Source organism: Rhodococcus sp. P4_E4, assembly GCF_056401575.1.
Window position 1 is genome coordinate 1 of record NZ_JBFUJB010000026.1, and the last position, 57,671, is coordinate 57,671.

Below are 57,671 nucleotides of genomic sequence, written 5' to 3' on the forward strand. Positions count from 1 at the left end.
GGTCCCATTCCGAACCCGGAAGCTAAGCCCTTCAGCGCCGATGGTACTGCACTCGACAGGGTGTGGGAGAGTAGGACACCGCCGAACACAACTTGAGAAGCCCCCCAACCAGTGATGGTTGGGGGGCTTTCTCGTACCCAAAACACCCCGAAACATCCCGTCGCCGGCACCCCCGGCTTCGAGCGAACGGTACGTTCGTCGCCTCAGATCGACCCAACGCCCCGTTCACACCATCACGAGCAGAAGAGCACGGCCGGCACACCCCCGACTTCGAGCGAACGGTACATTCGTCGCCTCAGATCGACCGAACGTACCGTTCGCACGATCAGGGCACGATCAGGGCAGGAATTGGGTGAGGAAGATGCCAGCGCCGACGCACGTAGCGACTGGTTAGCCAAGGTACAGATTGTGAACCCTCTCATAGGTGCGAAGTACTCTCCGATTTTGTGCCTTTGTCCCTAGTACTTTGGCCTAGGCTGAGTGTCATGGTGGGGTTGAGCAGCTCGCGGGTGTCGCATTTGCGACTCGTTCCGACGGAACCTGAAGAACTGCAAAGGTTTGTACAAGAAGCTGGCGGAGTGCGTGGGGGCGTTCAGATTGCGCGATCGTTACGTTCGAAGAGGCGCGCGGTTCCGGCGCAATACGCGATACGTATCAGCGTCGACAATGTATCCACTCAGATCTGGCGACGAATTCTCGTCGCGTCGGATTTGAATCTGGGTGACCTGCATTCGGTGGTTCAACGGGCAATGGGGTGGAGTGACCGTCATTCGCACGCGTGGTCCAAGTCAGGAACCCGATTTCCCGGCGAGGTCGAAGAGTATGTAGCTTCCGGAAGCAACGCCGAGCAGCGCCTCGCCGGACGAGTGGCGATCGTAGAGTCTGCGGTACGTCTGGACGAGGTCATGGTCTCGCCCGGCGATGAACTTAGATATCGCTACGGACGCTTCGGAAACTGGAGTCACACGCTGACACTTGAATCTTCGGAAATACTGCCCGACGGATTCCAGATTGTGTGTGCCGCGGGTCGCGGTGCGTGTCCGCCGGAGGAATGCGTCGGGCCTGACGAGTACGAGCAGCTCCTCGGTGTCCTCGCTTCGGAGAAGTTGCGCTCCCACGAATGGACCCTCGAATGGCCGCAAACCGAATTCGAGCCGACACGATTCGAGATCGCTGAGGTCAACAATCGCCTTCATATACCTCGACCGGACGAGATCGTTGCGCCGTACGACACCGCAATGCTCGTCGAATGCCTGGAACCCTCGCGCGTCCCGGAACTGCGCGCGGTCCTCGCCCGAGCCGGCATTGACGATGAGTCGGCAATCGGAGAGTTGGTCCACGTCGAGGCGGGCCAACGCCTTCAATCGGTCCTGGCGCTGATCGGTGTCGAAGGGGTCGACGCTGATGACTTCTTCACGACGGTCGACGCAATGCTCGACGAACCCGAACTAGGACCTGTCAACCTTCCCAAGGGGCGATCACTCTTCGCAGTACTCAAGAGGTTTGGCCTGGTGCGAAAGCACAAAGGGCAGATTGTGCTGACGAAGCGGGGACAGTCAGCGCAGCAGGACGCATCAATCATGTGGTCGGTGATCGTCGACAGCGTTCCGGTTGCGCCGGGAGGCTCGCAGAGAGCAGTGGAACTTCTTGTCCTCCTCGCCGTAGCCGCTGGTTTGTCGCCGGCAGATCGTCATCGCTTCGTCGCGGGAGCACTGGAGTCGATTCGGTCGTCAAGCATCCTCATGTCCGGCGCTCAGACTTCCAAACGTGACACGTCCGGGAGCACCGTAGAGGTGCTCGGTTTGATCGGCGCTACGGGGTACGAGCTGGGGAAGTTCGGCACCAAAGAGGACTCTCCCTGGGCAGCTCACCTCGCTAGGGCGATCCTGCAGCGTTAACTCGCGCGTTCGATGCAGACAACCGAAACGGGGTTCGATCCGAAAAGCATGGCGGTCTCGGTGGAAGCGTCTTCCGAAAGGTCGTATCGTGCCAGCTCGGATCCATTCGACAGATCTACGACGCGGATGTAGGCGTTGGTGACCTGCCCGAAGGACTGGAGTCGGGCATCTGCGTCGTGAATCGAGACGGGGAAGAAGATGTTGGTGACGTTGGGCGGTACAGCCGGGAGGTCGACGTTGATGACTTCGTCGTCGCCGTCACCTTCACCGGTGAGGTTGTCGCCGGTGTGCTCGATGGATCCGTCGGGCGAGCGAAGGTTGTTGTAGAAGACGAAGTGCAGGTCGGAAAGGACCTTGCGTTCCGGGCCTGTGACCAACGCACTGGCGTCGAGGTCGAAGTCGGCACCACTGGTACTGCGTGCATCCCAGCCGAGACCGACTGCGACCTTGGTGAGGTTGGGTGCGGCTTTCGACAGAGATACGTTGCCGCCCTTGGCAAGTGTGACGCCCATTCAGGTTCCTCTCGTTCGAACGAAGTTGATTTCTTCGTTCGGGAGTTCTGTGTTGTCCGTTCTGGACTCACATTACCGTGGGCACGTAGGTGAGGTTCGACCGAATGGGTACCTCACTCGAACAGCGCGCGAAGATCCTCGGCGTCGAGTCCGGTGCCCAGTGTGCCTTCGGCGTCCATGACATTCGAGAACAATGCCGACTTCTTGGCCTTGAGTGCCATGACCTTCTCTTCGATCGTGTCTTTGGCAATGAGACGGTAGACCATGACGTTTCGTGTCTGCCCGATGCGGTGAGTGCGATCGACCGCTTGTGCCTCGGCGGCCGGGTTCCACCAAGGGTCGAGAATGAAGCAGTAGTCGGCCTCGGTGAGATTGAGGCCGAAGCCACCAGCCTTGAGGCTGATCAGGAATACGGGGGCTGCGCCAGACTTGAACTCCTCCAACACTTCACCGCGATTGCGCGTCGAACCGTCGAGATAGCTGTACGGAATTTTTTCCGTGTCGAGTCGTTTGCGGACAGAACCGAGGAACCCTGTGAATTGGCTGAAGATCAACGCACGGTGTCCGCCCGCAATGACGTCGTCCAATTGCTCGACGAGAGCGTCGACCTTGGCTGAGGGGACAGGTCCGCTTTCCTCGTCGACCAGCGAGACGTCGAGACTGAGTTGGCGTAGCACCGTCAGCGATTGCAGGATCGTGAATCGGTTCTTGTCGACGTCGTCGAGCAGTCCGAGAATCTTCTGCCGTTCGCGTTGCAGGTGGGTGTCGTAGATCGCGCGATGGCTCGGATGCAACTCGATCTCGAGTATCTGTTCCTGCTTCGGCGGCAAGTCTGCAGCCACCTGTTCCTTGGTGCGCCGAACCATCAGCGGTTTGACGCGCCGCCGAAGTTGCGCCAATCGCTCTGTGTCGCCTTCCTTTTCGATGGGGTTGCGGTAGACGTCGGTGAAGGTGGTGGGACTGGGGAACAGTCCTGGTGCAGTGATCGCGAGGAGCGACCACAACTCCATGAGATTGTTTTCCATGGGAGTGCCGGTGATCGCGAGTTTGAAGGGTGCGTTCACTGCCGTCGCACACTTGTGGACCTTGGACTTGTGGTTCTTGGCGAATTGGGCTTCGTCGAGTACCAGTCCGGACCAGACGCCCGCCGAATACGCATCGGTGTCGAGGCGAAAGAGAGCGTACGACGTCACGACGATGTCCGCCCCGTCGACGAGTGTTGCCAGGTCGGTTCTTCTGCGCCGCAGAGTATCCGTGATGACAGCGGTGTGGAGGGTTGGTGCAAACTTGGCCACCTCGGATTTCCAATTGGAGACCACGCTGGTGGGAGCAACGATCAGAAAGGGCGGCGCCGCTGGATTCGATTGCCGTGCAGTGCAGATCATTGCGAGAGTTTGCAGGGTCTTGCCCAGGCCCATGTCGTCGGCGAGTATGCCTCCCAGGCTGTGCTGCCGGAGGAAGTTGAGCCAGCGGAATCCGTCGACCTGATAGGGGCGCAGTGTTGCCGTCAACGTGGCGGGGACGTCGACGGGTTCGATCCCGGAACCGCCGAGCAATCCTGCGATCTGCTTCTTCCAAGCTGCTGCCTGATGTTCGACTCTTCCCAGTGCCGTCAATTCTTCCCACAGCCCGGCTTGAAACTTGCTGATCGCGAGTTTGCCGGTTGGTCGATCGAGCAGCGACCGCGCTTCGGTGATGAGTCGGTGTAGACCGAGAAGTTCGGGTGCGTCGAGTCGGAAGAAGGCGCCGTCCGGCAGCAGTATGTGAGTCTCACCCCTGCTCAGGGCGGAGAACAGCGTGGTGAACGGAACGCCTTGTCCCGCAACGTCGACGGTGACGTCGAGGTCGAACCAGTCGGATCCGCTGCTCCCGTCGGGGGCTGACGTGCTGAGGCCGATCACGACAGCGTCGTCTGCGGGCCGATAGTCGGCGGGAGTGCCCACGACGGTGAGGTCGACGTCGTCGTTCGCGTCGAGTTGGGGGAGGAGGTCGAGTGTGAACTGCATGGAATCGAGGCCGGCCAACGTTCCCGCGAGAGTGGCCTTCGCCGCGGCCGCACCGAGGCTCTTGGCAATGGCATCTTCGGCAACGTGGTTGCGGATCTCGGACTCGTCGGTGGTTGTGTCTGCGGTAGAAATGATCAGTTCGTCGGCATCGACTGTGTACTTCCATGCCGATTCGATGTCGATGCGGTGGTTGTCCGCGTACGTGGCGACCAGTTGTAGCCGAGGACCGGACACAGTCGGTGGGTTGTAGGCGCCATCGGAAGATATGACGGGAGCGAGGTTTCCGAGTTTGAACACGAACCGCGAAGTGAATGCATCCCGATGCTCGGCGGGTATGTCGACCGATTTTCCGGAGTCGATCAACTGCCTCAATTGGTGAGTTATCGGCGTGTGCAGTGGTGCGAGAGTGATCGCGTTGGCGGCGTCGAGCGCGAAGACGCCATGTGCCGGCATGCCGACCAGTCCCCAATCGGAATGAGTCACGATGTGCCCACCGGCCTGAATTCGGGGCGTCAGGCGGAGGTTGTTGTCTTCCGCTCCGTGGACGTCGAGGCAGATGCTGGCATCGTCGAGTAGGGAGATGTGGCCGAGGCCGGCCTTCGAGTGAACGAGTGAAACGCCCACGCTGATCGCCTCACGAAGAAGAGACCAGAGTTGCGGGCTCGCGAACCCGGCAAGATCGATTTCCGCGGCATTTTGATTTCGGTAGTAATTGCCGGCGCTGTGGAGGAGATGTATGTCGCGTAGAACCCGGAGGTGATCCGCGGGGAACTGAAAAGTGCTTCCGAGCTTGTTCCAGGCGAGCCCGCCGGAGATCCACCCTCTCGCTCCTGGTTGTACGGGTTTGACGATGAGCCTTGTCGATGCGCCCTTGGTTCGGGTGGTGAATTGAATGCCAAGTCCACGTGTAGTGCGGCCGGCCGGGTCTGGTCGGAGCAACTCCTCGAGCGCGCTGTCCCATCCGAGGTGTTGTGGAGTCTTGTTCGCCTCGGCAACCGCTGCGAGCACCAACGCGACTACGTGCTTGCAGTTCATCCGCACGGGACACGTGCAGAGGCCACGCGTGAACGTTGCTGTACCGGCCGCGCTGCGACTTACCGAAATCGTGCAGGTGTACGGCTCTCGCGCGGTTCCCGATACAGCGCCGGTCAAGGTGTCAGCGGTGTCGTTCCATGCGATGGATTCGACTGCATTCTGCCGCAGGTAGGTAAGTCCGCGTTCGTAGGTGGTTGTGCCCACGACAGCGCGAATTCGGTCGAGGTCGAGGGCCCTGACTGAATCCGGTTGCACGGGGCCAGCCTAGTGGCGGCGACCGACAGATCTTGTCGTGGTCGTTTGTCCAAGAAAGTCCGAACTGCACGGTATGTTCACGGAAACATCATTGACTGGTTTGGGAGTTTCATGAGGACTGAGCGGCGTGCGTGGATCCGATCTGCGCGCACAGGTGCGGTGTGTTTGGCCGTTTGTGCACTTTCTTTGCAGTTGGGCGGACTGTCGACGGCAGCGCCGAGTTCCGGGAGCTCGGGAAGCTCGGGAAGTCTGGGCAGCGTCGAGGGCAGCGTGAGTTCGGGGTCGACGATCCCAGGACCGCTTCAGGAGGATCCGGGCCCCAAGCCGGAGCTGCGCGACGACATCGTCGTCCCGGCCATCGTCGGCGAGAAGGTGACCGCACCGCAGGCAGTCAGGCTGACGGTGGCGTCGCCTGCACTTCGACGCGAGGTCGGCGTCGAGATCTTGCTACCCGCGGACAATTCGGTTCCGCGCCCAGCGCTGTACATGCTCGAGGGCGTCGACGCCGGAGAGAAGAGCAGCGGATGGATGACGATCGGCGGCGCCCCGGCGTTCTTCGCCGACAAGAACGTCAACGTCGTGATGCTCAACGGTGGGATCGCGAGCCTGTACTCGGACTGGGAGAATCCGGATCCGCGGCTGGGACTGCACAAGTGGGAAACCTTCATCACCGAGGAGTTGCCACCGCTGATCGACGCGCGACTCAAGACCAACGGAATCAACGCGATTGCCGGCAATTCCATGGGCGCAATGGGTGCAATGATGCTCGCCCAACGCTTTCCGGACATGTATCGCGGCGTTGCCGTGTTCAGCGGCTGTTATTCCACGATGGATCCGCTCGGCCGAACTGCCGTCCAGGCCACGATTTCTTCTCGAAGCGGAGATCCGGCCAACATCTGGGGTGTGCCAGGGGGCCCGGAGTGGGAGGCACATGATTCGTTGATCAACGCAGAGAAGTTGCGTGGCAAGGAAATCTACGTGTCGACGGCAAATGGTCGTCCTGGATCTGACGAGACGCTGCAGACTCCGGAACTACTCGAGCGTCTGGTGATCGGCGGCGGCATCGAGGTTGCTGCGCATGCCTGCACCAAGATGTTCGACGCGCGGTTGCAGGAGCTGAAGATTCCGGCGCAGGTAGATTACGAGCCGAACGGCACACACGCGTGGGCATATTGGCGTGAACGACTACCCAAGGCGTGGCCGACTTTGTCCCGGGCGTTGGGCGTCTGACGGTTCGACAACAGTGCTCGGGTTGTGGGTGCACCACAACCCGAGCGTTGGATCACTCGCAGGCGATGCCGTCGTTGTCCCGGTCGAGATGCGGGGCATATCCGTTCTGGCCCCGGTACAACGGAGCTGCGCCGGCGTTACGCACGGCAGTGCAGTTCTGGTAATACCGCGCCGGTGCGGGAGTGTTCTGCGGCGCCGGCTGGTTCTGGGGCGCTTGCGGAGCGGGCGGTGCAGGCGGTGCGAAGACCGGGGGAAGGAACGGCTGGACTGCGTCGGCAGAGCCAGTCGGAATCATGCGTGCGATCTCGATCGGTAGGAAATCGAAAACCGTGGATGCCTGAGCGGCGGGTGCGGCAACCAGAGTGATTGCGGCGCAACCTGCGATGCTGAATGCCAGACGGCGGAGCTTCATGTGACCTCGTGTTCAAATGGGCAGCCCTTCCACTTCTGAGGGCTGTGCCGGCTGAGCATACTGGTCATAACGACCAAATGGTTTATTTCGGTAAGGGTGAAACCTGGGGTGAAAAGCAGCGTCCCCGCACCGTGTTGCTCGGGTGTGCGACGATGACCGGAACCAGAGCCTGGCCGGTGACGTTGACTGCGGTACGGCCCATGTCGACGATCGGTTCGACTGCGAGGAGCAGTCCGACGCCGGCCAGGGGAAGACCCAGGGTGGAGAGTGTGAGTGTGAGCATGACTGTCGCACCCGTAGTTCCGGCCGTTGCTGCCGAGCCGATGACCGAAACGACGACGATCAGCAGGTAATCGGTGAAGGTCAGCGGAACGTCGTAGAAGCCGGCGACGAAGATTGCCGCGATCGCGGGATAGATTGCGGCGCAACCGTCCATCTTCGTGGTGGCACCGAGCGGAACGGCGAACGAGGCGTACTCACGCGGAACACCGAGGTTGCGTTCGGTGACGCGTTCGGTCAGCGGCAGGGTGCCGATCGACGAGCGCGAGACGAATCCGAGCTGAGTTGCGGGCCAGACACCGGAGAAGAAGCTTCGAACCGAGAGACCGTGTGCGGCAATCAGGATGGGGTAGACCACGAAGAAGACAATGGCCAGACCGATGTAGATGGCTGCGGTGAAGACGCCCAGCGAGCCGATCGCATCCCAGCCGTAGGTGGCGACAGCGTTGGCGATCAGCGCGGCGGTGCCGATCGGGGCGAGGCGGATGATCCACCACAGGACCTTCTGGACGATCGCGAGCAGCGAAGCGTTGAACTCGAGGAACGGCGCAGCCTTGGGACCGATCTTGAGTGCAGCAATGCCGATTGCGCCGGCGATGACGAGCAGCTGCAGGACGTTGAAGCTCAGCGATGTAGTCGCCACGCCTTCGGCGACGGAAGTCTTTGCACCCAACCCCAGGAAGTTGTTCGGAACCAGTCCGGTGATGAACGCCCACCAGGAGCCGGAGCTCTTGGGTTCCTTCGCTGCTTCGGCGGCGACGTCGGTCCGTGAACCGGGATCGGTGATCAGGCCGACGACGATGCCGATGATCACAGCAATGAAAGCGGTGATCGCGAACCAGAGCAAGGTCTGCACGGCCAGGCGAGCTGCATTGGCGACCTGGCGCAGGTTGGCGATGGAGCTGACAATGGCGGTGAACACCAGCGGGATCACCGCAACGGTGAGCAGCTTGACGTAACTCGAACCGATGGTCTGTACGGTGCCGACCAACCAGTTGACGTTGCCGTCGGCTGCATCAGGCATTGCCCGGGCGACGAGACCGATGATGACACCGAGTACGAGACCGGCGACGATCTGCGGTCCGAATGCCGTCGCCCAGGACGGAAAACGGGACGTGGACTTTTCCGGCACGCCGGTGGAGGTGGAGCTGGGCATGACTATGCCTTTCGAAAATCAAGGGAGCGAAACGCAGCGCGGCACCAGAGGCCGGGCAGATTCGAAGAAATGTTTCCTGGTACGCGTCAGGTCAGAGCGAGCGCGTACACATTGCGCTCGCCTGCAGGCGAAGGTCGACGTAACGCCGACTGGTCAGGAACAACACTGTCCACACACTACTCGCAGCTTCAACTACTCGATCCCGAGGGTCGCCGCGGGAGTTCGCTTCGTGTTCGTCGGGCGTGCCCCGATCAGTCACTGTTGGTCGGTTGACTAGTCTCGACGATCAGTAGGTGCCGCACCGGCGCCTAAGCGTCGGCAAGCGGAAGCGAGAGACCGATGAGCGTTCGGAATGCCGAGTACCCGCGTCCGAAGCATTTCCTGGTGCACCTCAGTGACACGCATCTGGTGGCTCAGGGGGAGTTGTACGACGCCGTGGATGCGTCGACGAGATTGCGGGAAGTGCTCAGCGGGATCGTGGCCTCGGGCGCACGCCCGGATGCACTGATATTCACCGGCGACCTGACCGACCAGGGACACCCCGACGCATACGCGGAATTGAAAGCCATCGTGGAACCCGTGGCGGCCGAGATCGATGCGCAGGTCATCTGGGCGATGGGCAACCACGACGACCGCTCTACTTTCAGGTCTCTGCTGTTGGGCGAGGACGCCACCGATCATCCCGTCGACAACGTCTACGACCTTGACGGACTGCGGGTGATCACCCTGGATTCGTCGGTTCCCGGTCACCACTACGGTGAGATCTCGGATCGTCAATTGGATTGGCTACGCTCAGAATTGGCGGCGCCCGCGCCCGACGGAACAATTCTGGCGCTGCATCATCCGCCGGTTCCGTGCATTCAGGATCTCGCGGTTCTGGTGGAGTTGCGCGATCAGTCCCGGTTGGCAAACGTCTTGCGTGGCAGCGACGTCCGGGCGATTCTTGCCGGGCACCTGCACTATTCGACGACGGCGACGTTCGCCGGCATTCCGGTGTCCGTGGCGTCGTCGACGTGTTACACCCAGGACTTGAACGTGGAAGTCGGTGGTCAGCGTGGTCGTGACGGGGCTCAGGGGTGCAACCTGGTGCACGTCTACGACGAGACAATTGTTCATTCGGTCGTTCCACTCGGCGCGCACGTGACGGTCGGTGAGCCTGTCGACGCGGCTGAGGGTGCCCGGAGGCTCAGTGCTGCCGGCATTCGAATCCTCGAGAGCGAAAAGGCGGCACGCTCGATCATCTGAGGTGGCAGGCGGTTTCCGGCACCCCCGCGCAGTTCTGGGCGATTGCCGGGCGGTCGCGTACTCACTACCGTCGAGGTAGGTGCAGAGCTCCAGCAACAAGGACCGGCTAGCTGGACGGCAACCCTTCATGCCGATGGGGTGCCCCGGAATCACACCTGGCGATACGCGCGGTGCGTGTCGCAAGCGGCAGTCGCCACGAGAACCGTCAGTCGGGTGCTGACGGTTTCTGCGGTCGGCACTGTGCGCTCCCGAGTAGTTCTCGAACAGGAGTATGCGCCGATGACCTCCACCCCCTCTTCTCATCTTGCTCCGTTGCATCTCGCCGTAGCGCTGGACGGTGCCGGTTGGCACCCAGCGGCCTGGCGAGAGCCGCACTCGCGCCCGAGTGAGCTGTTCAGCGCGTCGTATTGGACTGACGTGGTGACGACCGCCGAGCGTGGTCTGCTCGATTTCGTCACCATCGAGGACAGTCTCTCGGTGCCGGCCAACCCACTCGAGCCCGTCGACGACGCGGTTGATCGGGTGCGTGCTCGGCTCGACGCACATCTCGTGGCCGCCCGACTGGCACCGATCACGAGCAACATCGGCTTGATCCCGACCATCACCACCATTCACACCGAGCCGTTCCACGTGTCCAAAGCCGTTGCCACGCTTGATTACACCTCGCGCGGTCGCGCCGGATGGCAGGTGAAGGTTTCGGCGTCGGAATCCGAGGCAGCACAGTTCGGGCGTCGCGACATCCCCGCGCTCACCGATGCCGACCGTCAGTCGATCGTTTCAGGCGTCCTCCCGGACTTCGTGCGCGACCTGTTCGACGAAGCTGCGGAGGCGGCTGACGTAATCCGGCGACTCTGGGACAGCTGGGAGGACGGCGCCGAGATCCGCGACGTGGAGCAGCGCCGGTTCATCGACCGAGACAAGTTGCACTACATCGACTTCGAGGGAAAGTACCTCTCGGTCCGTGGACCGTCGGTGACTCCGCGCCCGCCGCAGGGGCATCCCGTCGTTACCGCGTTGGCACATCAGCGGGTCGCGTACGAGCTGGCGGCGCGGACGGCCGATCTGGTGTTCGTGACGCCGTTCGACGACGAGCAGGTCACGGCAATCCTGGGTGACGTGCGAGCAGCCGAAGAACACGTGCAGCGCACCGGCGAACCTCTTCGGGTCTTCACCGACATCGTCGTCTTCTTCGATACGCCGGAAGAAACCGGAAAGGAACGGCTCGCTCGTCTCGACGCGCAGGCCGGCACCGAATACCGTTCGGACGCGCTGACCTTCACCGGCTCTGCTGCGGAGTTGGCGGATCTCCTGCTCCGGTGGCAGCAGTTGGGAATCGACGGCTTCCGGTTGCGGCCGGGCGTCCTCGTGGACGACCTCGACGCCATCGCCGGTGAGCTGGTGCCTGAATTGCAGCGACGCAACGTATTCCGCACCGAATATCCGCAGACGAATCTTCGCGGACTCCTTGGTCTACCCATCGACGTTCCCAACCGCTACGCCGCCGGCACTCCGGCCGCCTGACAGACGAGGAATAGATTTTCATGAGTTCTCAGAAGCGTAAGCAGGTCATCCTGGGTGCCTACCTCGGCGGCGTCAACCATCACACTGCATGGTGGGATCCGCAGGCGGGCAGCCAGATAGAGTTCGATTCTTTCGAGCACACCGCTCGAACCGCCGAGCGTGGGAAGTTCGACTTCTTCTTCCTCGCCGAAGGCCTCGCCCTTCGTGAGCGTGCGGGACAGATTTTCGACCAAGACATCATCGGTAGGCCAGACACCTTCACGGTCCTTGCGTCGTTGGCGGCAGTAACCGAACACCTCGGATTGGCCGGCACCATCAACGCCACGTTCAACGAGCCTTACGAACTGGCCCGCCAATTCGCGACGCTCGATCAGTTGTCCGGAGGGCGTGCCGCCTGGAACGTCGTCACCTCGTTCGACGCATTCACCGGCCAGAACTTTCGCCGCGGCGGATACCTCGACCGCGCGCAACGATACGAGCGTGCGGAGGAGACCGTAGCGCTGGTGCGTGAACTGTGGGATTCGTGGCGAAGCGACGACATCGTGGCCGACAAGGCATCAGGGCGCTTTCTCGCGAGACCGGATGCCGGTGAATTCGCTTTTCATGGATCGCATTTCGACGTGAACGGCCGATTCACAGTGCCGCGTAGCCCGCAAGGGCGCCCGGTTATTCTGCAGGCCGGGGTGTCGCCGCAGGGGCGCGATTTTGCTGCCGGCAATGCCGACGCGATCTTCTCACCGTACGGTCAGTTGCCCGAGGCGGCCGATTTCTATCGCGATATCAAAGCACGTGCCGTCGCGGCCGGACGTGACCCGGGCGACATCAAGATCCTGCCGTCGGCGAGTTTTGTTCTCGGCACCTCGGAGGCAGATGCGATCGAGAAATACCGAGAGATTCGCGACCAGCAGGTCACCGGCCAGACCGCTTTGGTTCTGCTCGAACAGATCTGGAATCTCGATCTGTCGAAGTACGACCCCGAAGGACCACTACCCGACATCGCTCCGGATCCCGAGGCTCCGCCGATCATCCAGGGCCGCGCCTTCATTCACCAAGATCGTTTCGCGACCGTCGCAAAACTGCGCGCGGTAGCCGAGAGCAAGAAGTTGAATCTGCGCGAAGTGGTGATCGATCAGTTCGAGCGTGGACCGATCGTCGGTACACCGCAGCAGGTTGCCGAGAAAATAGATTCGTTTGTCAGCAACGACGGTTCGGACGGATTCATCCTCGGGTCGCACCTCGTGCCGACTGGCCTCGACGAGTTCGTCGACGACGTGGTGCCGCTGCTGCAGGATCGAGGTGTTCTCCGCAGTGACTACGAAGGAACGACGTTGCGTGACAATCTCGGACTGCCCATCCCGGTGCAGCGGGAGCGTGCGACAGCACGCTGATCGACCGAAGTAGCAAGGGCCCAGCCGAAATCGGCTGGGCCCTTGTTTCGTCTAGGCTTCCCAGGGCGCCGGGATGGGGTAGTAGCTCTCCAGGAACTCCGTGATCTTGCGTGTGCGAAGTTCCAGATCGATCTCCGGAGCGCTGCCGTCGTTGAGGCAGAAGAAGTCCATGGAGCGCTTGGCGAGCAGTGAGTCCATGTCGCGCAAACCGGCTTTGACCGTCGTATCGACGTATTTGACGGCGGCGGACTTCTGCACCACCGACCGTCCACTCATGAGCGTGTAGTAGTGGTACAGCGAATTGGTCACCGAGATATTGGAACTCGCGCGGAAGGTGCTTGCTGCAGTGGCCGCGAAGTCTTCGGCGAACTCGCGTTCCATCTCGGCCATCACGCTCTTGCGTAGTGGCGTCGCTGCGTGCTCCAGATGTCTGGTGGTCATCAGACCGAAGCGGTCCTGTAGCAGACGGCGGTTGACGCGAGCCGCATTCTCGAACCCGCTGCGGTCGTTGTCGTTGTGTCCCAATCCGATTCTGGTGTCGGCCTCGATGAACATGCTGATCCCACCGGGGGAGAAGAACATGTCCGGGCCGACGGGGCGACCGAAGAACATGTCGTCATTGGAGTAGAGGAAATGCTCTGCCAGACCCGGAATATGGTGCAGCTGGCACTCGACAGCTTGAGAATTGTGGGTGGGCAACACACTTGGATCGGCGAAGAACTTTTCGCTGGGCATGAACGTGACTCGCGGATCGTCGGCAAGCCAGTCCGGACGATCGGAATCGGTTGCGACGAAGATCCGCCGGATCCACGGCGCGTACATGTGGATGGATCGAAGCGCGTATTTGAGCTCGTCGATCTGACGGAAGCGCGCTTCTGATTCGTCGCCCTCTCCGACGATGTAGTTCTGCATGCGCTTGGCGCGCTGAGCCTGAAACTCCTTGGAAGAGCCGTCGACCCAGGAAAAGACCAGATCGATATCGAAGCTGATATCGGAGGCATGATCGGCGAACATGTTCTCGATAGTCGGCCAGATCCGGCCGAATCGCTCGACGGTTCCTCGGACAGCTTCTTCGGGGAGGACGGTTCGTCGTGTCAGTGAGTTCTCGACGGGTAGGACGATTTCTTCGTCGGAAATCGACCACAATTCGATTTGAACGCCGATGTTCGCGCCGTAGTTCATGCCGCTTGCGACGTGAACCCGCGGACGGAACAAGCGGAAGATCCGTGACTTGTTGGTTTTCGACAGGGCACCGTCCGCGACAAGGAGCGCTGGGCTCTTCTTCGCGTCGACGGTTTTGGAATAGAAGGGTGCGTTGGCGCATCCCTCGACAAGTGCCTGCCGCAGGTTTTTGCGCTCGGTCCAGCTCACCGCGATCACGGGGCGCTCGTCGTTTCCGCGGACGAGTAGATACTCGATTCCTGCGGCGTCGAGGATGTCGCGGATGAAGAGGAGATCTTCGACCATCGCTTCGAGCGGCGTGGTGGTCGTGATCGCGAGGGCAAAACGATTCTTGAATCGGACGGTCTCGGGTAGCTCGCCCATCCGTGCGCGTGACGCGGCCGACGCCGGTTCCACGGGATTGGGGCTGTCCTGCTCCGGGGGTACGAAGTAGATGTCGTGCGGAGCGGGAGATTCTGTAATGGGATGCCTTCCGATTCTGATCCAGCTGTGTATCTGTCGCCCCCGACGCTGCGAGAGCGTGGTGGCGACGAGCTCAGTCTATGCCGTCGGCGCCGAAAGTCGGACATGAGTGACGGCGATGGGTAGGGCGGGGCGAGTCGGGTACCCCGAGGACCGAAGCGAGAGTGAAGGAGAAGAACCGATGCGTGTGAAAGCGATGGTCGGAACAGGCGCGATGGCTGTTGCGCTGGCCGCCGGCCCAGTTGCCACAGCTTCTGCTGAAGGCGCCGAGACGGCGGGGTCGGAGGGTTCACCGGAGATGCTGACCTGCGAGGTGGTCTTCGATGCACTGGAAGACATGAGCCCGGAATGGACGGAAGAGGGGATCGATCAGGTCGAAGACTGGTGTGAGGCGATCACTGGCGAAGAAGACTGAACGTCAGCCGCGCGAGATCACTCGTCGCGACAGTCGCCACCGCCCATCTTCGAGTTCGAACTCGTCGGCGTAGCTCCCGACGCCACTGAGCTTGGGAGTTGTGGTCGTGTCGACGTAGAACGTCCACACCGCATCCGCGCGGGCTGTCGTTTCCGACGTCACGTCCACGGCGATCGCCGTGGTGACGTGACGCGTGAACGTGCCAGGCCCTTGAATTCCGGCCGCCCTGCGCTCGACTACTCCAGCAGCAATTTCTTCACGGCCACGTCGTACCTGTGCGGGGATACCGCGATCGGGATTGGCCGGCATGTTCCATTCGGCCTTGCGGGTGAACTGCTCCACGTAATCCTCGACCGAGCCGGTATCGGCAAGGTGCGCGATGCGAGCGAGCGTTGAACGAATCTGTTCGGCAGGGCCCTCGGGTTGCATGCTGTCCTCCGTAGACGTGGGTGTGGCAGATCGCACGCTACAGCTCATGACGACAACGACGACGGCCTCGTCCCAGTGAGCGGCAGTACTCTCCGGCGAGGGAGCGGCGAACTTTGAGATCACCTCGAGTTCAACCGTATTCGAGCCCGCAGCGTAAATGATTGAGTGTTCACAGTAGGCAGCGCCATGACGACTGCCGCGCCCGTAGGCTTGACCGACTCACAGGAGATCGCCATGTCCGTCACCGAACTCGAACGTGTCACCCAGACCCCGGAGCAGATCTACGCTGCCGGCGGAATCACCGTCCACAAAGTAGGCGAACTGATCGGCGCCCGCATCGACGGCGTCCATCTCTCCGGGGACTTGTCCGAAGAGACCGCCTACGCGATCAACTATGCGCTGGCAGCGCACAAGGTTGTGTTCTTCCGTGGGCAGCATCATCTCGACGACACGTCGCAGTACGAATTCGCCGGAACCCTCGGCACCCAGACCACCCCGCATCCGACGGTGAAGTCCAGGGGCGACAAGCTGTTGGTGCTCGACCGAGCCGCCAACAGTTGGCACACGGACGTGACGTTTGTCGACCGCATTCCGAAAGCCTCGATTCTGCGAGCGACGACCATTCCCGAGTACGGCGGAGCGACGACGTGGGCGTCGACTACCGCTGCGTACGACCAACTGCCGCCTTCGCTCAAGGTCTTGGTCGAGAATTTGCGGGCCGTTCACACCAATGCCTACGACTATGCCGAGGTTGTCGATCAGGCGAACCCGGTAGACGCGCAGCGCCAGGCCTACTACGCCGAATTCACCCGTGAGATCTACGAGACCGAACACCCGGTGGTGCGTATCCATCCGGCGACGGGGGAGAAGACCCTCCTGCTCGGTCACTTCTTCAAGGAGTTCGTCGGGCTCAAGCCGTCGGAGTCGGTCGCTCTTTACCAGATCCTGCAGGCACGAATCATCAAGTTGGAAAACACTGTTCGATGGAACTGGTCGGCCGGCGACCTGGCGATCTGGGACAACCAGGCGACTCAGCATTACGGTATCGCCGACTACGGGACTCAGGCCCGCAGTGTGCACCGGGTGACATTGGCCGGCGACGTCCCCGTCGACGTCCGCGGCGAGCAGAGTCGAATCCTCCAGGGTGACGCCGCGGAGTATTCGATCATCGCGGACATCGATCGGCTTCCCGGCTTCGCCGCGAACTGATCAGTCGTGCTGTGGGTGATCCGGCGGGAACATCTGTCCCCATGAGTGATTGCATGCTCGGCACGTCCATTCCGGGGTGTCCGGTCCCACGACGCAGCCTGTTCCGGCGAGCCACGGTAGGTGATCGAATGGATGGACCGGCATCCCCGGGGAACACTGAGCGGTTCTGTGTGCACCGCACTCTGGGCACGGTGGATTTTTCGCCAGCATGTAGTCGATGAAGTTGGTGTGCCCGGACGTGGCCATCCTTCCGGTGCATTTGCGGCACAGGACGGCTGGGTAGTCGTCACCAGGCTCAGCCTGCCTGAAGATCCGTGATGCGGAATGAAAGTGAAGGCGATCGCTGCTGTTGAACTTTCGCAACGGCATCGGTGAGCTGCAACCTGTGCAGTGTCCCCGCTCGTTCATCAACGTTCGGGCGTGGGCAGCTGTGGACGTCGGATCCAGCGTGTCGATGTCGCCGAAGTAGTGCGCACAGTGTGACTGGCCGGCCGTGAGAATTTGGTCGGCCAGTCCGTCGTCGACCGGCCCTGGATCCGTGGGAAACGTGATGGACCATCGTTGTTCGAGTTCTGGAACGGTGGGCATACCGTGGAGTTCGTACGGGCGTTCATCGACTTCCATCCGCGACGTGCCGTCGAAGGGCGCAGCCACGGTCTCGATGCAGAGCAGCGTGCGAGGAGTGGTGTCGAGAACAGTGATCAGCAGGTCGCCGATGGCCATCTTTCCGCGCATGATCCAGGGATCGACACGGGCACGGGGTTCGAGAAACGCGACCACGGCATCGAGCCACGGCGTGCCGAGTGCGATGAATACGTGCTGACCGGAGCTCCGCGTGATCATCGAACGATTCTCGCAAGGGCTGCCGACAACGTCAGGCTTTGACCACCTTGCGCCCGAGCAGCGATGCAACCAGTCCGTCGACGAAGGTCGCCTGACGGCCGAGAGGATCGGAATCCGCTCCCGCAACGCTGCCGATCGAAATCGATCTCGTCAGGCCGGTCTCGCTGATGAATTCGGCGGCGAGGTGCGTTTCTCGGAATGTGAGGCCGCCCAGATGCGTCGTGTCGTCGACGCCGAGAACGCGCCCGTCGATGATGTCCAGGTCGAAGTGGACGTGGACGCCGTTCACACCCTGACCCGCCGCGGCGAGGACGCGAGGCATCAAGGCCGCCATGCCACGGCGATCGATCTCGTCGATCGTCACCAGCAATACTCCGTACTCGTCGAGTGCGCGCTTGTGATCGACCGTGGCGTTCTTGACGCCCACCAAGACGGTGTTCTCCAAACTGGGGCCGTGCAGATCCGCCGCCGACGACAGCAATTGTTCGATATCGCCGTGTGAAGCGAAAATAATTGCGCCCAAATCAGTTCCGGGTTCGGTGGCGATCGGAATTTGGGTGTTCTGCCAGGCCTCGGCAGTGAGCCACAGCGGCAACGTCGTGAGATCCGCGGCGGCGTTCTCGGCTTGAATGCAGCTGAAACCGATTCCGGACATGTCCTCGCGTAGACCGTGATCGAGGAGATGGCTTGCCAGCCCGGTAGTTTCGAGGTCGATCAATTCGACGCTCGCATTGGCATCGATCGGTTCGGTGCCCAGGACGTAGCGCTTTTCGACGTAGGGCGATGTCATCGCCATCAAGAGCGCGCCGTAATCGATCGTGAAGTCGATGGTGCCACCCAGTCGGTATTCGTCGCTTGTTTCTCCGGCGTCGACGAGGAGGTGATCGCTACTGGCGCTGATCACCTTCAGGCGCGGATCGATCGGGGTCAAGCCTTCCGGCGAGATGTCTTCGCGGCCGATGGACAAGATCAGGCGTCGGCTCGGCTTGTCCTCGTTGTCGAAGACGGGGCGTCGGCCGAATGCGTCTTCCCCTGAGACTCCATACGGCCGCGACGGCTTGACCTTGGCCTCGATGATGTCCGCGGTGAGAGTGAAGGCATCGTTGTTCAGCAGTTCGTACAGTCCGGGGGGAGTGGGTGATTCGGCCAAAACGATGCTGGCGCCCAAACGCAGATGGTTGATCCCCTCGGGCATCGTGCCCGTCTCGAGTAGTGGCAGCGAGAACGTATTGCCGCCGGAAACGATCGGCAGTTCGATCGAGAACCGCTTCGTGATTTCGTCGGCTAGGTAGACCAGATTCGACAGGTTGTCGACGGTCGGTTGGATGCCGCCGACGCAGGCGAGGTTCGCGCCGATTCCGATCAGTCTGATGCCCTCGATGGGAAGGATTTCAGCGACTACGTCCAACGCCTCCGCCGGCAGGATCCCTTCGCGGAGATCTCCGAGGTCGATCATCAGCACGATGTCGTGGACGACTCCTCGCGTTTGTGCTGCTCTGCCCAGAGCAGCAATCGTCGTCAACTCGGAGTTGAGGCTGATGTCCGCGTAGCGGATCGTGTCGTCGATCTCGTTCAGCGACGGTGCGCGGATCAGCATCAGGGGAACGGTGATGCCGTCGCGGCGAATGCGGGCCAGGTTGTCCAGGCGGGAGTCGGCGATCTGCGTGACGCCGCCGCGGACCATTGCTCGTGCCACTTTGGGGGAGCCGCACGTAGATTTGCTGACACCGGCCACCGATATACCGTGAGCGCTGGACGCCTCGACGAGGACGCGCGCATTCTGTTCGATACGACGCAGGTCGACGGTGATGGTCGGTCCGGTCATGATCTCCCCGTTTTCTCCGAAGGCGGTTCACGATCCGGGCATTCCAGACCGGACGGTTGGCGTGAGCTGGGCAACTTTGCTCCAACTGTTGTGTCGCAGGACACTTACGTGCAGTATGAGGATACAACAGTTTCCTACCAGGCACTCTAGAGGAGCGTCGATGGCTACTCTCGTCAAACACGTACTTCGGCGCAAGCCGGCTTTGCAGATAGACCAGGAGACCGGCGCAGATACCAACGGCGGTGAGCTGACCCGCAGTATCGGTTTGGCGCAGTTGTCCATGTTCGGCATCGGCGCCACGATCGGCACCGGTATTTTCTTCGTCCTCTCGCAGGCGGTCCCGGTCGCCGGTCCGGCAGTGATCATCTCCTTCGTTGTTGCCGGTATCGTCGCGGGACTCACGGCGATCTGTTACGCGGAGTTGGCCGGAGCTGTCCCAGCGTCGGGCTCGTCGTATTCCTACGCTTACGCGACGCTCGGAGAGCTTCCGGCCATGGCCGTCGGCGCGTGTCTGCTTCTCGAGTACGGAGTCTCGGCCGCGGCGGTGTCCGTCGGATGGTCGCAATACTTGAACCAGCTGCTTGGCAACCTCTTCGGGTTCCAGATCCCCGACGCGTTGTCACAAGCGCCGGAGCAGGGCGGCATCATCAATCTGCCCGCAGTGATCCTGGTGTGCCTGTGCGGTGTTCTGCTCATCCGCGGCGCCAGTGAATCGGCCAAGGCCAACGCCATCATGGTCTCGATCAAGCTCGCAATTCTGTTGCTCTTCATCGTGGTCGGCATCGCCGGATGGAACAGCAATCACTTCGCCGACTTCGCACCGTTCGGATTCAGTGGCGTCATGTCCGCCGCCGGAATCATCTTCTTCTCGTACATCGGCCTCGACGCTGTGTCCACTGCCGGCGAAGAAGTGAAGAACCCTCGTCGCAATCTCCCTCTCGCGATCCTCATTGCGCTCGTGTCCGTCACCGCGATCTACATCGCCGTTGTCGCCGTGGCGATCGGTGCACAGGATTCCGCATCGTTCGAAGGTCAGGAAGCCGGGCTGTCCGCCATCCTCGAACAGGTGACCGGATCTACCTGGCCGGGAACACTTCTGGCCGCCGGTGCGGTGATCTCGATCTGCAGCGTCACGCTCGTGGTCATCTACGGTCAGACCCGCATCCTGTTCGCGATGTCACGCGACGGCATGATTCCGTCGATCTTCCACAAGGTGAACCCGCGGACTCTGACGCCGGTGCCCAACACCATCATCGTCTGCGTCGTCATCAGCATTCTGGCCGGATTCATTCCGATCAACTTTCTCGCCGAAATGACCAGTATCGGAACCCTGGTGGCCTTCCTCGTTGTCTCGATCGGGGTCATCATCCTGCGGCGCAGTGACCCGGACCTGCCGCGCAGCTTCAAAGTTCCCGGCTATCCGGTGACGCCGATCCTCTCGATCCTGGGTTGCCTGTGGATCATCAAGGACCTCCGAACCGTCACGATCTACGTGTTCCTCGTCTGGGTGACCGTCGCGATCATCTGGTACTTCGCCTACGGTATGAAGCACTCGCGCCTCGGTGTGAAGAACCGCGCCGAATTGGGATCGGAGTCCGACTCATGACGCTGCTCGCGGGATACGCACCCGACGGTGACAGTTCCGGAACCGTCCATCTGGCAACGCTGTTGGCACGCTCGTCCGGTGAACCGTTGGTGATCTGCGCGGTGATTCCCTCGCCGCCACCGCCCGGGATGGCGCGGGTCGACGCCGAATACCACCAGCAGTTGCGAGCCGAAGCCGAAGCGGCACTGGCGAAAGCGCGGGCAGACATGCCCTCCGATGTCGACGTGACCTATGTCGTGCATGAGGCTCAGTCGACGTCGAGTGGCCTGCTCGATCTCGTTCACGAGCACGAAGCCAAGATGATCGTCCTGGATTCGTCTACGGCCGGGGTGTTCGGTCACGTGGCTCTCGGCAGTGTCACCTCACGCTTGCTGCACAGCTCCGACGTTCCGGTCGCCCTGGCGCCGAGGGGATTTCGAACCAAGCCCGGTGAGGTGGTTCGCCGCGTCACCGCCGCATACTCGGGCACACCCGATCAAGACGATCTGGTGCTCGCCGCCGCGACCGTGGCTGCGCGTGTCGATGCCGGACTCAGACTGGCGGCGTTTGCAGTTCGCGCAAACGCGCAGTACACGACCACACTCGGGACCGAGGGGGATTCACCGATCATCTCCGAGTGGGCCGAGGTGGTCGAGCGCGAGACCAACGCTGCCTTCGAGCGCGTGCGTGCACTGCCCGAAATACCCGACGTCATGGAATCGGTTATCAGCCATGGTCGTAACTGGGCCGAGGCGCTCGAGGGCGTCGAGTGGGACCGAGGTGACGTTCTGACTGTCGGCTCGAGCAAGGCAGGTCCACTGGCGCGGGTGTTCCTCGGCAGTCGGGCGGCGAAGATCGTGCGGTACTCACCGGTTCCGGTGGTGGTGGTCCCGCGATCGGCGTCGACCCGAATAGTCGATCAGGCCGAAGCGGAATAGCGATCAGGGCCGACGAGCGGAGTGCTTGTCGGCCCTGATCTTTCAGATGGAGCGAGCGAAGAGCGCGGGCTCGGAGCCGGGAACCTGAGAGACCTGCTCTCGGGCAACCAGATGGCGAAGGTGAGCTGCACCTTCGGACAACGCCATCGTCTTTCCCATCGGTGAGATCTCGGCCCACGGCTTGTACCACTTCATCTTTGCCGCGACGTCCCACACGGTGAGCTTGTCGTCGGCGAACTCCTGGAGCAGATGATCGAGTCGCTCCTGGTGATGCTCGATCAACTCGCCGGCGCGACCTCCGACGTCGTCGATCGGAATGCCGTGAGCGCCGAGACCGCGGGTGATGTTCATGTTCTGCACCCGTGCGAGCGAGTCGAGGAAATCGGCGAGGGCGTCACGCTCGTCGAGGGGGTACACGAAGTTGCCGACGTGCGGTGTTGTCTTCTGCAGGACGTGGTCGCCGGTGAACATGACGTCGGCGTCGTCGAGGTAGAAGCAGACGTGGCCAGGCGTGTGGCCGGGGGTGTAGACAACGCGGAGGCCGCGGCCGGTGAGTGCGATGATCTCGTCGTCAGCGAGAAGGCGGTCGGGAGCGGACTCGGGGCCCACGGGAGACTCGCCCGCGGCCGTCAATTTGAATGCATCACGGTCGGCTTTCGGCGCTCCAGCGCGTTCCATGTTCTCTAGCTGATATGCCATCCACTCGTCGTTACGCGCAGTCGACATCTGATCGAACAGGTAGTGGTCGTCCTCATGCATGGCGATCCAGGCGCCGGACGCCTCGCGGACCCGTCCGCACAGTCCGGTGTGGTCCGGATGGAAGTGCGTGACCACGACGCCCTCGATGTCGGTCACCGAATGTCCGATCTCGGCGAGCCCCGCGTTGAGGCCCTGCCAGCCGTTGTCGTCACCCCAACCAGCGTCGACCAAGATCAGTCCGCCGGGGGATTCCATGGCGTAGACGAGCGTGTGCCCGAGAGGGTTGTCCGTGATCGGGACAGGAATCTGGAATATGCCATCACCGATGGCTGCCGCACCGTTCATATCAAGTACCTCTTAACGAGTAAGGGAACGCACTCTTAGTACTTCATGTTTACCGTGCGCTTGATTGGTCGGTGACACAGGTCCTGCCTGGCGGGAGTTCGGCATGTTTTCGGTCGACTTCGGATCGGTGAGAGTTTTATCGACTGAATGGTCTCATTGAGTCGAAAGATCCTGCTGAATAGCGTGTTTCGCGAGTTCATTGCGTTGGGAGCATCCTCGGATGGCGGATCCGTCGAGCCGCCGCGCGCTAGCCTCCGAGGGACAGGCGCGCTGTGCGGTTATCGAGAAAGACGGGTCATGCGTTTTCAGGTTCTGGACATCATTTTCAATCCACCCCATCCAGTGACCGGCGAGGAAGTTGCCCCGTCCGATCGGCTCAACCGCGTCGTCGAACTGGCGGTTCTCGCCGAAGAACTGGGTATCGATTCGTTCTCGGTGGGTGAGCGCCATGCCGGGCCGGTTCTTTCGTCGGCGCCAACCGTCGTTTTGGGGGCGATTGCGCAGGCCACGGACAGAATCCTGCTGTCGACGGGTGTCACCGTCCTGTCGCTACTCGACCCGATTCGAGTCGCCGAAGATTTCGGAACCATCGATCAGCTGAGCCGGGGACGCCTCGAGATCGTGATCGGCAAGGGCAACGAGGTCCTTCAGTACCCGCTCCTCGGGTTGGATATCGCCAAGCAGTACGAATACCTGGCCGAGAACTACGAACTCCTCAAACTGCTGATCAGCGAGGAAAACGTCAAGTGGGTGGGGACTCACCGACCATCGCTCGAGGACGCGACGACGCTACCGCGTCCCTACGACGGACCGTTCCGTATCTGGCATGGATCGGCTACCTCGTTCGAGGCCGTCGAACTGGCGGCGAAGTGGGGCGACCCCATCGTCACCGCCAACGCCTTCCAGCCTCGTGAGAACTACAAAGTGCTGATCGACCACTACCGCGAGCAGTACCTGGCGTACGGGCACGACCCGTCCAAGGCGTACGTCGGCTCGGGTTCGGGCGGATTGTTCCTCGCCGACACGACCGAACAGGCCATCGAAGAGTTCCGTCCGATCTACGAAGGCGCCGTTGCGCAGGCCGACAAACGCAAGCACGATCCCAAAGCCGTCGGAAAGTCGACGAGTTTCCGGACCATCGAGGAAGCCGTCGACCGCGGGCCGGCGTTGGTCGGGTCTTCGGAGCGGGTCGCCGAGAAGATCCTCGATTACCACCAGAGCTACGGCCACGATTTCCAATCGGTGTCGGTCAATCACGTGCTCGACTTCGAGCAGCAGAAGGACACTCTGCGCCGCTTTGCCGAGGAGGTCATCCCGCTGGTGAAGGCAGAACTGTCGACGACGCTGTGGACCTCGGCCGACAAAGATCGGGCGAAGGGTTTCACCGCCGTCGACTGAGCGGAGAAGCCTGACTGTCGGGTAAGCAGGTCCGGCGCTGCGACCGCTCACAAGCTGCAGTAACTTGTTACCGACATCGCGGTCGGTTTTGACTGCAATGAAGGTATCCGTGAGTGGGAGTAGTGCGTTGACGTTGGGTGTGAACTCGCTTCCCGCGAACGAGCTGAGTCAGACGCTGTGGGTCGATCTGTTTCCTTGGTTGGACGACTACGTATCCGATCGTGCTGCGCTGCTCGAGCCGCTGGCCCCGTCGCCTGATTGGTGGTTCAGCGAAGCGCCGTCGTTCACTGTTCTCGAGGTCGATCTCGAGAAGGTTCTCTCCGAGCTGGCGTCCCTCTACATCGCTCACCACGCGGCAGCGGTATTACACGAGAGCTTTCCGCTCCTTGGTGAAGATCTCCCGCTGGAGGTGTTGAGTCTCGATACTCGCGCAGTGACGGCGTTGTCACGGCTCACCACCGACAAAGCAATCGGCGGTCTACTGACGCACACGACCGCTGAGATCTTCGGCGTGCGCGGAACTAGCGAACAGACGGTGCACGACATAGTGCTCAACCTGTTGGTCTGTGCGGTCATGACGACTCCGCTCGCCCGCGTCGAGACCGCTGAGGAAGCAGTTGCCCCACCCGCGATCACAGCGCTGCTCGACGATCTCGCTCAGCTGGCGATGTGGCGACGGGTCCGAGGCCAGGACAGCAGACCACTCGTCACCGTCGAGATCGACGATGAATCTCCGGCCTCGATTCAGGAAGTTGCCGCCCGGATCTCGGCTCTGACGCCAAACGACTTGCCCGACACCGACCGTACTGACGCGATGGACGAGATCGACAATCTCTTCTCGCAGCTGGATGAGCGGGAGTCGTTGGTGTTGCGTGAGCGGATCGTGGCGCGAGTTCCGCAGCGCAGGGGAGCGATCGGAGCCAAGCTCGGAGTGGGCTCGGGGCGAGTCGGGCAGATCGAGGCCGACGTGAAAGCCAAACTCAACGCGGCGTGCGGATTCGGGACGGCGGTGGGGAACCTGCTTGGCAGCCTGCGCGTCGAGATTCAGCCGGTAGCTTCGCTTGATCGCCTCCTCGACGTGCATCCGAGCATCGCGGCGGAGGTGCCTGGTTACGGAGTTCCGCTGTGGTTGGTTCTGGACCGTCTCGACGACTACTTCGAGGTGACTGACGGTTGGGCTGCCGCTCCGGGCGTCGCGGAGGCCAAGAAACGCACTCAGACCTTGCTGGAAGACTTTGAGTCCCCCAACGGTGTGGTTGCACTCGACGACGTCGCCGAAGTGGTGTCGATGTCACGCGGCGAACTGGAGAAGTGGCTTGCGTGGTGCGGGGTCGTCGTAGTGGCGGAGTCTGCGCTGACGCGTGCGCGTCGGATCTCCGATCTGGCAGTCGGCGCGCTCGAAGCCGTCGGATCGCCGAAGACCGTCGTCGAGCTAGTGGACTTGCTGAAGTCCGATCGCAGTGACCGGTCGATCGAGCGCGCGCKCGAGGCCGACGATCGCGTGACGCTCGACGGCGCAGTGTGGCGGCTGCACGCCTGGGGAAGTGCGGATTCCGTTGGGGAGGAATCGGTTTCTTCGGGAGAGGCTGAAGGAACCAGTGAGTTCAACATTGGTGGTGACGGGATCGTCCGGCGCAAGCGGACACGTAACACTGCGAAGACGCCAGAGTTGACTCGCCGCCTGTACCGGTCAGGCAGTACGTGGCGGTATCGACTGACCGTGACCTCCGATCATCTACGGGGTTCCGGGTTTGCGGTGCCCGCCGGTGTTGCGGTCGCTGCGGGCTGTGCGCGCGGCGAGACCATCGAGTTGGAGAGCCACCTCGGCGTTCAAGCAGTTCGGTGGACCGGAGCGCAGCCGACGTTCGGCACTATCCGCCGATTCCTGCGTGAACTCTCCGCTGTCGAGGGCGAAGACGTGCTGCTCGAGCTGTGGCAAGACGGAACCTTTCGCGTGGTTCGACCGGCGATCGTCCACTCTGACATCGACCCACTACGTCAGGCACTCGCAGAGGTTGGCAATCGCGAGCCATTGCGAACTGCCGAGAGACATGTGGTGCGGATCCTTGCCGAAGCCGTGTGTCTGGACGGCGAAGACCGTCCACGAAAGATACTGCGCGCGTACGAAGATCGTGGTGAGGACGTGATTCTGGACTTCTTGGAGGCGGCGTGGAGGCGCGGCGAAGCATCCGAAATCGACGAGGCAGACGGTAAGGATGCATCTCATGACTGACGTCGCGGGCACCCGCATAGTGGGCACCAAGATCCTTGCGGCGGACGAGTCCCTTGCCGGCGCCATCGGCTTGCACCACACCATCGCGACAGCGCTCGCCGATCTGATCGACAACAGCCTCGACGCCGCGGCCTCCCACGTGCTGATCAGATTCGTTCAGGACGGCACACGGATCGTGTCGATGATGGTGATCGACAACGGTTCCGGCATGGACAGTGACACCATCGATGCTGCGATGACCTACGGCCGTCGACGCGACTATGCCGCCGAGGACCTCGGTCATTTCGGTGTGGGGATGAAGGCAGCGTCGTTGAGTCAGGCTCGTTTGCTACGAGTGTGGTCTCGAAAGTCGGGCCACCCGACGCAGGGCCGCGAGATCGACTCCACCTCAGTGCAGGGGCGTCAGTCAGTTTCGGTGATCGAGGACCGGCAAGCCGCCGAATTCTTCGACGCTGTCACGCCCCGATTTCCCTTCAACACCGGCACTGTTGTCGAATGGCGCGGCATCACAACCTTTCTCATGTCCGCACACGCGGACGAGCAGACCAGCTGGCTCGAACAGACCATCAACGACGTGCGCAGTCATCTCGGCGTCGTATTTCACCGTCTCATCGAATCCGGCCGGATTGCTCTGACTGTCGATGTCTTCGACGTCGAAGCGGGACGCGCCGGCGCGCTGCGCACAGTCAGTGCCATCGACCCGTTCCGGTATCCGCGTACCGGCGACCCGAACTACCCTCGGACACTTACCGTGCCGATCGCCGGTGCCACAGTAACCGCCGAAGCTCACCTGTGGCCCGCTCGGAGTAATGCACCGGAATTTCGCATCCACGGCGCCCCCGGCCGCGACCAGCAGGGGCTCTACTTCTATCGGCACGATCGACTCCTGCAGATCGGCGGCTGGAACGCGATAGTGCGGGGCCGACCGGACTACGGATTGGCACGAATTGCCGTCGATCTGAACGATTCTCTACTGCAGCACATCACAATCAATCCCGAGAAATCGGGGGTGACGCTCGACGCCACTGCGTCGGCTGCCGTCGACGGGGCCGTCTTCACGGAGGGCGACGGTGGATTCCGCTCGTATTTGACCGACGCCGAGCGCGCGGTGCGCGCGGCTCGTAGTTCTGCACCTCGGCCGATCAGCGTCATCGAACCGGCATCCGGCTTTCCGGAAGACGTGCTCGATTCCTTCAGCGACGCCTTCGAATTCAGCGTTGGCGATGATCCGGTCGCCGTGAGTTGGCGAGCCTTGGCGCGTGATCAGTTCTTCGAAGTCGACCTCAAAACTCGAACTCTGTGGATCAATGCGCGTTTTCGGCGTGATCTGCTCGGACGCCGCAGTCTCGACCCGGCTGATGCTCCGGTGCTCAAGACTCTTGTCTTCCTGCTGGTGAGTGAGATGTTCGAAGGAACCAGAATCGGCGCTCGTCAGAGGGAAAAGATGCAGGCGTGGCAGGAAGTGTTGATTTCCGCAGTGGCAGCGCACCGGGAGCAGGTAGTGCAGTGAGTGATGAAGTATTCCGTGCGGTTGCACGTGAACTCGGTGACGGGTTTCCGCCCGAGAACGTGCTCTACCCGGTCAACGCGCGCCTGCGAGCGAGCTATCCGGACGGCCTGACCATCGCGGACATCATCGATGTGTTCCTCGACGACAGTGCGGTCGGTGTACGAACGGCGCTCACCTCGCGTCTGCGGCAGTGGGATGCGGAAAGTGTCGAGACGTGGGTAGGCTCGACTGTTCCGCAAAGTCCGGAACGGCGGGCTCGGATCTACGACTTGTTGGGATTGCCGGTCGACGCCCACGCCGAGATGGATGCGCACTTTCCTCGCGAAGGTGGGCCGGTTGTCATTGCGGCTCAGCAGCCGTGGGACCCCTGGTACACCTCTGAACGCCGCCGCGAGCACGACTTCTATTGGCGTGCCTACAAGCGAGTTCTAGCCGACAAGAACTGGGACGAGGCGACAATCGGAAAGCTGGACATCGCAACCACTGAAGTTGTGCACCGGCTCGCGGATCCGACGCGCCCCGAGCCGTATCAGTCCAAAGGTTTGGTGGTCGGCTACGTCCAGAGCGGGAAGACGGCGAATTTCAGCGGCGTGGTGGCCAAGGCGATCGACGCTGGGTACCGCTTGGTCATCGTGTTGACCGGCACGATCGAGATTCTCCGGAGCCAGACTCAGCGACGCCTCGACATGGAATTGGTCGGTCGTCAAAACATCAGTGCAGGCGTGGATGACGACTACGCCAACGACGAGGACTGGCGAAACGGGAACTTTCTCGAACACGAAATCGATCCGAACAAGACCAATGAAATCCCGGCTATCCGTCGACTCACCACCTCGACCTTTGACTACAAGAGCCTGCTCGCGGGCCTGAGCGCACTGCACTTCGAAACCGTGGATCACTCCCTTCCGCTGAATGATCCGAAGAATCTGTACCCCAGCAATATTCGCATCGCGGTCGTGAAGAAGAACGTCTCCAGCCTCAAGAAGCTGGTGGCCGATCTGAAGAAAGTGCCGACCGAACTCGATCAGATTCCTGCCCTGATCATCGACGACGAAGCCGATCAGGCATCGGTGAACACGATCGATCCGAAGAAGATGAAAACCGAGCAGGTCGAGCGGACGGCGATCAACGGTCAGATTGCTGAGATCCTCGGTCTACTCAAGCGTGCCCAGTATATCGGTTACACCGCAACACCTTTTGCCAATGTGTTTGTCGATCCGGAAGACAGCGTCAACGTCTTTCCTTCGGACTTCATCGTCAGTCTCGAGCGGCCCGGCCCGTACATGGGTGGTGCGGACTTCCACGATCTAGACGATCTCGAAGACGACGACAAGACTCCGGCCAATTCGAACCAGAAAGCGTACGTACGGGATCTCCGGGCCGAGTGCGACGAGGATCGCTCAGCCGAGCAGTTGCGAGCGCTCGACTCGTTTGTCCTGACGGGGGCGATCAAGCTATTCCGGGAATCGAAGGGCGCCGAGCCGTATCGGCACCACACGATGCTGGTGCACGAATCGGTGAAGCAGGCCGAGCATGACGCCGTAGCCGACGACTTCAAGGCCTTGTGGAAATCGGCCGGATACAGCCAGGCCAAGAGTCTTTCCCGGCTGGACAAGCTCTGGGCCGAAGACTTTGCGGTGGTGAGTGCGGCTCGGGGCAGTGAACTGGAGAATCCTGGTTCGTTTGCCGAGTTGGAGGAATTCATCGGCGCTGCCTACGACAAGATTTCCGAGGGAACCAGCCCCGTTATCGTGGTCAATGGTGCGGCCGAGAAGGACTACAAACAGGATTCCCTCGATTTCCAGGAACGCGGCGTGTGGAAGATTCTGGTCGGCGGCACGAAGCTGAGTCGCGGCTTCACGGTCGAGGGCCTGACCATCACTTATTACACGCGTCGAACGGGCCAAGCTGACACATTGATGCAGATGGGACGATGGTTCGGATTCCGCCCCGGGTACCGAGACTTGGTGCGCCTGTTCATCGGCCGCACGGTTGGCGGACCCGCCGGCGCGGACTACGACATGTACAAGGCGTTCGAGGCGATCGTTCGGGATGAGCAGGAGTTCCGGAACGAGCTCACCAGGTTCAGCGGCGTGAACGGGAAGGGCGAACCATGGGTCACTCCACGCGATGTGCCGCCGATGGTGTTTCAGCAGCTGCCGTGGCTCAGACCAACGGCTCGAAACAAGATGTTCAACGCCGATCTGGTTTATCGAGGCATGGGTGGTGAAAGTTTCAGCTTCACGATGCAGCCCCCGCGAGGCGACGGTTCGATCAACGCTCGGCACTTCGAGGCGGTTACACCCTTGTTGAAGTCGTTGGACGAAACAGGGTCCTTCAATTTCGTTGACAAGGATGACGTTTCGCGATCGTTCACTGCGCGATATGGCATCGTCCCTGCCCATGTGGTGTTGGAGGCCGTCGACCAGTTCGAGTGGGCGAACGGGTGGGATTTCGGTCCCCACCGCGAAGCGCTCTCGACCGCAATCGAATCCGGATTGCTCGAAGACTTCGCAGTTCTGCTTCCGTATCCCAAGACCCGGGAGCCGATCGAGATCAAGGGTTGGCACGAGAAACTTCCGATCGTCAATCGCAAACGCCAGGAACGCGAGTACCGAACAGGTTTCACCGGTACGGCCGTTCGTGAGCGCGATGCGATCGAGCACATTGCGGGCAGCCCGAAGAAGAACGGCGGACCGCTTGCGGGTGCACTTCATCGGAAGACTCGCGGTGCATTGATTCTGGTATTTGCGAACGATCCGGCTCCTCGTCAGTTGAAACGGGCACAGGCTGGTCCCGTGGACTCGCGCGATTTTGCGACGTTGTTCTCGTACGCGCTTCCGCACGCGGCGGAGCCGTTGGGGCGAATCGGTTTTCGGGTCAAGCAGTCGGGGACAGGGGCGATCGTCGATGCGAACTAGGTGTGTTGTGGTGGGAGACAGGAATGGGTTCTGATGGCTAAGACGATCGCGACGATCAACCTCAAGGGCGGCGTCGGTAAGACGACGATCACCGCGGGGTTGGCCGAGTTCATGTCGCTCGAATTCGGTCAGCGCGTGCTGCTGATCGACCTCGATGCGCAGATCAATCTGACGACGATGATGATCAGTGAGGATCACTGGCTCGAACTCAACAAGCAAGGGCTGACCAGCGCAACCATTTTCCGCGACGCCGTCGATGGCACGTCGAACTTCGATCTTGAAGCCTCGATTCAGCGCGGAGTTTCTCCGGTCAAGCGAGTGACGGGTGTGGATCTGCTTCCCTCATCTCTCGATTTGATCGAGCTGCAGGAGGAGATCAGTGCCCTTCGGGTTGCTGATCGGAACTCCACCAAGCCGGTTGAATTGTTGAGGGATGCCGTCGCCCCGGTGATGCCGTACTACGACTACGTCCTGATCGATTGCCCGCCGAATCTCGGGCCGATCACACTCAACGGATTGGCAATGGCAGACGGCTACGTGATCCCCACGATCCCGGATGTGCTCTCCACGTACGGCATTCCGCAGATCCAGACGCACATCGCGAAGTTCGGCAAAGAACTCGGCCGTGAACTCTTCGAACTCGGGTTGGTGATCACCAAGTACAAGTCCAACTCGGCGGTGCACCGCACGACTGTGCGAAATCTTCGGCGCGATCCCAACGTCCCACACGTATTGCCGGAATATCTCGCGGAGTCGAATCAGATTGCCGCGTCGGCGGAGTTTCACCCGTACAGCACTTTGAAGGTGAAGTACGGCAATGCAGGTCAGTTCGATCAGATGCGTGCAATTACGCAGAACATTCTCACGGAAGCGCAGGCGAAGCTATGAGTGCGGGTATCGATGAGGCGCGTCGTCGCGTGCAGGTGCAGGAGACCGGTGCCGCGCTCTTGAAGTTGGGTGCAACTAATGCCTCGGCATCGGTGTTGCTGGCCAAGCTGGTTCAGGTAGTCGCGGAGGAAGCTGCCCGTACCCCACGGTTCGCGAAGGCAATTGAAAGCGCTTTCGCAGTTCCGTCCGATGGATCCGCCGCTGCGGTACCTGCTTCTGCGCCGGCGCCGCGTCGTCGTGCTGCGGCTCCGAAGGTGAAGCGGGAGCCCGGTGCTTTCGACCCGTTCGAGGTCTTCAAGGTTGAAGGGGAAGAGGTTCTGTTGGAACGTCTTTCAGCTCTCGATGCGGACGGTATCAAGGACATCATCGCGGAGCAGGAGATCGACACGCACAAGGAGACCGGCCGTAAACGGAAGGTCGATGTGCTGGCGGTCTGGACCGTCGAGCGGGTGAAGGCACTGACCTCGAAGGGGAGTGCGTTCCGGTAGGGGCTCCGCCCGTGCGCCGTTTTGGTAGTGGAGGCGGTCAGAAAGGCGCATGGATTCCTTACATATTGGCGTGGCGGCACATCCAAATTTCGAGAAATGTAGTCCGTCTATAGTATGTTCTCATGTTACGTTTCTGTCTATGGTATTAATATCTAGTACGGTTCAATCTTGGCTATGGGGGATCGAAATTGGTAACGAACGCAGACCTGGCGAAAGAATTGGAAAGCGAAAACTTTGAACCGTTCATTCGGTTGATCAGATTTCCAAGATTTAAGAATGTTGAAGACGGAACGAGTATTGAATTCTGTTTCCCGATTACGGCTATTGTAGGAACTAATGGCACCAACAAGACCTCCATTCTTAGGGCACTTGAAGGGTGTCCAGACTATTATAATTTTGGCAACTTCTGGTTCTCGACAAGCCTGGATCCAATTTCGGCCGAAGAGCAACATAGATTTATTCATGGATATCTTTCTAAAACTGGAAGTTTGATTGAATCCAGAAAGATGCGAGTCGCAAAAGAGGGCGATCCAGACTATTTTGAACCTACACGACCATCTCTTCGTGACGGAATGTCGAGGATGCCATCGATGGAGGAGACGGACCCTGAGGACTTGGAATTTCGTGTAGCTACTCGATGGAAGGCAATAAAAAAGAGCGTAGTTTACCTGGATTTTCGGCATGATATTCCAGCATACGATCTACATTTTCATTTCAATGCCCGGAATCGAAAGAATGATATTAAGAGCAAAAAGTCCTTGGTGAGAAGGCAGGCTCGCCATCTTTCGGAGACTATCGAGAATCTTGAATCTGACCATAAATTGCATAATGTAAATCGAGTATTGGAAAAGCCATTCTCTCTCGATTCTGTAAAGTTGAATTGGATTAGTAAAATATTGGGACGAAAGTATGAAGAAATCCGACTCGTCAAGCATGATTTCTACAACTTCGAAGGTTATACAATTCGAGTACGAACTAACGGATTTAGTTATTCCGAAGCGTTCGCTGGAAGTGGCGAATATGCTGTAATCATGATCGTCAAGTCGGTGCTCGACTCAGAAGATCGATCTTTGATCATATTAGATGAACCGGAAGTTTCACTACATCCAGGTGCGCAGATAGCTCTTATGCATTTCTTGCGAGTTCAATGTTCAAAAAAGCATCATCAGGTAGTCATATCAACTCATTCGGCCGAGATTATTCGTAGTCTTCCTCCAAATGCAATCAAGGTTTTGGCTCAAAATGCCATGACTGGACAGGTTGGTTTAGTTTCTCAAAGTTCGCTAGCCGACGAGGCTTTTATACGAATAGGTAGCCAAGCTCCCGGTCACACAATTTATGTTGAGGATGACCTAGCTCGACATCTTGTGCTTACAGCTATTTCTCCGCTAGGGGCAGCGTATACTGACCATATAAATATTGAAATAGGGGGTGGTGAGGATCAAATAAAGAATCGGTTGATTCCTTCTGTTGTCCAACTTGGCCTGGAGGCGCTGGTGCTTCTGGATGGTGATCAACGTCCTGGGAAGAAAGTGCGACAGATCAAGATTGTTCCGAATGCCGAAATATTGGATGAGTTGCTGATTATAGGAGTTCGAAAGGGAAGCCTAGGAATTGATGGGGGCGATGGTGACAACACCAAGCAGGCGGTCGATCGCGCAACCGCAATCCTCGGATGGGCTGAAACCAATCTGGACTATCTTCCGGGGCGATCGCCTGAGGAGTTGCTCCTGTCGCTATCAGGAGATGATGGTTCGGCTTCGAGCGAGGCAGCGAAAGAAATATGGGCTAATCGGGCCACTTTGAGCCTGGGTTATACCGGTTCGGATCGAGCAGATTCAGCTGAAATCCTCATCACGCAGCGTCAAGCGCTCGCCAGAGTGGATTGTCAGGCCCCTGAGCTACAGTGGATACGTCAAAGGGTGCAGGCTTACGTGGAAAGGGACGGATCATGAATAAACCGCCCATCGCAGTGGTAGATTTCTTTTCTGGTTGTGGCGGAACAAGCGTGGGATTACGAAATTCCGGAATGAAGATTGTTGCTGGAATCGACAATGATGCCGATTCCGCTGCCACCTTTCGGTTGAACTTTCCAGAGGCTGATTTTTTTGAATCTGATGTGAAAGAATTGAGTTCGTCGAGTATCGAGAAGGTGATGCCTAAGAAAGGCTTCGTCTTGTTCGCTGGCTGTGCCCCCTGTCAGCCTTTTTCGAAACAAAAGAAGATAAGCGCGAAGGAAGATCCTCGGCGTGACCTACTTCTTGTATTTTTGAAGTTTATTGTGGAGCTTCAACCTCATTTTGTGCTCGTTGAAAATGTTCCTGGCCTTCAGAAATTGGATCCGACATCTGGTCCATTTCAAACTTTTGTCGATACGCTGATTGAAGAAGGGTATGAGGTAGATTTTGGAGTTATCCGTGCGGCGGACTATGGAGTTCCTCAGATTCGCCGAAGGTTAGTGTTGGTTGCGTCGAGAATATCGAAGGTCAGACTACCGGATCCAACTCACGGTTCTGGCCTTATCGCCTATTCGACCGTTGCGGAATGGATCAAAGAACTCCCGAATATTTCTGCAGGACAAGTGGACCTTGCAGACCCAGATCATGCTTCGATGAAGCTCTCTGAAAGGAATATTGAAAGAATTCAGGCTACGCCGGAAGGTGGTAGTCGACTGAATTGGCCACAGTCTCTTCAGCTTGAATGTCACGCTAGTTACAAAGGTCATACTGATGTTTACGGTCGCCTTTCTTGGGACAAGCCTGCCTCAGGATTGACGACGAAGTGCATAAGCTATTCAAATGGACGTTTCGGTCATCCCGATCAAGATCGAGCTCTCTCGGTGCGTGAAGCAGCGTTGCTGCAAACATTTCCACCATCTTTTAAATTGGTTGGCACCCTCACGTCAAAGGCCCGGCAAGTTGGTAACGCTGTTCCACCATTGGTTGCGCGTCGAGTTGGCGAGGCGATCGCCGATTCTCTGCGAGTGTGATTTGTGGCTTGCGAATTTGAACGTTTTTCGCGGATATTTGAAAGCATTTCCTGTGCACTTCTAATTGTTCAGTATGTGTCCTATTGAATCTTGTATCCGGAAAGATAGAGGTGCGAACGTCTTCTGGGGTATCCCTAGTGAGCGTAAGCATGCTCCTTGCTATTTGGTTGAATTTAGGGTTGGCGCGATGAATTTATTCGCCAATTAGGGCTTGCCAGATACGTCGGCTCCGCACGCACATTCACAGTCACCACCGCAACCGCCGGGATTGCAGTCTCCGGCGTAACTGTCGTCATCCGCGTCGCAGTCGAGTGTTCCGCCGAAGGATTCAGCGAAATCATCGTCGAGTTCGTGAGTGAAGTCGTGAACCTCGTCGATCAGGTTGAGCAGATGCTGCGGCGCGAAGGGGTCGGCGTCGAGCATTGTGGAGACCAGTAGATGGTCGCCGCTGAAGGCGAAACGCAGGCGCGGCCATTCCTGCGCGAGTTCGATCAGTCGAGTCGCAGCATGCGAGGGATTGCCGAGGCCGGTCAGAACCGAGGACCAGACGTTGATCTGAGGGCCGTCATCCGCAACTGTCACGTAGACGACAAACCCGTGAACCGGCACGACAATGTCGCCGTCGTCGTCGGTGTCGGGTTCACTGCCGAGTAGTTCGGCGAGAGTCTGAACGCACAGGCGAACCAATTCGTCGCGCTCGTCCGTCACCAGGGCAATCGCGCCGTCGATGTGAAGCGGCTGATCGGCGGTGTCTCTCTCGCTCATTGATCCTCGTCTCCTGTGTCCGGACCGCGTACGGGCGGACACTGTTTACTGCGGTTGTTGTCGTGACCAGGATAGTCGGGGCCGTGTGGTCCTCATTCGCTTCGGTGAGCGGGCCTTACCTCCTTCGGCCGGCGGGGTGGCGGCGGTCATATTGCAATCGGGACTAGGGGCAGCGTTATAGTTGCCCAGTGCAACACGACGGAGCAATGGCGCTCACCGGTCCACCAGCCGTCCATGACGAGCTGGTGCACCTGACGCGGCAGCTGATGACGGGGGATCGGCATTCCGATGATCACCCGTCGATCGCGCAGCATTCCTTCCTCTCCTTCATCGGCCGCAACGACGGCTGCAAGGCCACGGAGATCTCCGAAGTCTTCGGCGTCAACCGCTCGACCATCTCGCGCCAAGTTCGCGGCTGCATCGAGGCAGGCTGGGTATATGCCGATCCGGGATCCGTTCGCCAGGGCAATCCGCTGCACCTGACGGAGGCGGGCCGCAAATACCTCGACGCCGCCGACGCGCGTCGGCTCGACCAAGTCGCCGGCAGGCTGCACGATTGGACCGAGTCCGAGGTCGCAGACTTCGCCCGCGCACTCCACCGCTTCAGAATCAGCATCGAATCGCAGACCAACGGAGATGACACCCTGTGAGTGAGTACAGCGCCAAAGCCCAGTTCACCATCTCCGACAACGAGTCTGTGGTGCACACCGTCTTCACTCACGCCGAGCGCACGCCAGATCTGACGGTGTTCTCCCGCCCCAAGGGCGAGGGTTGGGTAGATGTAACGGCAAAAGAGTTCGCCGAGCAGGTCACCGGCGTCGCAAACGGGCTCATCGCCGCTGGCGTGCAGGCAGGCGACCGCGTCGCACTCCTCTCTGCGACCCGATACGAGTGGACGCTCTTCGACTTCGCCATCTGGGCCGCCGGCGCCGCTACCGTCCCGATCTACGATTCGTCGTCTCAGGGCCAGGTCAGCTGGATCCTCGAAGACTCCGAGGCCGTCATCGCGATCGTCGAAACCGGCGCGCACGAGCAGCTGTTCCAGGACGCGCCGAGCACTCTCAAGGCCGTCATGCAGATCGACGACGGAGCAGTCGAAAAGCTGACCGTACAGGGCGCCGACGTTGACGACACCGAGTTGAAGAAGCGACTCGCGGGCATCAAAGCCGACGATCTGGCGTCACTCGTCTACACCTCCGGCACCACAGGCCGTCCCAAGGGATGCATCCTCACACACCGCAACTTCCTGTCCGAGGTGCGCGGGATTCTCACTGCATCGATCGGCAAGGTTGCGGTTCCGGGAAACCGAGTCCTGACCTTCCTGCCGCTCGCTCACGTACTGGCCCGCGCGGTGTCCCTCGCGACGTTCGAAGCTGGTGCGTCGCAGGCCCACTGGTCCGACTTTGCCACCATCACAACCCAATTCGAGCGCTACAAGCCCAACACCATCCTCGGTGTTCCGCGTGTCTTCGAAAAAGTTCGTGACGGCGCAGCACGCAAGGCGGAGTCCGGTGGAAAGATTCCCGGCGCGATCTTCGCCTTCGCCGAAGCCACCGCGAAGGAGTACAGCCAAGCTCTCGACAAGGGCAGTCCTTCGCTGATCTTGAAGGCGAAGCACGCAGTGGCAGACAAGCTCGTGTATTCGAAGCTTCGTGAGGCTCTCGGCGGCGAGTGCTGGTTCGCGATCTCCGGCGGCGGCGCGCTCACTCCTGAACTGGGGCACTTCTTCCGTGGGCTCGGAGTTCCGATCTACGAAGGCTATGGCCTCACCGAAACCACAGCGGCGCACTGCGTCAACGTCCCGGGTGCTCAGAAGATCGGAACCGTCGGACAGCCGATGGGCGGCAACGGGGTACGCATCGCCGAGGATGGCGAGATCGAACTCAACGGCGGGGTTGTCTTCAAGGGCTACTGGAAGAACGACAAGGCCACCGAAGAGACATTCGTCAACGGCTGGATGCGAACCGGTGATCTCGGTGAACTCGACAGCGACGGTTACCTTTCCATCACCGGACGCAAGAAGGATCTTCTGGTGACGGCGGGCGGCAAGAACGTCTCGCCCGGCCCGATGGAAGACCGTATCCGTTCGCATTCCATCGTCTCGCAGGCAGTCGTCGTCGGCGACGGGAAGACCTACATCACGGCGCTGTTGACCGTCGACCCCGAGGTGTTCGAGAAGTGGAAGGCGGAGAACGGCAAGCCTTCTGGTGCCACCGTCGCCGAACTACGTGACGACAAGGACCTTCGAGCGGAGCTGCAGAAGGCCGTCGACGACGCCAATGCTGCTGTCTCGCATGCGGAGTCGATCAAGAAGTTCGTCATTCTCGATCGCGATCTGACCGAGGAAGACGGTGAGATGACAGCGACGCTCAAGATCAAGCGCAATGTCGTCGTCGATCGGTTCTCGAAGGAGATCGAAGGAATGTACGCAAAGAGCTAGGTGCGTTTGGGGAACTGCTCGCGGTAGGTCATCACGTCATCGAGGCGGAACCTGCGGTGGGTGCCGCGTAGTTCGATCGGGAGTTTCCCGGCGTCGGCGAGCTTGCGCACATACGTGTCCGAAACGCCGAGGATCTCTGCTGCCTGCGAGGTGGTGAGGAGCTCTGCGACTGGCCCGAGGGCGACGCTGTCGCCGGCAGCGAGGTAGGTCAGGAGCTGTACGACGGCGTCGCCGACCGACGGTGGAATCTGGATCCGGACGCCGTCAAACACCAGCGTGGTCGTGTCCGTCGAGGTTGCGGCTCTCTGGGTCAGAGCCGTCTTGATTCGCTCGGCAGCGTCGCCGTCGACTGCGGAAACGATGTGGTCGATGCTCACGCGTTGTATCTCCGATCGAAGGCAGTGTTTCGCAAGCATAGACAGCGACAGTGTCCGTCGGCACGCTGGCTAGCGCCGTGTGCGTTGCATTACATGAGTGCCGTGAGTGGAAAACTATTTACCCACGTAGATCGGAATTCGAAGGTTTTGGCGCCCAAAGATATTCGACTCGACGCATATGTAACTCACCAAATTTGGTGTACCCGCAAGTAACATCCTGAGCGTGGCTAGACGATCGGTAACGGTGAGATTCGACGTAGAGGAACTGAGGGCCCTAGAGACCCTCCAAGAGCTCACGGGCGCGGACATTTCCAGCGTCATACGTGAAGCTGTGATCGAACATGCTCGTCGATGTGTTGTGCAGGGAAAGCCCCGCGACATCACCGAGCGACGCAAATCGCTGACCTTGCAGGAAGCCTTCGCCAAGTACTCCGCGTTGTGCACCGACGAGGAGCGGGAAGCGTCGTAGCGCTCTGCCGATGCGGAGGTGACTGGTTGAGTTCACAGTGATTCTGACTGTGGCGCTGGGTAGTTCGTTCGAGGAATATTGCGGCAACAGAAGTGTTGCGTAGACCTCTGACAGGAGCTGGCCAGTGACGGACGTCCTCGAACTCTCCACCGATGTATTGGTGATCGGTGGTGGCCCCGCCGGCGCATGGGCAGCGTTGCGCGCGGCCAAGGCCGGTGCAGACGTCGTCCTGGCCGACAAGGGCTACTGCGGAACGAGTGGCGCGACGGCCCCATCCGGAACGGGTGTTTGGTACGTCGAGCCGGATTTGACAGCCCGTGAGCTGGCCAAGGCCGGACGCGAGGCGCTCGGCGGATATCTGGCCGACCACCATTGGATGGACCGCGTCCTCGAGCAGACCTACTCCAACATGGATCTCCTCGCGGTGGAGGGTAGATATCCGTTCCCTGTCGACCCGAGCACGGGCAAGCAGATACGTACCGGCTTGCAGGGACCTGAATACATGCGACGGATGCGCACCTGGATTCGTCGAGCCGGGGTGCGGATCCTCGACCATTCGCCGGCACTGGAGTTGTTGGTGGACGGCGAGGGCCGAGTTCGCGGAGTCGCCGGATACCAGCGTCACGAACACCAGGACTACCGCGTCTCGGCAGGCGCGGTAGTGGTCGCCAGCGGAGGTTGTGCGTTTCTGTCCGGTGCGCTGGGCACCAACGTCGATACCGGTGACGGTGCATTGATGGCAGCCGAAGTCGGAGCCGAGTTCTCCGGCATGGAGTTCTCGAACGCGTACGGGATCGCGGCGGCCGGATCGACGATCACCAAGACGGCTTACTACGCGTACGCGACGTTCTTTCACGCAGACGGAAGCGTGCTCGAAGGTGCCGGTTCGGCGAAGGGGAGGTCCGTCATCGCCAGCACGTTGCGGAACGAGCCGGTCTTCGCGCAGATCGATCGGGCCGACGCTGAGGTGCAGCGTCGAATGAGGCTGGGGCAACCCAACTTCTTCCTGCAATTCGATCGCCGCGGAATCGATCCCTTCACCGACAAATTCGAGGTCGGCATGCTCGCAGAAGGCACGGTGCGCGGCACTGGGGGAATCAACGTCGTCGATGACGATTGCGCGTCATCCGTTCCGGGACTGTTTGCCGCCGGGGACGCTGYGACCCGAGAGCGAATCTGCGGAGGGTTTACCGGCGGGGGAAGTCACAACGCCGCGTGGGCGATGTCTTCTGGTTCGTGGGCGGGAACCGGTGCTGCGCGCTATGCGCTGTCGGTCGGACGTGGGTCTACCAGTGGTCTTCGCGGAGCCGGAACCGTCGGATTGCGTAATCCGGCACGAACCGGGTTTACTGCCGACGATGTGGTGAAAGCTGCTCAAGCGCAGCTGATTCCCTTCGACAAGAACTACCTCCGTAGCGGTGATCGGGTATCCGCAGCGCTCGGTGAGCTTGAATCGCTTTGGGGTGCAGTGAGTGCGGACTTAGGCGCGGATTCTGCAGGGCGGATGGCAGCGCGGCAGGCTGCCGCGATCACGGCCATCGGTCGCTGGATGTACCACTCGACCTTGGCTCGGACCGAGACTCGGGGAATGAGCAAGCGGGACGATTATCCCGAACTCGATGTGACGCAGCACCATCACGTTCATACCGGCGGTTTGGATTCGGTGTGGACCCGAACTTCTGAATCTGTCGGGTCTGCGCTGGTGGCGTCATGATCGAGCTGGTGTCAGCGCCGGCATGCATCGGCTGCGACAAATGCGTAGATGTATGTCCCACAGATGTTTTCGATCGAACTCCGTCGGGCGTCCCGGTGATTGCGCGCCAATCGGATTGCCAGACCTGCTTCATGTGTGAGGCATATTGCCCGACGGATGCGCTATACGTGCATCCGCAATCCACACCGCTGGAAACGGCCGATGTGATCGAGGACGATCACATGACCTGACGAGAATCTTGACCGCGGTGTCGTTGTGCTCGATCAGAGTGGTGAATCCTTCGGAGATCAACTCTTCGAGCTGAATGCGACCGGTGATGAATGGCGCCAGATCGACGACACCGTCCTGGACCATCTTGATGACCGCTTCATGGTCACGGACGTACGCGATGGTTCCGCGTAGATCGATTTCCTTGAGGACCAGCTTCTGCATGTCGATGGTCGCGGGCTTGCCCCAAATCGACACGTTGACAACAACTCCGGCAGGCCTGACCGTGTCGAGCATAGTGTCGAGTACTGCGTTGACGCCTGCGCACTCGAACCCGATGTCTGCGCCGATACCTCCGCTGAGTTCGAGGACGCGCGCCTTGACGTCTTCGGTGGTGGGATCGATGACGTAGTCGGCGACTCCACTGGAGAGGGCCTTGGCCTTGCGGGCTTCGCTGAGTTCGGTGACGATCGTCGTGACACCCAGACCCTTGAGAACTGCCGCAACGAGGAGTCCGATCGGTCCAGCTCCGCCCACGATGGCGACGTTGCCGCTTTCGGCTCCACTGCGTACGACTGCGTGATGGGCGACGCTCAACGGTTCGATGAGAGCTGCCTCGTCGAGCGGGATGTTGCCGATCTTGTGGATCCAGCGACGGTCGACGACAACCTTCTCGCTGAGCCCGCCACCTCCGCCGGCCAAGCCGATGAACCCCATCTTCGTACACAGGTGGTAGTTGCCCGCCTTGCACGGGGCGCACTCGTTGCAGACGAAGTACGGCTCGACGACAACATTTTCACCGACCTCGACGTCCGTGACACCTTCGCCGACCTCTTCGACGGTGCCGGAGAACTCGTGGCCCATCGTGACCGGCGCATTCTCGTGTGAGAGTGGATGCGGGTGTCCGGGTGCGGAGATGAAGATCGGTCCCTCGAGGTACTCGTGGAGATCCGTGCCGCAGATTCCGCACCATGCGACCTTCAGCTTGACTGTTCCTGGCCGCAATTCGGGCTCAGGGATCTCTTCGATCCGGATGTCTTTCTGCCCGTGGAACCGTGCTGCCTTCATTGATCCGCACCTCACTTCGTTGTGAATCCCCTGGTAGATCGACGTTAGGCCGATTATCGGCGTGGGTGAAGGGTTGCAACGGAATGCAATGGGGTGGAACCGATCGGTGCTGGGGAGCGTCCAATACTGTGAGCGGGCCGCGAATGAGGGGGAGTGCTGTGGGAGTGAGGGGTGCAGTGGTTGTGGTCGCGGCTGCGCTGTTGGTTGGGGGTTGTTCCTCGACGGTTGAGGGGCATGCGGTTCGCCCAGATGGAGCTGACGGACTCTTCGATCCATGTTCGGCGATCCCGGACGAAGTGATCTCAGGTCTCGGCGCAGACGTCGCGAGTGAAGAGACCGGAATCCTCGGCGTCCGTCAGGGGGAATTTGAGATATGCACCTGGATGTCTGATTGGTATCAGCTCGGAGTGTGGTCGACATTCCACACGCTCGACGATGTTCGTCGAAATCCCAACGACACAGATATTCGGGATGCGCCAGCTGTCGGGGCGGGAGCAATAACATTTCGCGAGCGCAGAGATGTGGACGGGAATCTGTGCATGGTCGCGATCCCCGTTCAGCAGGGTGCGATATTCGTTCGGATTGATGCTCTCTTTGGTGAGACTCACAAGGAAGAACTATGCGAATTGGCGACTCGTCAAGCAGTTGTGCTTCGTCCGCACTTACCGAACTGAAACTGGCATTGAATCGACGACCGAGGAGGTTCGATGAGCGAAATTAGCGATGTGTTTTTCCTTGACGCTGGAATCGCTGCCCGTCTGCATGATGCGTGTGACGTGCTGCATGCGGAACTGCAAGCGATGATCGTCAAAGCGATCGAGTTGGGGACGATCGACGCCTTCGGCACGCTCGTGTCTGGACAAGTGCTCCAGACCAAATTCGAGCAGAAGGCTGTGGGTGGGCCGGACGCCCTACTCGACGTGCTTAAAAGCCACGTCGAAGCTGTCAAGTCGATGCAAGCTCAGTTTCAAGCCTGCATCGACAACGCATTGGATCAGGAGTCGTCGAACGTCTCGACTTTGAGGTCGATCGACCAACCGAACTGAGTCAGTGGATGTGTTGCTGCCAATCGGCTGGGACACGACCCTTAGGTCCCGGCGTCGGCTGATCTACGGGATGTGAAGTGGGCGCCGCCAATTCAGGTCCGTCGTACGCCTCGTTGGTTTCGAAGCTCCAGAACCAATCCTCACCGGGTTCGTAGCTCTGCATGAACGGATGCTTTGTCGAGGCCGCATGCTTGCTCGCGTGCTGTGACGGTGAGGAGTCGCAACACCCCACGTGACCGCATTGCGCGCATCGACGCAGGTGCACCCACCAACCGCCGCTCGCATCGCATTCAACGCATCCCGCGCCACTGGGCGGCACGCTCGGATCGATCCCCGCTGGAAGTCCGTCGGTCATGGTCCACCCTCTCGCTGACTGAAGTCGGTCATTTCATCGTGCGCTTTGCCTACCGGCCGTGCAAGGGCGACTAGTCGTCGCGCGTATCCCGCGGTGGGCCCGCGATTGGCAACAAAACTCTGAACCGGGTGTTACCGGGCTCAGACGTGACCCGCAGCTCACCACGATGCTTGCCGACCACAATTCGCCACGAAATATCAAGGCCGAGACCGGTTCCCTCACCGACAGGCTTAGTCGTGAAGAAGGGTTCGAAGATCCTGTCGATGACGTCATCGGGAATCCCGGCGCCGGTGTCGCAGATCTCGATGCACACGCGGTCGCCATCGCGGCTTGTCCGAACGGTGAGTGTTCCCGATCCGTCCATGGCAGACACCGCATTGTCGATGAGGTTGGTCCACACCTGATTGAGTTCGGCGGCGTAGGCGTCGATCGGTGGCAGCGCGAGGTCGTATTCCTTGACGACTTCGATTCCGCTTCCGATCTTTTGCCCCAACATGATCAACGTGCTGTCAAGTAGTTCGTGGACATCGATGGTCTGGAAGGGTGCGCGGTCCATCTGAGAATACTGTTTGGCTGCACCGACGAGAGTCGAAATCCTCGTTGTGGAGTCGGCGATCTCGTTCATCAGGAGTTCGGATTCGATGGTGTAATTCAGCCAGCGAATTGCGCCTTCGAGTACGGACTCGTCAACGGCTGCAGCAACATTCTCGAGCCAAGCGGTGTCGAGACCAGCCTGCACGAAGGTCGGAGCCAGATCCCAACCCTCTCGAATCGAATGATCCTCGAACCATTCACCCAACGAATCCTCTCGATCGGAGGCTTCGAGGGGAGTGAGCGTCGGCGCCTTGGCGACAACCTCTGCAACTTCCTCTTGAAGTCGCATGAGAGTGACGAGGGCATCGCGGTCGTAGGTGCCCGACGCGACCATTCCCAGTTTGTGACGCATGCCTGCGACACGCTCGCGCAAAGAGGCTGTCGCTCGAACCGCCGCGGCTGCAGGGTTATTGAGCTCGTGAGTCAACCCGGCCGACAGTGATCCGAGTGCAAGGAGTCGCTCTCGCTGATCGATGATCTGCTGAGTGTTCTTCTTGCCGAAGAAAACACCTTCGAGCAGATGAACCGCCATCGGAAACCACTCGCGCATCGCGTTGCCGAACTTGTCGGCGTCCAGGACGAAAAACGTCGAAGGAGTCGTCACTCGCATCGACCCCGCGTAGACCTGCGGTACACGATCGCCGAGATACGCCGTCCATCCTCCCGAGTAGACGCCGCGCTGGGTGGTCCTGTTGATCTCGATGTCTTCGCCGCCCGACAGCTTGGACAGCACCACCTCGCCCTCGATGAGGACGTAGAAGCAGGTGGCAGGCTCACCTTCGAGGTAGACCTGACCTCGATCGATCTCGGTGATATGGCCTGCCTGGCAAAGTGATTCGAGTTGATCGTCGGTGAGCTTCTCGAACAGGAACAGGGTGCGAAGCAAGTCTGGGCTGCATTCAGGAATGGACATCGAATCTCCCTATTGTTGAGCGAGATAGCGGTGGACGAACATCACGGCCATCGCGCCCTCTCCGACGGCCGACGCGACGCGCTTGGCCGATTCGGCGTGTACGTCCCCGGCAACAAACACTCCAGGGACACTGGTTTCGAGATGATGTGGTGCGCGGTCGAGCGGCCACCCGTCCGGGGTGACGCCTTCGGACGGAAGGTCCGGGCCGGCAAGAACGAAGCCATTTCCGTCGCGGACCACCACGTCGCCGAGCCAGTCGGTCAGGGGAGCGGCACCGATGAAGATGAACAACCACTGAGCATCGACAGTGTCTTCTTCTCCGGTGGCTCTGTTACGCAGTGTGATTCGTTCGAGGTGATCGTCACCCTCAGCGCCGACTACCTCCGTGCACGTGCGCACGGTGATCTTCGGATTCTTCTCGATCTGCTGAATCAGGTAGTACGACATCGAGGCTTCGAGCGAGTTGCCGCGAATGAGAATGGTGACTGACCGAGCTCCGCGGGAGAGGTAGACCGCAGCTTGGCCTGCCGAATTGGCGCCGCCGACTATGTACACATCTTGTTCGCTGCACCGTGCAGCTTCGGTGACAGCTGACCCGTAGTAGACCCCTCGGCCAGTGTATGTATCGAGCCCCGGCGCCGAAAGTTGGCGATAGGAAACACCGGTCGCCAAGATGACCGAATGGGCGTCGACCGACGAACCGTCGTCGAAACGCACGGTGCGGGCCGAGCCGTTGATTTCCAAACCGGTGACGTCTCGCGCGGTGATGACCTCGGCGCCGAACTTGGTTGCCTGGCGTCTTGCGCGATCGGCCAACTGTGCGCCGGAAACTCCGTCGGGGAAGCCGAGGTAGTTCTCGATTCGTGAACTCTGGCCGGCCTGACCGCCAGTCGCCCGCCGTTCGATGAGAACCGTCCGAAGCCCCTCCGAAGCGCCGTACAGGGCAGCGCCCAGACCCGCAGGGCCGCCGCCGATGACAACGAGATCGTAAAAGTCTTCGGAGAGGGTGGTACTCAACCCGAGTTTGTCGGCGAGTTCGGCGTCAGTGGGCTCGACGAGGACATCCCCATTGGATGCGATGACGACGGGAAGCCGCAGTTCGTCGGTACCGGCAGCCGAGAGCAGTCGTTGGCCTTCCGGCTCGTCCGACATGTACCAGCGATAGGCAAGTTGGTTGCGTGCCAAGAACTCTCGAACGTCGGATGATCGCTCGGACCAACGATGGCCGATCACCTTTGTTTCCTCGGCGGGGTGATGACTCGAGCTTGCCCAGGCATCGAGCAGCGCATCGATGACGGGGTACAGCTTCTCTTCCGGCGGATCCCACGGCTTGAGGAGGTAGTGGTCGAGGTCGACGACGTTGATGGCGTCGATCGCAGCATCAGTATCGGCGTACGCGGTCAGTAGAACGCGACGAGCTACGGGATACAGGTCCATTGCCTGTTCGAGGAACTCGATTCCACTCAAACCGGGCATGCGGTAATCGGCGACGATCACAGCGACTGCATCGCCGCGAAGTTTCATTTCGCGCAAGGTTTCGAGAGCCTGGTCGCCGGACTCCGCGCGAATGATTCGGTACTTCTCGCCATACCGCTTGCGGAGGTCTCGAACGACGGCACGCGAAACACCAGGATCGTCGTCGACGCTGAGGATCGCTGGTTTGGCCGGGGCTTTCGGTGCGCTCACTCGGTGCCTTCCCGAAGTTGTAGTCAACCTCTCCAGTATGCGACTGCTGAGCTGAGCGTCAATCGCTGGAGATGCGCTCTGAGTGAACCAGCGATCGTGACCTGGGAATTTCAAGATTGCGGGAACCGATCGAGCCTCCGATGCATCCAATAGAGTGGGTCCACATCAACAGGGGGTGCCATGCGGGGGTCGGTGGGGGTTGGGCGACTGCTCATGGCTGGGATGTTGGTGTGGGCTGCGGCAGGATGCAGCTCAGTCGTGGAGGGGGCGGCTGAGCCTGCATCCGGCCAAGAGGGTTTGTTCGATCCATGCAAGGACATTCCGGACTCGGTGTTGGAAGAAGTCGGGCTTGATCCGACTACCGAGGAAGTTGACATCGCCGGCGTCGAGCAACCGGGTTGGAAGATTTGCTCGTGGACTCAGTCCGGGTACTACGTGATCGTCTTCTCCGGCGAGAACTCTCTTGACGATGCGAAGGCAAATGCAAGCTTTACGGGGTTTGAGACTTTGTCGATCGGTGGTCGGCCGGCGCTTCGGTTTCACAGTGCCAGTGACCCAGATATCGATCGTTGTTACGTGGGTCTGGACGTATCACTTGGTTCGATTTGGATAGCGGCCGACGCAAAAAATTCTCAGCAACAAGAGGATTCAATGTGTTCCATTGCCTCCAGATATGCCGAGGCGCTGGAGGGGGCCTTGCCACGCTAGAGCGAGGACTGACTGCGGGTAGCGGAACACTAGAGGGGAACGAAATGACCGGATTCTTTGGCGGTTGGCAGGCAGATCAGATCAGTGTTGATCTCAAGGCGGCACAAGGTTTGGTCGCGTCGTGTTCTGAATTGTTGATCGAATTGTGGGCCGTCGAACGAGAGGCAGCGTCACTCCAGTTTCTCGATGCGATGGGAACACTCAAGTCAGGGCAGTACCTCGCCGCGAAGTTCTCCAAGAAGGCCGTCGGCGGTGAAGATTCGTTGGAGAAGTCATTGAACAGCCACATCCAAGTGGTCACCGAGATGCGGGACTTCTTCCAGCAATGCGTCGACCGCTACGGCGAAGTCGACGACTCGAACGCCTCCGCACTGGCAAGCGTCGACACCCCTCGATAGACACAAAAAATCTCGCTGAGCCGATGGCATTCGACTCAGCGAGACTTGGGTAACGACTAGCTGGTGGGCAGGGCCTTCAACGACTTGACGGTGGCGTCGACCGCGCGCGCAGCCTCGGCGCCCTTCTTCACGAAATGCGTGCTGAAGTAGTCGACGTGCTCGGCGTGCTCGTGGAAGTGATGCGGCGTCAAGACCACCGAGAAAACCGGAACGTCGGTGTCGAGCTGCACGCGCATCAGACCGTCGATGACAGCCGTCGCCACGAAGTCATGCCGGTAGATACCGCCGTCGACGACCAGACCTGCGGCAACGATCGCCTGGTAGCGGCCGGTCTTGGCCAACCGCCGGGCGTGCAGCGGGATCTCGAAAGCTCCCGGTACCTCGAAGAAATCAACCGTGTCCTTGGGGTAGCCGAGCTCGACGATCGCGTCGGTGAATCCGTCACGTGCACGGTCGACGATGTTGCGATGCCACGTCGCCTGAATGAACGCGATGCGCTGTCCCTGGATCTCACTCATAACCATGAAACTAGCGCACTTGGAAGCATCGACGCGACCACCCGTCCTAGTCCTGCTGACGGGGGAAGGCGGTCGAACGACCCCATCCGGCGTCATTGGTGAGGTGCTCGAGGAGAGGCTGAATTCGATACGGAAGGGGATTGGTCAGAGCGATGGTCGTGGTCGAATGCGTGACGCCTGGAAGTGACACGATCTGCTCGGCCAACTTCTGCAGCGCCGCGTGCGTCGAGGTGGCGACGCGAACGAGCAAATCCTCGCGACCGGTTGTGGCGTGAATTTCGATCACCTCGGGCAACTCGGTCAGACTCCGAGCGACTGCGCTGATCTTGCCCTGCTCGAGTTCCAGACCGACAAATGCCTGAATCGGGATACCGACCTCGGGGAGATTGAGATTCGGCCGAAACCCGGTGAGAAGTCCGTTGGATTCCATGCGCTTCATTCGCGACTGGACGGTGTTGCGGGCGACGCCCAACGAGTTGGCCAACTCGGCCACACTCATCCTTGAGTCCTTGCTGAGCAGTCCGAGCAACTGGACGTCGAGCTTGTCGATGCTGAGCACTTTGTGAACCTCTCCTCAGTGATATGGGTCACTGGATGATCGAATTGACTAGTTCAAGAGATTTGCATTGACCAAATCGTAGCTCAGGCAGAGCATTGGTTCCACGAATTGCTCAGCGGGATTCTCTTTGGGCTATTTGTCCCCAATAGTACCCAACGGCCATTTCGTCCCAATGTTTCGACTGCACCCCGTTTATCCTTCGGAAAGGTCTATCCCACAATGACTCTCACCGCCGAGCCCGTGAACTCTGTTGTTTCCCATGACGACACTGCGGGCGTGTTCGATCGCGCCGACTACCTGCGCGATTACCCCCACGAGCAGGTGAGCTTCTTCCAGGATCCCGCGAGCGGCCTCAAGGCCATCGTCGCCATCCACTCCACGACGCTCGGCCCCGCGCTCGGCGGAACGCGCTTCTACCCGTACTCCGACGAATCCGCCGCAGTCACAGACGTTTTGCGTCTCTCGCGCGGAATGACCTACAAGGCTGCGGTTGCCGGCGTGGACCTCGGCGGCGGCAAGGCCGTCATCATCGGCGACCCCGCAACGGCCAAGACCGACGAATTGCTCGGCGCCTACGCAAAATTCGTCCAGACCCTCGGCGGCCGCTACATCACCGCTGGTGACGTCGGAACCAACTCCAACGATCTTGACATCATCGGTCGTAACACCGACTTCGTCGTCGGCCGCAACGCTACGGTCGGCGGTTCCGGCGACAGCGCTCCGATGACGGCCCTCGGCGTATTCCAGTCGATGCGCGCCGCGGCACAGTCGCATTGGGGCACTCCGTCGCTCGCAGGCAAGACTGTTGGTGTCGAAGGCACAGGCAAGGTCGGCTACGAGCTGATCAAGCTCCTCCTCGCAGACGGCGCGACCGTTCTCGCGACCGACGTCAACGCCGCAGCGCTCGACCGCGTCAAGGCTGACTTCCCGCAGGTGAGCATCGTCGACAGCATCATCGACGCCGATCTCGACGTTTACGCACCCTGCGCGATGGGCGCAACCCTCACCGACACGACCGCACGCTCGATCAAGGCCGAGGTTGTCTGCGGCGCTGCCAACAACCAGCTCACCGTGCCCGAGGTCGAGAACATTCTCCGCGACCGCGGCATCACCTGGACCCCCGATTACGTCGCCAACGGCGGCGGCCTCATCCAGGTTGCCGGCGAGCTGAAGGGCAACTCGGCCGAAGAGGTCAAGCTCAAGGTCGAGAAGATCTTCGACACGGTCACCGAGATCTTCGCGAAGTCGAAGAACGACGGAATCCTCGCCGGCGAGGCTGCTGACGCGGTCGCCGAGGCTCGGATCGCCGAGGCAGCTCGCGTCGCCAAGGGCTGACATCCCTCTCGCAGTCATGTAGCGCGGCCGGTCCCGACTAGTGTGGACACCAGACGAGCAGATTTTGCAGATCTGGACCACATCAGCCGGTAGACCGGCCGCTATGCGTCGGACGCCGGAAGGGCTTACATGACTGAACAATTCGCAGTGTGGACCGAGAACGACGCCGAGCAATCGGCCCGTTGGGGTTCGACGAGCAACGCCCCGGTGCCTAAGCGCATTGTCGTCGCCGACGACACGATGAAGGCCGACGACGCCTATCGCTTGGCTTGCGAAGGCACGGCGTTGTTGTGGCGCGGAGATTTTCAGAACGCTCGCCAACTGACCAAGGCCGTCGCGTCGCGCATCGACCGCAAGCCGCGCCGAGCGTCCGACGACCCAGCCAAAGCCTTCCATCTCCACCGGCAGACCCAAGGACGCCGCGCGCAGATCCTCGGCATGCTGCTCATTCCCTTGGATGCGGATCTGTCGATTCCACTCCGGCGAGCCCCGGACGCGCAAGTAGCGTTGACCGAAGCCTTCGGGATTACCGGTGAGCCTTCGGTCCGCTCGTTGCGTGACATCCTCGGCGCGATCGGCGCTCACGAGTGGCACCGCAAAGGTGTTTTCATCGAGGCTCTCGACGCACGAGTGCATCCCGCCTTCGGAGTGTTCTCACCCGTCCGCGGGGAGTATGTCGATCTTGTCGCGTCTGCTCCGCTACCGTCGACGGAATCTGCTTTCGATATCGGAACAGGTACCGGCGTTCTTGCTGCCGTCCTGGCGCGGCGTGGAGTTCAGACAGTGACCGCCACCGACCAGGACCCCCGGGCATTGCAATGCGCGCGCACCAACCTGTCGCGGCTTGGCTACGGCGATCAGGTGAACGTGGTGGAAGCAGACCTCTTTCCCGAAGGCACCGCTCCGTTGGTGGTCTGCAATCCTCCCTGGATTCCGGCCAAGGCCACCTCGCCCATCGAATACGCCGTCTACGACCCTGCTGGAGCGATGCTGAAGGGCTTCCTGACTGGTGTCGCAGCGCATCTGGACGATGGGGGAGAAGCGTGGCTGATCCTCTCGGACATTGCCGAACACCTCGGTCTCCGAACGCGATCCGAACTACACGACCTGATTGCGGCCGGTGGGCTCACTGTTGTCGATCGCATCGACGTCAAACCGACGCACGCAAAGGTCAGTGACCGAACCGATGCGCTTCACGCCGCCCGGGCACGAGAGACGACCTCGCTCTGGCGGCTTCGCCGTCGCTGAATTCATTCTCAGTCAACGGCATTTCCCTGCCATGAAATGGTAATGAACGAGTAACAAATCGGGTCTAGCTTTCTTCGCAGTCGCACATCATCACGCACTTCGGAGGAATCTCGATGGAAAACACTCTTGCCCGCAACGCAGCCGAAGACCTGGCGAAAGGTCTTGGCCGACGCGGATTCATGAGGGCAGTCGCGGCTCTCGGTGCGGGAGTAGGCGTTGCGGGTGTGGCTTCGGGATGCGCGCACTCGAACGCATCGCCGGCTGGATCATCCTCCTCTGCGCTGCCGTTCGCCGATGGTGTGCCGATTCTGCAACCGGGCAGCGGAAACGTCAGTGGCGATCACTATCTGAGTTCGGATCCGTCGGACGTCATGTGGGGTTATGTGCCCAACATCCACACCCGCGAGGTGATGCGGATGAAGTCGGGTCAGACCGTCACGATCGACGCCCTCTCGCACGAGGGAATTCTCGAGGATCAAGGGCGCAATCCTCTCGAATACTTCGGTAGCAAAGGCGTTTCCGAGAAGGACGTGCTCGAAGATGCGATTGCCGTTGCGGCCGAATACAACCGAACCGAACGAAACTTCGACAAGGACGGACCGCACGTCGTCACCGGCCCGGTCTTCGTCGAAGGCGCCCAGCCTGGAGACGTACTCAAGATCGAGACTCTCGAAGCCATTCCCCGCGTGCCGTACGGCGTTGTGTCGAGCAGACACGGCAAGGGCGCTCTCGCCGTCACAGCAGACGGAACCGCTCCAGCGGGAATCACTCTGGACGAAGTCATGCCGCCGGTCGCCACAGACGGGCGCGCAACAAAGGACCCGCTGAAGTACGGCGGTGTTTCCACTTTCACGGCGATCGAAGACGGCAAGGGCGTGATGCCTTTCGGACAGTCGAAGGTGCGGTTTCCCCTGCGGCCCTTCATGGGAATGATGGGAGTTGCCTATTCCTCGGATGCCGACCCGACGTCCCCGTCGTCGAACTCCATTCCTCCGACCCTGGGCGGCGGAAACATCGACATCAGGCATCTCGGTGTCGGATCAACCTTCTATTTGCCGGTATTCGCTGAAGGCGCCCTCTTCTACGTCGGTGACCCACACATGGCCATGGGCGACGGTGAGGCGGCGCTGACGGCGATGGAAGGATCGCTGCGCGGCACGTTCCGACTGAGCGTGTGCAAGAAGAACTCCGGTGACGCCCCATCGGTGGCATTCGGATACCCGTTCGCCGAGACCGAGGAGGCCTGGATTCCGATCGGCCTGTCCGACCCCAACGGTTCGGTCGATGGGCAGAACAGTGACCTCAACGGCGCCATGCGGCGCGCGGTGGTCAACGCACTCGACTTCCTCGAGCACGATCGCGGTATGGATCGAGCGACGGCCTACGCCTATCTTTCTGCCGCAGCCGATTTCACGGTCTCACAGGTAGTCGATCGAACCGTGGGCGTCCACGGACAGATCTTCAAATCCCACTTCGAATAGAGGGAAGGCGATCCGTCGTGTCAGGACGGATCGTCGAAGAGACTCTGTTGCAAGGGATCGGCAAACAGGCCCATCTGCTCAGGTTGCGGCTTTGCCGGCGTCTCGGTTCGAGAATTGGGCAGGACCACCAGTCGCAAAGCCCCGCGAAGACGGTCGACCATGAGTTCCCACCCACCGACCTGATCCTCGTATCCTGCAGCCTCTTCGGCGTCCCCGCGACTGTGGGCGTCCACCGCCTGACTACGGAGCTGAATCTGCCATTCGTTACTGATGTGGAGGAGCTGAAGAATCAGATCGCGATCGCGCCCGCAGACATCGGCTACCGCGTCGAGATCCTCGGCCACGTCCAGATCGAGATGCAGCAGGGTCTCGAGTTCGGGAGGCAGGTCCTCGGCCGTCAGATCGGGCTGCAGCGAGGAGGAGTCACCGCTCTTGTTCGCGAAGAAGAGGTCTCCGCCGACGCGTGCGGCGAACTCGTCGTCCACGGTACGCAGGAACGACGTCAAGGCTGCGCATGTATCGGTGAGTTGTTTGGGAACGAATGGTGAGCCCGCCACCTCGAGGAACACCGACAGACGGTCGTCGATCAAGACGAACTTGATGCGCGACCACTTGCGGTTGAGATCGGCGATGACCTCGGCTGCACGAGTGCGGTTGCTGATGTCCTGAACGAGCGGGGAGAACAACTGCACGTCCATGGACTCGGAAAGCGGACCGACGAACATGACCGTCGAACCGACCCGAATTGGTATGTCGCCGTCGCTGTCCCGCTCGGGAAGCGTGCCGAGCATGGGAAGCAAAGCGAGAGTGACCAACTCCTTGAGGTGGTCGACGTCGTTGGGCATGTAGGCCGCGGTGGGGTCGAGTGTCGGAAGTTCGGTCGACTCGACAACCGACGGATCGAAATCCGGAGTCTGCTCGTTGCCGGTGAGATCGCTGGATAGAAAAGCCGGGTGCTGCACACCGAACACATCACGGAACGCATCGACAGTCATCGCTGCGAGCTGATCGGCCCAGTTCTGCGCCTTGTCGACGCAGAAGGCGGGGGAGTTGTTCGGATCGTCGAGATTCTCGGAAGGCGGATTCCAGCCGAGTGCGATCAACTTTTGTTCGTCGGCATCTTCGAGTCGATAGCGCGGATGAAGGAAGTCGTTGGAAGGAACCTCGCAGCGGACTGTGTTCTCGTCCCACACGAGGAACTGAACACATGGCGCTGCGCCGTCAGCTGGATCGAAGTCGCCGGTGGACGATTCCACGGCAAGCACGTCGCCGTCGACCATGATGGAAATGTGATCGCCGAGGCGACGTTGAAATTCTGCCCATGCCCGGTCGACACTGACATCGAGATCGAAGCCCATTGCGCTCATCAGCCACCTCCTTCCGCAAAAGCTCAGACCTATACGGTATCGCGAGCTCCCGACAATGCTGCTGTCCTTTTCCGGTCGACCGGATTGCAGCGGGCCACGAACCGTGACGACTAGGAAGGTTGTCGCAGGTAGATCGGGTATTTGAGAGCGGCGACTGAAGTGTGCCTGTAACCGCCGTCACGCCAGGCGGTATGCAGGCGAAAGAGCGAGGACTATCCGGCGAGAACGGGCGAGACCTCGACGACGGGCGGCGTGGACCCGGTCGTGACAACTGGGGTGGTGCTGGTCTTGGTGGTCGTGGCTGTCGCGGTCGGTGACGAGGTCGCGGTAGCCGACGCGGTGGTCGTGGACGAGACCGGTGTTGTCGTACTCGTTGCAGTCGTAGTGGACGTAGCGGAGCTCGTGCTTGTCGCGGTCACCACCAGCGGCTGATTACGAGGAGCAGTCGTCTCGTCGGCGATTCGCCAGGTCGGCGTCGGCGGGATGACAACCGTGGGAACTGCAACCGAGCTGTAGAACGCGGCCGGTTCGATCCCGGCGACGGACTCCACGGAAACCGACGAGACCAGAGCGGGAGGCTTCACCACAGGGCCACCGGAACCGAATGCGCCGGCTGCTCCGCCGAAAACGAGGCCTGATGTCAGAGAGAGGGCGGCCACTGCGACAGCGCCGATCATGACTGTTCTGTCTTTCATGCACACCTGTCCTTCGGGAGCAGTACGGAAGTACTGTAGGCGAAAAGATGCCGCAATGGAGTATCAGGGCCTGCTGGGCGGGACGCGAATCTGTGTGGCGTAGAACACAAAAGGCCCCGGGCGCCGACGCGGACGTCGGCACCCAGGGCCAGGTCAAGCAGTGAATCAGGCGGGGATCGTCAGTACCTGACCGGCGTTGATGAGATCCGGGTTCGGGATGCCGTTTGCATCCGCGATGCGCTGGTACTGGTTGCCGTCACCGTAGAAACGCTCGGCGATTGCCCACAGGGTGTCGCCGCTTTCGACGGTGTAGCTCTGCGCTACCGGAGCGGCGGGTGCAGGCTCGGGCTCCGGTGCCGGAGCGGGCTCCGGGGCAGCCTCGGCGGCCGGAGCCTCGATTGCAGTGTCCGAAGACCACAGAGCATTTCCACCGGCGGACAGAACGACGTTGCGATCGTCCTGAACCGAGAGGGAGGCACCGTCGTTGCCTGCGGTCTGCGATGCCCACACGGCGTCGGAGTCCTTGTAGATGACGAAGTTTCCGTCAGTCTGCACCTCGGCGCGGTTGGCGCCGGATCCGTTGGTGCCTGCGGCCCAAACAGCCTGTCCGCCCTCGGACAGAACCAGGTTGCCGTCGTCCTGCAAGGTGAGGGTGTATGCGCCGTTGTCGGACTTGAGTTCCTGGCCGACTCCGAGGCTTTGACCTGACTGCAGTGTGCTCACGCTGTCCCTTTCCAAATCTGTTGCGATGACTGTGCCTCCACGATTCCGCTTTACCGTCCAGTTACCTTCTGGCCGTTGGTCTCGTAGGCGACCGAGTGTACGTTACCGAAGAGTACGGAGAATTGTGCAGCGTTGACGGACTGCGTGTCGAGCGTTCGGATCTTGCTGATATTAAGGCGTTTTGGGTGAAAGTGCCGGATCATGGTACGTGACCTCGTCAGGTTTCGGTGCGCATTCTCCTGAACTCCAGGTGAACTCGAAACTCTCTCAGCGCATTATCAGTAACTACTGCATTATCAGTAACCGCTAGGGGCGTAGCGACTTGCGCGTCTCGTCGTGGAGAACGGCAAGCAGTTCACGCTCGACGTCGGCGAACTCGGGCGTGGTGATCATGTCCAGCTCGCGTGGTCTCGGCAAGGGAACGTCGACTACGCACCTGACCGTTGCCGGACGCGCAGACAGAACGACCACGCGGTCGGACAGATAGATCGCTTCACGAATATCGTGGGTGATCATCAGCACGGTCCACCGGTACTGCTGCCACACGTCTTGCAGCCAAGCCTGCATCTCGGTGCGGGTCAACGAGTCCAGTGCGCCGAACGGCTCGTCGAGCAGCAGGACAGGTTTGCCCTGAACAACGGTGCGCAGCATCGCCGCTCGCTGGCGCATACCGCCGGACAGCTGTGACGGCCGGGCGTCCTCGAATCCGGACAGGCCGAACGCGGGGAACAACTCACGAGCGCGCTCGCGTGCTTCCTTCTTGCCGACTCCCTGCACTTCCAAACCGAGGGCCGTGTTGTCGAGTACCGAGCGCCAAGGGAACAGAAGATCCTTCTGCGGCATGTACGCGGTGTGCACCTCGGCGGCTGCTTCGGATTCAGTTGCGCGCGTGCCCACACGGACCGAACCCGAGGTCGGGGATTCGAGCCCGGCCAGGACGTTGAAGATCGTGCTCTTGCCGCAGCCGCTCGGCCCGATCACCGACACGAATTCGCCCGCGTCGGCGCGGAAGGACACCGAATCGAGTACGAGACGCGATTCTCCGGCCGTGTCGAACCTCTTGGTCAGGTCCTGGATTTCGACCATTGCATCCTCGACCATCGGGTCAGTCATGTCCGCGACCTTTCGTTCATCGCCCATGGTGCAACGATGCGCTCGATGGCGAACGTCAGCAAGTACAGCGTGACGCTGATCAACGCGGTCACCAGTACGGCCGCCAACACCAGGTCGGTGCGGAAGGAGTTCTTCTGGGTGCTCATGTAAATGCCCAAACCGGAAGTAGCGCCGACGTATTCGGAGAACACCGCGCCCACGACCGCGTAGGTGATACCGATACGCAGGGCGGTGAAGAATCGCGGAATCGCCGAAGGAAGGCGGACGTATCGGAACTCCTGCCAGCGAGTGCTGCCCATACTGCGCAGGAGAGCGCCCGCTTCACGGTCGGCCGCGGCAAATCCCTCGATGAGTCCGATGGTCATGGGGAAGAACGTCGCAAGCGCGATCACCAACACCTTCGGCAACAACCCGAAGCCGAACCAGATGATCATCAGCGGCGCGATGGCGATGATCGGCAGCGTCTGCGAGACGACAAAAAGTGGTACCAGCGCGCGTGACAACCACGGCGAAAAGTCCACGACCACAGCAAGAATCCAGGCCAACACCAGTGAAACAGTGAAGCCGACCAACGTGACCTGCAATGTCGACCAGGC

General features: G+C 60.4%; 48 protein-coding genes, 1 rRNA gene, 3 pseudogenes and 1 riboswitch (1 of these 53 running past the window's edge). Of the genes and pseudogenes, 30 read left to right on the forward strand and 22 right to left on the reverse strand.

Annotated elements, in window-relative coordinates; all coding sequences use genetic code 11:
• Positions 1-87 (forward strand): 5S ribosomal RNA (gene rrf, locus AC1DVN_RS26330); the annotation flags it as partial.
• A gap of 398 nt (positions 88-485) precedes the next feature.
• A complete protein-coding gene (locus AC1DVN_RS26335) occupies positions 486-1,898 on the forward strand; it encodes a plasmid pRiA4b ORF-3 family protein (protein WP_477994394.1) in 1,413 nt (470 codons plus the stop codon).
• Between the two features lie 38 nt (positions 1,899-1,936).
• On the opposite strand, the pseudogene AC1DVN_RS26340 reads toward AC1DVN_RS26335, so the two are convergent.
• Together AC1DVN_RS26340 and AC1DVN_RS26345 are read right to left on the reverse strand one after the other, a co-directional pair.
• A pseudogene (locus AC1DVN_RS26340) lies at positions 1,937-2,410 on the reverse strand (TerD family protein); the annotation flags it as partial.
• 113 nt (positions 2,411-2,523) lie between these two features.
• On the reverse strand, positions 2,524-5,706 hold the full coding sequence (locus AC1DVN_RS26345) for a DEAD/DEAH box helicase (RefSeq protein WP_477994395.1): 3,183 nt from the start codon (positions 5,704-5,706) through the stop codon (positions 2,524-2,526).
• A 111-nt stretch (positions 5,707-5,817) separates the two neighbouring features.
• Between AC1DVN_RS26345 and AC1DVN_RS26350 the strand changes: the two genes are divergently transcribed.
• Complete coding sequence (locus tag AC1DVN_RS26350) at positions 5,818-6,936, forward strand: alpha/beta hydrolase (protein WP_019749282.1); 1,119 nt, start codon at positions 5,818-5,820, stop codon at positions 6,934-6,936.
• Positions 6,937-6,988: 52 nt separating this feature from the next.
• Here AC1DVN_RS26350 and AC1DVN_RS26355 read toward each other — a convergent pair whose 3' ends face one another.
• Together AC1DVN_RS26355 and AC1DVN_RS26360 are read right to left on the reverse strand one after the other, a co-directional pair.
• Entirely contained in the window at positions 6,989-7,348 is a 360-nt protein-coding gene (locus AC1DVN_RS26355; RefSeq protein WP_020970160.1) for an excalibur calcium-binding domain-containing protein, read from the reverse strand.
• 82 nt (positions 7,349-7,430) lie between these two features.
• On the reverse strand, positions 7,431-8,783 hold the full coding sequence (locus AC1DVN_RS26360; RefSeq protein WP_477994396.1) for a dicarboxylate/amino acid:cation symporter: 1,353 nt from the start codon (positions 8,781-8,783) through the stop codon (positions 7,431-7,433).
• A 339-nt stretch (positions 8,784-9,122) separates the two neighbouring features.
• Between AC1DVN_RS26360 and AC1DVN_RS26365 the strand changes: the two genes are divergently transcribed.
• The 3 genes from AC1DVN_RS26365 (at position 9,123) to AC1DVN_RS26375 (ending at position 12,937) form a co-directional block, all read left to right on the forward strand.
• Positions 9,123-10,028 carry a phosphodiesterase gene (locus AC1DVN_RS26365; RefSeq protein ID WP_477994397.1) on the forward strand — a complete coding sequence of 302 codons (906 nt, stop codon included), beginning with the start codon at positions 9,123-9,125 and terminating at the stop codon, positions 10,026-10,028.
• Between the two features lie 78 nt (positions 10,029-10,106).
• Positions 10,107-10,220, forward strand: a riboswitch (SAM riboswitch).
• Positions 10,203-11,549, forward strand: coding sequence for an LLM class flavin-dependent oxidoreductase (locus tag AC1DVN_RS26370; RefSeq protein WP_477994398.1), 1,347 nt, complete (start codon positions 10,203-10,205; stop codon positions 11,547-11,549). (Overlaps the previous riboswitch by 18 nt.)
• 20 nt (positions 11,550-11,569) lie before the next feature.
• Positions 11,570-12,937 carry an NtaA/DmoA family FMN-dependent monooxygenase gene (locus AC1DVN_RS26375; protein ID WP_020970157.1) on the forward strand — a complete coding sequence of 456 codons (1,368 nt, stop codon included), beginning with the start codon at positions 11,570-11,572 and terminating at the stop codon, positions 12,935-12,937.
• A gap of 51 nt (positions 12,938-12,988) precedes the next feature.
• Here the strand turns inward: AC1DVN_RS26375 and AC1DVN_RS26380 are convergent, their stop codons facing one another.
• Positions 12,989-14,482: a stealth family protein gene (locus AC1DVN_RS26380; protein ID WP_020970156.1), complete on the reverse strand. Its 1,494-nt coding sequence runs from the start codon at positions 14,480-14,482 to the stop codon at positions 12,989-12,991.
• Between the two features lie 280 nt (positions 14,483-14,762).
• On the opposite strand from AC1DVN_RS26380, the gene AC1DVN_RS26385 reads away from it, so the two are divergent.
• Positions 14,763-14,996, forward strand: coding sequence for a hypothetical protein (locus AC1DVN_RS26385; RefSeq protein ID WP_024488025.1), 234 nt, complete (start codon positions 14,763-14,765; stop codon positions 14,994-14,996).
• 3 nt (positions 14,997-14,999) lie between these two features.
• Here the strand turns inward: AC1DVN_RS26385 and AC1DVN_RS26390 are convergent, their stop codons facing one another.
• Positions 15,000-15,425 (reverse strand): nuclear transport factor 2 family protein, encoded by a 426-nt coding sequence (locus AC1DVN_RS26390; protein ID WP_477994399.1) that lies wholly within the window; start codon positions 15,423-15,425, stop codon positions 15,000-15,002.
• A 234-nt stretch (positions 15,426-15,659) separates the two neighbouring features.
• On the opposite strand from AC1DVN_RS26390, the gene AC1DVN_RS26395 reads away from it, so the two are divergent.
• Positions 15,660-16,634 carry a TauD/TfdA dioxygenase family protein gene (locus tag AC1DVN_RS26395; protein ID WP_211919389.1) on the forward strand — a complete coding sequence of 325 codons (975 nt, stop codon included), beginning with the start codon at positions 15,660-15,662 and terminating at the stop codon, positions 16,632-16,634.
• Here AC1DVN_RS26395 and AC1DVN_RS26400 read toward each other — a convergent pair whose 3' ends face one another.
• Positions 16,635-17,477 carry a hypothetical protein gene (locus AC1DVN_RS26400; RefSeq protein ID WP_397510524.1) on the reverse strand — a complete coding sequence of 281 codons (843 nt, stop codon included), beginning with the start codon at positions 17,475-17,477 and terminating at the stop codon, positions 16,635-16,637. It lies immediately after the preceding gene.
• A 31-nt stretch (positions 17,478-17,508) separates the two neighbouring features.
• Positions 17,509-19,302 carry an alanine racemase gene (locus AC1DVN_RS26405; RefSeq protein WP_397510525.1) on the reverse strand — a complete coding sequence of 598 codons (1,794 nt, stop codon included), beginning with the start codon at positions 19,300-19,302 and terminating at the stop codon, positions 17,509-17,511.
• Positions 19,303-19,462: 160 nt separating this feature from the next.
• Here AC1DVN_RS26405 and AC1DVN_RS26410 point away from each other — a divergent pair, with 160 nt between their 5' ends.
• Both AC1DVN_RS26410 and AC1DVN_RS26415 read left to right on the forward strand, forming a co-directional pair.
• Complete coding sequence (locus tag AC1DVN_RS26410) at positions 19,463-20,908, forward strand: amino acid permease (RefSeq protein ID WP_378669829.1); 1,446 nt, start codon at positions 19,463-19,465, stop codon at positions 20,906-20,908.
• Entirely contained in the window at positions 20,905-21,825 is a 921-nt protein-coding gene (locus tag AC1DVN_RS26415; RefSeq protein ID WP_003940649.1) for a universal stress protein, read from the forward strand. Before AC1DVN_RS26410 ends, AC1DVN_RS26415 begins: the two co-directional genes overlap by 4 nt.
• Before the next feature lie 42 nt (positions 21,826-21,867).
• Here AC1DVN_RS26415 and AC1DVN_RS26420 read toward each other — a convergent pair whose 3' ends face one another.
• Positions 21,868-22,869 carry an MBL fold metallo-hydrolase gene (locus AC1DVN_RS26420; protein ID WP_204856374.1) on the reverse strand — a complete coding sequence of 334 codons (1,002 nt, stop codon included), beginning with the start codon at positions 22,867-22,869 and terminating at the stop codon, positions 21,868-21,870.
• A gap of 297 nt (positions 22,870-23,166) precedes the next feature.
• Between AC1DVN_RS26420 and AC1DVN_RS26425 the strand changes: the two genes are divergently transcribed.
• The 8 genes from AC1DVN_RS26425 (at position 23,167) to AC1DVN_RS26460 (ending at position 35,296) form a co-directional block, all read left to right on the forward strand.
• Positions 23,167-24,267, forward strand: a complete 1,101-nt coding sequence (locus tag AC1DVN_RS26425) for an LLM class flavin-dependent oxidoreductase (protein ID WP_378669835.1) — start codon at positions 23,167-23,169, stop codon at positions 24,265-24,267.
• A gap of 109 nt (positions 24,268-24,376) precedes the next feature.
• A complete protein-coding gene (locus AC1DVN_RS26430) occupies positions 24,377-26,500 on the forward strand; it encodes a hypothetical protein (protein WP_477994400.1) in 2,124 nt (707 codons plus the stop codon).
• Positions 26,493-28,010: an ATP-binding protein gene (locus AC1DVN_RS26435; RefSeq protein WP_378669841.1), complete on the forward strand. Its 1,518-nt coding sequence runs from the start codon at positions 26,493-26,495 to the stop codon at positions 28,008-28,010. The genes AC1DVN_RS26430 and AC1DVN_RS26435 overlap by 8 nt, the downstream gene beginning before the upstream one ends.
• Positions 28,007-30,931 (forward strand): Z1 domain-containing protein, encoded by a 2,925-nt coding sequence (locus AC1DVN_RS26440; RefSeq protein ID WP_378669843.1) that lies wholly within the window; start codon positions 28,007-28,009, stop codon positions 30,929-30,931. Before AC1DVN_RS26435 ends, AC1DVN_RS26440 begins: the two co-directional genes overlap by 4 nt.
• Before the next feature lie 33 nt (positions 30,932-30,964).
• A complete protein-coding gene (locus tag AC1DVN_RS26445; protein ID WP_003940667.1) occupies positions 30,965-31,819 on the forward strand; it encodes a ParA family protein in 855 nt (284 codons plus the stop codon).
• Positions 31,816-32,307, forward strand: a complete 492-nt coding sequence (locus AC1DVN_RS26450) for a hypothetical protein (protein ID WP_347874212.1) — start codon at positions 31,816-31,818, stop codon at positions 32,305-32,307. The genes AC1DVN_RS26445 and AC1DVN_RS26450 overlap by 4 nt, the downstream gene beginning before the upstream one ends.
• A 188-nt stretch (positions 32,308-32,495) precedes the next feature.
• Complete coding sequence (locus tag AC1DVN_RS26455) at positions 32,496-34,262, forward strand: ATP-dependent nuclease (RefSeq protein ID WP_378669845.1); 1,767 nt, start codon at positions 32,496-32,498, stop codon at positions 34,260-34,262.
• Positions 34,259-35,296, forward strand: a complete 1,038-nt coding sequence (locus AC1DVN_RS26460; protein ID WP_477994401.1) for a DNA cytosine methyltransferase — start codon at positions 34,259-34,261, stop codon at positions 35,294-35,296. Before AC1DVN_RS26455 ends, AC1DVN_RS26460 begins: the two co-directional genes overlap by 4 nt.
• A 204-nt stretch (positions 35,297-35,500) precedes the next feature.
• Here AC1DVN_RS26460 and AC1DVN_RS26465 read toward each other — a convergent pair whose 3' ends face one another.
• Positions 35,501-36,061 (reverse strand): T3SS (YopN, CesT) and YbjN peptide-binding chaperone 1, encoded by a 561-nt coding sequence (locus tag AC1DVN_RS26465; RefSeq protein ID WP_378669849.1) that lies wholly within the window; start codon positions 36,059-36,061, stop codon positions 35,501-35,503.
• A 206-nt stretch (positions 36,062-36,267) separates the two neighbouring features.
• On the opposite strand from AC1DVN_RS26465, the gene AC1DVN_RS26470 reads away from it, so the two are divergent.
• Both AC1DVN_RS26470 and AC1DVN_RS26475 read left to right on the forward strand, forming a co-directional pair.
• A complete protein-coding gene (locus tag AC1DVN_RS26470) occupies positions 36,268-36,711 on the forward strand; it encodes a MarR family winged helix-turn-helix transcriptional regulator (protein WP_007726042.1) in 444 nt (147 codons plus the stop codon).
• Positions 36,708-38,501: an AMP-dependent synthetase/ligase gene (locus tag AC1DVN_RS26475; protein WP_378669851.1), complete on the forward strand. Its 1,794-nt coding sequence runs from the start codon at positions 36,708-36,710 to the stop codon at positions 38,499-38,501. The genes AC1DVN_RS26470 and AC1DVN_RS26475 overlap by 4 nt, the downstream gene beginning before the upstream one ends.
• On the opposite strand, the gene AC1DVN_RS26480 is transcribed toward AC1DVN_RS26475, so the two are convergent.
• The gene (locus AC1DVN_RS26480; RefSeq protein WP_477994402.1) at positions 38,498-38,878 is read right to left on the reverse strand and encodes a helix-turn-helix domain-containing protein; all 381 of its coding nucleotides are present in this window, start codon (positions 38,876-38,878) and stop codon (positions 38,498-38,500) included. The genes AC1DVN_RS26475 and AC1DVN_RS26480 overlap by 4 nt on opposite strands.
• A 244-nt stretch (positions 38,879-39,122) precedes the next feature.
• Here AC1DVN_RS26480 and AC1DVN_RS26485 point away from each other — a divergent pair, with 244 nt between their 5' ends.
• The 3 genes and pseudogenes from AC1DVN_RS26485 to AC1DVN_RS26495 all read left to right on the forward strand — a co-directional run.
• On the forward strand, positions 39,123-39,347 hold the full coding sequence (locus AC1DVN_RS26485) for a hypothetical protein (protein ID WP_029255755.1): 225 nt from the start codon (positions 39,123-39,125) through the stop codon (positions 39,345-39,347).
• 124 nt (positions 39,348-39,471) lie between these two features.
• Positions 39,472-41,061 (forward strand): FAD-dependent oxidoreductase, encoded by a 1,590-nt coding sequence (locus tag AC1DVN_RS26490; RefSeq protein WP_477994403.1) that lies wholly within the window; start codon positions 39,472-39,474, stop codon positions 41,059-41,061.
• Positions 41,058-41,285: pseudogene (locus AC1DVN_RS26495) on the forward strand (4Fe-4S dicluster domain-containing protein); the annotation flags it as partial. The gene AC1DVN_RS26490 and the pseudogene AC1DVN_RS26495, both read left to right, overlap by 4 nt.
• On the opposite strand, the pseudogene AC1DVN_RS26500 reads toward AC1DVN_RS26495, so the two are convergent.
• Positions 41,284-42,336: pseudogene (locus tag AC1DVN_RS26500) on the reverse strand (2,3-butanediol dehydrogenase); the annotation flags it as partial. The pseudogenes AC1DVN_RS26495 and AC1DVN_RS26500 sit on opposite strands and share 2 nt — an antisense overlap.
• A gap of 143 nt (positions 42,337-42,479) precedes the next feature.
• On the opposite strand from AC1DVN_RS26500, the gene AC1DVN_RS26505 reads away from it, so the two are divergent.
• Complete coding sequence (locus AC1DVN_RS26505) at positions 42,480-43,010, forward strand: DUF3558 domain-containing protein (RefSeq protein ID WP_378669856.1); 531 nt, start codon at positions 42,480-42,482, stop codon at positions 43,008-43,010.
• Between the two features lie 33 nt (positions 43,011-43,043).
• Positions 43,044-43,382, forward strand: a complete 339-nt coding sequence (locus tag AC1DVN_RS26510; protein ID WP_264613062.1) for a hypothetical protein — start codon at positions 43,044-43,046, stop codon at positions 43,380-43,382.
• A gap of 1 nt (position 43,383) precedes the next feature.
• Here AC1DVN_RS26510 and AC1DVN_RS26515 read toward each other — a convergent pair whose 3' ends face one another.
• The 3 genes from AC1DVN_RS26515 to AC1DVN_RS26525 all read right to left on the reverse strand — a co-directional run bounded on the left by AC1DVN_RS26515 (position 43,384) and on the right by AC1DVN_RS26525 (position 46,930).
• Positions 43,384-43,737, reverse strand: a complete 354-nt coding sequence (locus tag AC1DVN_RS26515) for a UBP-type zinc finger domain-containing protein (protein ID WP_003941317.1) — start codon at positions 43,735-43,737, stop codon at positions 43,384-43,386.
• Positions 43,738-43,807: 70 nt separating this feature from the next.
• A complete protein-coding gene (locus AC1DVN_RS26520; protein WP_003941311.1) occupies positions 43,808-45,244 on the reverse strand; it encodes an ATP-binding protein in 1,437 nt (478 codons plus the stop codon).
• A 9-nt stretch (positions 45,245-45,253) separates the two neighbouring features.
• The gene (locus tag AC1DVN_RS26525; RefSeq protein ID WP_019749255.1) at positions 45,254-46,930 is read right to left on the reverse strand and encodes an NAD(P)/FAD-dependent oxidoreductase; all 1,677 of its coding nucleotides are present in this window, start codon (positions 46,928-46,930) and stop codon (positions 45,254-45,256) included.
• Positions 46,931-47,152: 222 nt separating this feature from the next.
• Between AC1DVN_RS26525 and AC1DVN_RS26530 the strand changes: the two genes are divergently transcribed.
• Together AC1DVN_RS26530 and AC1DVN_RS26535 are read left to right on the forward strand one after the other, a co-directional pair.
• The gene (locus AC1DVN_RS26530) at positions 47,153-47,638 is read left to right on the forward strand and encodes a DUF3558 domain-containing protein (protein ID WP_378669933.1); all 486 of its coding nucleotides are present in this window, start codon (positions 47,153-47,155) and stop codon (positions 47,636-47,638) included.
• Between the two features lie 44 nt (positions 47,639-47,682).
• The gene (locus AC1DVN_RS26535; RefSeq protein ID WP_378669858.1) at positions 47,683-48,036 is read left to right on the forward strand and encodes a hypothetical protein; all 354 of its coding nucleotides are present in this window, start codon (positions 47,683-47,685) and stop codon (positions 48,034-48,036) included.
• A gap of 56 nt (positions 48,037-48,092) precedes the next feature.
• Here AC1DVN_RS26535 and AC1DVN_RS26540 read toward each other — a convergent pair whose 3' ends face one another.
• Together AC1DVN_RS26540 and AC1DVN_RS26545 are read right to left on the reverse strand one after the other, a co-directional pair.
• Complete coding sequence (locus AC1DVN_RS26540) at positions 48,093-48,554, reverse strand: 6,7-dimethyl-8-ribityllumazine synthase (protein ID WP_003941401.1); 462 nt, start codon at positions 48,552-48,554, stop codon at positions 48,093-48,095.
• Positions 48,555-48,600: 46 nt separating this feature from the next.
• On the reverse strand, positions 48,601-49,113 hold the full coding sequence (locus tag AC1DVN_RS26545; RefSeq protein WP_003941343.1) for an Lrp/AsnC family transcriptional regulator: 513 nt from the start codon (positions 49,111-49,113) through the stop codon (positions 48,601-48,603).
• A 219-nt stretch (positions 49,114-49,332) separates the two neighbouring features.
• Between AC1DVN_RS26545 and AC1DVN_RS26550 the strand changes: the two genes are divergently transcribed.
• From AC1DVN_RS26550 to AC1DVN_RS26560, 3 genes are all read left to right on the forward strand, one after another.
• Positions 49,333-50,448 (forward strand): Glu/Leu/Phe/Val family dehydrogenase, encoded by a 1,116-nt coding sequence (locus AC1DVN_RS26550; protein WP_007726076.1) that lies wholly within the window; start codon positions 49,333-49,335, stop codon positions 50,446-50,448.
• Positions 50,449-50,577: 129 nt separating this feature from the next.
• Positions 50,578-51,696 (forward strand): methyltransferase, encoded by a 1,119-nt coding sequence (locus AC1DVN_RS26555; RefSeq protein WP_047889216.1) that lies wholly within the window; start codon positions 50,578-50,580, stop codon positions 51,694-51,696.
• A gap of 113 nt (positions 51,697-51,809) precedes the next feature.
• Entirely contained in the window at positions 51,810-53,177 is a 1,368-nt protein-coding gene (locus tag AC1DVN_RS26560; RefSeq protein WP_387405698.1) for an acetamidase/formamidase family protein, read from the forward strand.
• 20 nt (positions 53,178-53,197) lie between these two features.
• On the opposite strand, the gene AC1DVN_RS26565 is transcribed toward AC1DVN_RS26560, so the two are convergent.
• From AC1DVN_RS26565 to AC1DVN_RS26585, 5 genes are all read right to left on the reverse strand, one after another.
• Positions 53,198-54,544, reverse strand: a complete 1,347-nt coding sequence (locus AC1DVN_RS26565; RefSeq protein WP_060938985.1) for a T3SS (YopN, CesT) and YbjN peptide-binding chaperone 1 — start codon at positions 54,542-54,544, stop codon at positions 53,198-53,200.
• A 212-nt stretch (positions 54,545-54,756) separates the two neighbouring features.
• Positions 54,757-55,239 carry a hypothetical protein gene (locus AC1DVN_RS26570; protein WP_020970103.1) on the reverse strand — a complete coding sequence of 161 codons (483 nt, stop codon included), beginning with the start codon at positions 55,237-55,239 and terminating at the stop codon, positions 54,757-54,759.
• Between the two features lie 165 nt (positions 55,240-55,404).
• On the reverse strand, positions 55,405-55,962 hold the full coding sequence (locus AC1DVN_RS26575) for a LysM peptidoglycan-binding domain-containing protein (protein WP_387405700.1): 558 nt from the start codon (positions 55,960-55,962) through the stop codon (positions 55,405-55,407).
• Positions 55,963-56,268: 306 nt separating this feature from the next.
• Entirely contained in the window at positions 56,269-57,063 is a 795-nt protein-coding gene (locus tag AC1DVN_RS26580; protein ID WP_041816070.1) for an ABC transporter ATP-binding protein, read from the reverse strand.
• Positions 57,064-57,071: 8 nt separating this feature from the next.
• Positions 57,072-57,671, reverse strand: partial view of an ABC transporter permease gene (locus AC1DVN_RS26585; RefSeq protein ID WP_041815060.1) — the 3' portion only. 204 nt of this gene lie beyond the right edge of the window; the window shows 600 of its 804 coding nt (coding positions 205-804); the start codon falls outside the window, past its right edge; it ends in the stop codon at positions 57,072-57,074.

Excerpts from the sequence above, each read along its gene's own strand:
- AC1DVN_RS26410 (WP_378669829.1), top strand. The coding sequence starts at position 19,463 with ATGGCTACTCTCGTCAAACACGTACTTCGGCGCAAGCCGGCTTTGCAG.
- AC1DVN_RS26570 (WP_020970103.1), bottom strand. The coding sequence starts at position 55,239 with ATGAAAGACAGAACAGTCATGATCGGCGCTGTCGCAGTGGCCGCCCTC.
- AC1DVN_RS26390 (WP_477994399.1), bottom strand. The coding sequence starts at position 15,425 with ATGCAACCCGAGGGCCCTGCCGAACAGATTCGTTCAACGCTCGCTCGC.
- AC1DVN_RS26375 (WP_020970157.1), top strand. The coding sequence starts at position 11,570 with ATGAGTTCTCAGAAGCGTAAGCAGGTCATCCTGGGTGCCTACCTCGGC.
- AC1DVN_RS26415 (WP_003940649.1), top strand. The coding sequence starts at position 20,905 with ATGACGCTGCTCGCGGGATACGCACCCGACGGTGACAGTTCCGGAACC.
- AC1DVN_RS26465 (WP_378669849.1), bottom strand. The coding sequence starts at position 36,061 with ATGAGCGAGAGAGACACCGCCGATCAGCCGCTTCACATCGACGGCGCG.
- AC1DVN_RS26550 (WP_007726076.1), top strand. The coding sequence starts at position 49,333 with ATGACTCTCACCGCCGAGCCCGTGAACTCTGTTGTTTCCCATGACGAC.
- AC1DVN_RS26555 (WP_047889216.1), top strand. The coding sequence starts at position 50,578 with ATGACTGAACAATTCGCAGTGTGGACCGAGAACGACGCCGAGCAATCG.
- AC1DVN_RS26535 (WP_378669858.1), top strand. The coding sequence starts at position 47,683 with ATGACCGGATTCTTTGGCGGTTGGCAGGCAGATCAGATCAGTGTTGAT.
- AC1DVN_RS26400 (WP_397510524.1), bottom strand. The coding sequence starts at position 17,477 with ATGATCACGCGGAGCTCCGGTCAGCACGTATTCATCGCACTCGGCACG.
- AC1DVN_RS26505 (WP_378669856.1), top strand. The coding sequence starts at position 42,480 with ATGAGGGGGAGTGCTGTGGGAGTGAGGGGTGCAGTGGTTGTGGTCGCG.
- AC1DVN_RS26450 (WP_347874212.1), top strand. The coding sequence starts at position 31,816 with ATGAGTGCGGGTATCGATGAGGCGCGTCGTCGCGTGCAGGTGCAGGAG.
- AC1DVN_RS26435 (WP_378669841.1), top strand. The coding sequence starts at position 26,493 with ATGACTGACGTCGCGGGCACCCGCATAGTGGGCACCAAGATCCTTGCG.
- AC1DVN_RS26510 (WP_264613062.1), top strand. The coding sequence starts at position 43,044 with ATGAGCGAAATTAGCGATGTGTTTTTCCTTGACGCTGGAATCGCTGCC.
- AC1DVN_RS26425 (WP_378669835.1), top strand. The coding sequence starts at position 23,167 with ATGCGTTTTCAGGTTCTGGACATCATTTTCAATCCACCCCATCCAGTG.
- AC1DVN_RS26540 (WP_003941401.1), bottom strand. The coding sequence starts at position 48,554 with ATGAGTGAGATCCAGGGACAGCGCATCGCGTTCATTCAGGCGACGTGG.
- AC1DVN_RS26565 (WP_060938985.1), bottom strand. The coding sequence starts at position 54,544 with ATGAGCGCAATGGGCTTCGATCTCGATGTCAGTGTCGACCGGGCATGG.
- AC1DVN_RS26515 (WP_003941317.1), bottom strand. The coding sequence starts at position 43,737 with ATGACCGACGGACTTCCAGCGGGGATCGATCCGAGCGTGCCGCCCAGT.
- AC1DVN_RS26470 (WP_007726042.1), top strand. The coding sequence starts at position 36,268 with ATGGCGCTCACCGGTCCACCAGCCGTCCATGACGAGCTGGTGCACCTG.
- AC1DVN_RS26520 (WP_003941311.1), bottom strand. The coding sequence starts at position 45,244 with ATGTCCATTCCTGAATGCAGCCCAGACTTGCTTCGCACCCTGTTCCTG.
- AC1DVN_RS26560 (WP_387405698.1), top strand. The coding sequence starts at position 51,810 with ATGGAAAACACTCTTGCCCGCAACGCAGCCGAAGACCTGGCGAAAGGT.
- AC1DVN_RS26335 (WP_477994394.1), top strand. The coding sequence starts at position 486 with ATGGTGGGGTTGAGCAGCTCGCGGGTGTCGCATTTGCGACTCGTTCCG.
- AC1DVN_RS26355 (WP_020970160.1), bottom strand. The coding sequence starts at position 7,348 with ATGAAGCTCCGCCGTCTGGCATTCAGCATCGCAGGTTGCGCCGCAATC.
- AC1DVN_RS26405 (WP_397510525.1), bottom strand. The coding sequence starts at position 19,302 with ATGACCGGACCGACCATCACCGTCGACCTGCGTCGTATCGAACAGAAT.
- AC1DVN_RS26350 (WP_019749282.1), top strand. The coding sequence starts at position 5,818 with ATGAGGACTGAGCGGCGTGCGTGGATCCGATCTGCGCGCACAGGTGCG.
- AC1DVN_RS26445 (WP_003940667.1), top strand. The coding sequence starts at position 30,965 with ATGGCTAAGACGATCGCGACGATCAACCTCAAGGGCGGCGTCGGTAAG.
- AC1DVN_RS26380 (WP_020970156.1), bottom strand. The coding sequence starts at position 14,482 with ATGGGCGAGCTACCCGAGACCGTCCGATTCAAGAATCGTTTTGCCCTC.
- AC1DVN_RS26360 (WP_477994396.1), bottom strand. The coding sequence starts at position 8,783 with ATGCCCAGCTCCACCTCCACCGGCGTGCCGGAAAAGTCCACGTCCCGT.
- AC1DVN_RS26420 (WP_204856374.1), bottom strand. The coding sequence starts at position 22,869 with ATGAACGGTGCGGCAGCCATCGGTGATGGCATATTCCAGATTCCTGTC.
- AC1DVN_RS26580 (WP_041816070.1), bottom strand. The coding sequence starts at position 57,063 with ATGGTCGAGGATGCAATGGTCGAAATCCAGGACCTGACCAAGAGGTTC.
- AC1DVN_RS26365 (WP_477994397.1), top strand. The coding sequence starts at position 9,123 with ATGAGCGTTCGGAATGCCGAGTACCCGCGTCCGAAGCATTTCCTGGTG.
- AC1DVN_RS26530 (WP_378669933.1), top strand. The coding sequence starts at position 47,153 with ATGTTGGTGTGGGCTGCGGCAGGATGCAGCTCAGTCGTGGAGGGGGCG.
- AC1DVN_RS26385 (WP_024488025.1), top strand. The coding sequence starts at position 14,763 with ATGCGTGTGAAAGCGATGGTCGGAACAGGCGCGATGGCTGTTGCGCTG.
- AC1DVN_RS26460 (WP_477994401.1), top strand. The coding sequence starts at position 34,259 with ATGAATAAACCGCCCATCGCAGTGGTAGATTTCTTTTCTGGTTGTGGC.
- AC1DVN_RS26395 (WP_211919389.1), top strand. The coding sequence starts at position 15,660 with ATGTCCGTCACCGAACTCGAACGTGTCACCCAGACCCCGGAGCAGATC.